Origin of the sequence: Alteromonas sp. CyTr2, from assembly GCF_947311905.1 — a bacterium.
Taxonomy (GTDB): Bacteria; Pseudomonadota; Gammaproteobacteria; order Enterobacterales; family Alteromonadaceae; genus Alteromonas; species Alteromonas macleodii.
Genome location: NZ_CAMZMZ010000002.1, coordinates 57,672 through 115,342, shown reverse-complemented (window position 1 = coordinate 115,342; position 57,671 = coordinate 57,672). Strand labels below are relative to the sequence as shown.

General features: G+C 45.5%; 48 protein-coding genes and 1 pseudogene (2 of these 49 cut by a window edge). 17 read left to right on the top strand and 32 right to left on the bottom strand.

From position 1 onward, the window contains the following. From QME20_RS01935 to arfB, 3 genes are all read right to left on the bottom strand, one after another. Nucleotides 1-348 carry the beginning of a hypothetical protein gene (locus QME20_RS01935; RefSeq protein ID WP_281715340.1) on the bottom strand. The gene continues 732 nt to the left of window position 1, outside the view, so only the first 348 of its 1,080 coding nucleotides appear in the window; the start codon lies at nucleotides 346-348; its stop codon lies off the left edge, out of view. A gap of 123 nt (nucleotides 349-471) precedes the next feature. After that, a complete protein-coding gene (locus QME20_RS01930; RefSeq protein WP_281715339.1) occupies nucleotides 472-1,149 on the bottom strand; it encodes a hypothetical protein in 678 nt (225 codons plus the stop codon). A 126-nt stretch (nucleotides 1,150-1,275) separates the two neighbouring features. Beyond that, nucleotides 1,276-1,692, bottom strand: a complete 417-nt coding sequence (gene arfB, locus QME20_RS01925; protein ID WP_239257704.1) for an alternative ribosome rescue aminoacyl-tRNA hydrolase ArfB — start codon at nucleotides 1,690-1,692, stop codon at nucleotides 1,276-1,278. Between the two features lie 146 nt (nucleotides 1,693-1,838). On the opposite strand from arfB, the gene QME20_RS01920 reads away from it, so the two are divergent. After that, the gene (locus tag QME20_RS01920) at nucleotides 1,839-2,768 is read left to right on the top strand and encodes an alpha/beta hydrolase (RefSeq protein WP_239257705.1); all 930 of its coding nucleotides are present in this window, start codon (nucleotides 1,839-1,841) and stop codon (nucleotides 2,766-2,768) included. A 9-nt stretch (nucleotides 2,769-2,777) separates the two neighbouring features. Here QME20_RS01920 and QME20_RS01915 read toward each other — a convergent pair whose 3' ends face one another. The 4 genes from QME20_RS01915 to QME20_RS01900 all read right to left on the bottom strand — a co-directional run bounded on the left by QME20_RS01915 (nucleotide 2,778) and on the right by QME20_RS01900 (nucleotide 4,703). After that, complete coding sequence (locus tag QME20_RS01915; RefSeq protein WP_014951187.1) at nucleotides 2,778-3,212, bottom strand: hypothetical protein; 435 nt, start codon at nucleotides 3,210-3,212, stop codon at nucleotides 2,778-2,780. 73 nt (nucleotides 3,213-3,285) lie between these two features. Continuing rightward, nucleotides 3,286-3,732, bottom strand: a complete 447-nt coding sequence (locus QME20_RS01910) for a hypothetical protein (protein WP_014951188.1) — start codon at nucleotides 3,730-3,732, stop codon at nucleotides 3,286-3,288. 130 nt (nucleotides 3,733-3,862) lie between these two features. Continuing rightward, the gene (locus tag QME20_RS01905) at nucleotides 3,863-4,426 is read right to left on the bottom strand and encodes a CBS domain-containing protein (protein WP_039221649.1); all 564 of its coding nucleotides are present in this window, start codon (nucleotides 4,424-4,426) and stop codon (nucleotides 3,863-3,865) included. Between the two features lie 43 nt (nucleotides 4,427-4,469). After that, nucleotides 4,470-4,703, bottom strand: a complete 234-nt coding sequence (locus QME20_RS01900; RefSeq protein ID WP_014977718.1) for a hypothetical protein — start codon at nucleotides 4,701-4,703, stop codon at nucleotides 4,470-4,472. 457 nt (nucleotides 4,704-5,160) lie between these two features. Between QME20_RS01900 and QME20_RS01895 the strand changes: the two are divergent. Together QME20_RS01895 and QME20_RS01890 are read left to right on the top strand one after the other, a co-directional pair. Then, nucleotides 5,161-5,688, top strand: a pseudogene (locus tag QME20_RS01895) (cytochrome b). A 22-nt stretch (nucleotides 5,689-5,710) separates the two neighbouring features. Beyond that, nucleotides 5,711-6,277, top strand: coding sequence for a YceI family protein (locus QME20_RS01890; protein WP_281715338.1), 567 nt, complete (start codon nucleotides 5,711-5,713; stop codon nucleotides 6,275-6,277). Between the two features lie 76 nt (nucleotides 6,278-6,353). Here QME20_RS01890 and QME20_RS01885 read toward each other — a convergent pair whose 3' ends face one another. Continuing rightward, entirely contained in the window at nucleotides 6,354-7,646 is a 1,293-nt protein-coding gene (locus QME20_RS01885) for an NAD(P)/FAD-dependent oxidoreductase (RefSeq protein ID WP_014951193.1), read from the bottom strand. 185 nt (nucleotides 7,647-7,831) lie between these two features. Next, nucleotides 7,832-9,901 (bottom strand): TonB-dependent receptor, encoded by a 2,070-nt coding sequence (locus QME20_RS01880; protein ID WP_187446369.1) that lies wholly within the window; start codon nucleotides 9,899-9,901, stop codon nucleotides 7,832-7,834. 317 nt (nucleotides 9,902-10,218) lie between these two features. Here QME20_RS01880 and QME20_RS01875 point away from each other — a divergent pair, with 317 nt between their 5' ends. Next, nucleotides 10,219-10,662 carry a DUF2721 domain-containing protein gene (locus QME20_RS01875; protein WP_014951195.1) on the top strand — a complete coding sequence of 148 codons (444 nt, stop codon included), beginning with the start codon at nucleotides 10,219-10,221 and terminating at the stop codon, nucleotides 10,660-10,662. A 194-nt stretch (nucleotides 10,663-10,856) separates the two neighbouring features. On the opposite strand, the gene QME20_RS01870 is transcribed toward QME20_RS01875, so the two are convergent. Beyond that, on the bottom strand, nucleotides 10,857-11,867 hold the full coding sequence (locus tag QME20_RS01870; RefSeq protein WP_049585588.1) for a 5'-methylthioadenosine/S-adenosylhomocysteine nucleosidase: 1,011 nt from the start codon (nucleotides 11,865-11,867) through the stop codon (nucleotides 10,857-10,859). 314 nt (nucleotides 11,868-12,181) lie between these two features. Between QME20_RS01870 and QME20_RS01865 the strand changes: the two genes are divergently transcribed. Beyond that, a complete protein-coding gene (locus tag QME20_RS01865) occupies nucleotides 12,182-13,066 on the top strand; it encodes a LysR family transcriptional regulator (RefSeq protein WP_239244154.1) in 885 nt (294 codons plus the stop codon). Nucleotides 13,067-13,193: 127 nt separating this feature from the next. Here the strand turns inward: QME20_RS01865 and QME20_RS01860 are convergent, their stop codons facing one another. Continuing rightward, nucleotides 13,194-14,552, bottom strand: coding sequence for an outer membrane protein transport protein (locus QME20_RS01860; RefSeq protein WP_014951198.1), 1,359 nt, complete (start codon nucleotides 14,550-14,552; stop codon nucleotides 13,194-13,196). Between the two features lie 387 nt (nucleotides 14,553-14,939). Here QME20_RS01860 and QME20_RS01855 point away from each other — a divergent pair, with 387 nt between their 5' ends. Beyond that, nucleotides 14,940-15,938 (top strand): NADP-dependent oxidoreductase, encoded by a 999-nt coding sequence (locus tag QME20_RS01855; RefSeq protein ID WP_061096130.1) that lies wholly within the window; start codon nucleotides 14,940-14,942, stop codon nucleotides 15,936-15,938. 26 nt (nucleotides 15,939-15,964) lie between these two features. Here QME20_RS01855 and QME20_RS01850 read toward each other — a convergent pair whose 3' ends face one another. The 8 genes from QME20_RS01850 to glmU all read right to left on the bottom strand — a co-directional run bounded on the left by QME20_RS01850 (nucleotide 15,965) and on the right by glmU (nucleotide 27,032). Next, a complete protein-coding gene (locus QME20_RS01850) occupies nucleotides 15,965-17,041 on the bottom strand; it encodes a GGDEF domain-containing protein (RefSeq protein ID WP_156078988.1) in 1,077 nt (358 codons plus the stop codon). 104 nt (nucleotides 17,042-17,145) lie between these two features. After that, nucleotides 17,146-19,071, bottom strand: coding sequence for an ATP-binding protein (locus QME20_RS01845; protein ID WP_281715337.1), 1,926 nt, complete (start codon nucleotides 19,069-19,071; stop codon nucleotides 17,146-17,148). A 19-nt stretch (nucleotides 19,072-19,090) separates the two neighbouring features. Then, nucleotides 19,091-20,113 carry an ABC transporter substrate binding protein gene (locus QME20_RS01840; RefSeq protein WP_281715336.1) on the bottom strand — a complete coding sequence of 341 codons (1,023 nt, stop codon included), beginning with the start codon at nucleotides 20,111-20,113 and terminating at the stop codon, nucleotides 19,091-19,093. 124 nt (nucleotides 20,114-20,237) lie between these two features. Beyond that, on the bottom strand, nucleotides 20,238-21,224 hold the full coding sequence (locus tag QME20_RS01835; RefSeq protein WP_156078991.1) for an LLM class flavin-dependent oxidoreductase: 987 nt from the start codon (nucleotides 21,222-21,224) through the stop codon (nucleotides 20,238-20,240). A 274-nt stretch (nucleotides 21,225-21,498) separates the two neighbouring features. Continuing rightward, nucleotides 21,499-23,331 (bottom strand): glutamine--fructose-6-phosphate transaminase (isomerizing), encoded by a 1,833-nt coding sequence (gene glmS, locus QME20_RS01830; protein WP_281715335.1) that lies wholly within the window; start codon nucleotides 23,329-23,331, stop codon nucleotides 21,499-21,501. 2 nt (nucleotides 23,332-23,333) lie between these two features. Then, on the bottom strand, nucleotides 23,334-24,146 hold the full coding sequence (locus QME20_RS01825; RefSeq protein ID WP_239239163.1) for a DeoR family transcriptional regulator: 813 nt from the start codon (nucleotides 24,144-24,146) through the stop codon (nucleotides 23,334-23,336). Between the two features lie 197 nt (nucleotides 24,147-24,343). Next, a complete protein-coding gene (locus tag QME20_RS01820) occupies nucleotides 24,344-25,384 on the bottom strand; it encodes a Gfo/Idh/MocA family oxidoreductase (protein ID WP_187446365.1) in 1,041 nt (346 codons plus the stop codon). A gap of 289 nt (nucleotides 25,385-25,673) precedes the next feature. Then, a complete protein-coding gene (glmU, locus tag QME20_RS01815; protein ID WP_281715334.1) occupies nucleotides 25,674-27,032 on the bottom strand; it encodes a bifunctional UDP-N-acetylglucosamine diphosphorylase/glucosamine-1-phosphate N-acetyltransferase GlmU in 1,359 nt (452 codons plus the stop codon). Nucleotides 27,033-27,269: 237 nt separating this feature from the next. Between glmU and QME20_RS01810 the strand changes: the two genes are divergently transcribed. Then, a complete protein-coding gene (locus QME20_RS01810) occupies nucleotides 27,270-28,691 on the top strand; it encodes a diguanylate cyclase (RefSeq protein WP_281715333.1) in 1,422 nt (473 codons plus the stop codon). Between the two features lie 17 nt (nucleotides 28,692-28,708). On the opposite strand, the gene QME20_RS01805 is transcribed toward QME20_RS01810, so the two are convergent. Genes QME20_RS01805 through QME20_RS01795 form a run of 3 tightly spaced genes read right to left on the bottom strand, consistent with a single transcriptional unit; the run spans nucleotide 28,709 to nucleotide 31,632 of the window. Continuing rightward, nucleotides 28,709-29,593, bottom strand: a complete 885-nt coding sequence (locus QME20_RS01805) for a DMT family transporter (RefSeq protein WP_014951239.1) — start codon at nucleotides 29,591-29,593, stop codon at nucleotides 28,709-28,711. 33 nt (nucleotides 29,594-29,626) lie between these two features. After that, a complete protein-coding gene (locus QME20_RS01800) occupies nucleotides 29,627-30,175 on the bottom strand; it encodes a methylated-DNA--[protein]-cysteine S-methyltransferase (RefSeq protein WP_069945168.1) in 549 nt (182 codons plus the stop codon). Nucleotides 30,176-30,189: 14 nt separating this feature from the next. After that, the gene (locus QME20_RS01795; RefSeq protein ID WP_281715332.1) at nucleotides 30,190-31,632 is read right to left on the bottom strand and encodes an Ada metal-binding domain-containing protein; all 1,443 of its coding nucleotides are present in this window, start codon (nucleotides 31,630-31,632) and stop codon (nucleotides 30,190-30,192) included. 299 nt (nucleotides 31,633-31,931) lie between these two features. Between QME20_RS01795 and QME20_RS01790 the strand changes: the two genes are divergently transcribed. Next, the gene (locus QME20_RS01790; RefSeq protein ID WP_039229068.1) at nucleotides 31,932-33,080 is read left to right on the top strand and encodes a serine hydrolase domain-containing protein; all 1,149 of its coding nucleotides are present in this window, start codon (nucleotides 31,932-31,934) and stop codon (nucleotides 33,078-33,080) included. 43 nt (nucleotides 33,081-33,123) lie between these two features. Here QME20_RS01790 and speA read toward each other — a convergent pair whose 3' ends face one another. The 5 genes from speA to QME20_RS01765 all read right to left on the bottom strand — a co-directional run bounded on the left by speA (nucleotide 33,124) and on the right by QME20_RS01765 (nucleotide 38,642). Then, nucleotides 33,124-35,034, bottom strand: a complete 1,911-nt coding sequence (gene speA, locus QME20_RS01785) for a biosynthetic arginine decarboxylase (RefSeq protein WP_014951242.1) — start codon at nucleotides 35,032-35,034, stop codon at nucleotides 33,124-33,126. 158 nt (nucleotides 35,035-35,192) lie between these two features. Further along, complete coding sequence (locus tag QME20_RS01780; RefSeq protein WP_281715331.1) at nucleotides 35,193-35,615, bottom strand: arginine decarboxylase; 423 nt, start codon at nucleotides 35,613-35,615, stop codon at nucleotides 35,193-35,195. A 185-nt stretch (nucleotides 35,616-35,800) separates the two neighbouring features. Continuing rightward, the gene (locus QME20_RS01775; RefSeq protein ID WP_014951244.1) at nucleotides 35,801-37,189 is read right to left on the bottom strand and encodes an NAD(P)(+) transhydrogenase (Re/Si-specific) subunit beta; all 1,389 of its coding nucleotides are present in this window, start codon (nucleotides 37,187-37,189) and stop codon (nucleotides 35,801-35,803) included. An 11-nt stretch (nucleotides 37,190-37,200) separates the two neighbouring features. Beyond that, nucleotides 37,201-37,482, bottom strand: coding sequence for an NAD(P) transhydrogenase subunit alpha (locus QME20_RS01770; protein ID WP_014951245.1), 282 nt, complete (start codon nucleotides 37,480-37,482; stop codon nucleotides 37,201-37,203). A 2-nt stretch (nucleotides 37,483-37,484) separates the two neighbouring features. After that, nucleotides 37,485-38,642 carry an NAD(P) transhydrogenase subunit alpha gene (locus tag QME20_RS01765; protein ID WP_281715330.1) on the bottom strand — a complete coding sequence of 386 codons (1,158 nt, stop codon included), beginning with the start codon at nucleotides 38,640-38,642 and terminating at the stop codon, nucleotides 37,485-37,487. Nucleotides 38,643-39,183: 541 nt separating this feature from the next. Between QME20_RS01765 and QME20_RS01760 the strand changes: the two genes are divergently transcribed. The 4 genes from QME20_RS01760 (at nucleotide 39,184) to QME20_RS01745 (ending at nucleotide 45,199) form a co-directional block, all read left to right on the top strand. Beyond that, nucleotides 39,184-42,090 carry a TonB-dependent receptor gene (locus QME20_RS01760; RefSeq protein ID WP_168463126.1) on the top strand — a complete coding sequence of 969 codons (2,907 nt, stop codon included), beginning with the start codon at nucleotides 39,184-39,186 and terminating at the stop codon, nucleotides 42,088-42,090. 84 nt (nucleotides 42,091-42,174) lie between these two features. Continuing rightward, nucleotides 42,175-43,743 (top strand): tryptophan halogenase family protein, encoded by a 1,569-nt coding sequence (locus QME20_RS01755; RefSeq protein WP_281715329.1) that lies wholly within the window; start codon nucleotides 42,175-42,177, stop codon nucleotides 43,741-43,743. Between the two features lie 26 nt (nucleotides 43,744-43,769). Continuing rightward, nucleotides 43,770-44,513 (top strand): SapC family protein, encoded by a 744-nt coding sequence (locus QME20_RS01750; RefSeq protein WP_278343805.1) that lies wholly within the window; start codon nucleotides 43,770-43,772, stop codon nucleotides 44,511-44,513. Continuing rightward, on the top strand, nucleotides 44,492-45,199 hold the full coding sequence (locus QME20_RS01745; RefSeq protein WP_281715328.1) for a DUF6445 family protein: 708 nt from the start codon (nucleotides 44,492-44,494) through the stop codon (nucleotides 45,197-45,199). Before QME20_RS01750 ends, QME20_RS01745 begins: the two co-directional genes overlap by 22 nt. A 104-nt stretch (nucleotides 45,200-45,303) precedes the next feature. Here the strand turns inward: QME20_RS01745 and QME20_RS01740 are convergent, their stop codons facing one another. From QME20_RS01740 to QME20_RS01730, 3 genes are read right to left on the bottom strand one after another with little or no spacing between them, the layout of a single operon-like run. Then, nucleotides 45,304-46,743 carry a DUF2271 domain-containing protein gene (locus tag QME20_RS01740; RefSeq protein ID WP_281715327.1) on the bottom strand — a complete coding sequence of 480 codons (1,440 nt, stop codon included), beginning with the start codon at nucleotides 46,741-46,743 and terminating at the stop codon, nucleotides 45,304-45,306. Then, on the bottom strand, nucleotides 46,743-47,642 hold the full coding sequence (locus QME20_RS01735; RefSeq protein WP_281715326.1) for a calcium-binding protein: 900 nt from the start codon (nucleotides 47,640-47,642) through the stop codon (nucleotides 46,743-46,745). The genes QME20_RS01740 and QME20_RS01735 overlap by 1 nt, the downstream gene beginning before the upstream one ends. Nucleotides 47,643-47,667: 25 nt before the next feature. Beyond that, nucleotides 47,668-48,462: a DUF4198 domain-containing protein gene (locus QME20_RS01730; RefSeq protein WP_281715325.1), complete on the bottom strand. Its 795-nt coding sequence runs from the start codon at nucleotides 48,460-48,462 to the stop codon at nucleotides 47,668-47,670. Between the two features lie 225 nt (nucleotides 48,463-48,687). On the opposite strand from QME20_RS01730, the gene QME20_RS01725 reads away from it, so the two are divergent. After that, nucleotides 48,688-51,015: a TonB-dependent hemoglobin/transferrin/lactoferrin family receptor gene (locus QME20_RS01725; RefSeq protein WP_281715324.1), complete on the top strand. Its 2,328-nt coding sequence runs from the start codon at nucleotides 48,688-48,690 to the stop codon at nucleotides 51,013-51,015. Between the two features lie 164 nt (nucleotides 51,016-51,179). Continuing rightward, nucleotides 51,180-51,362 carry a DUF6435 family protein gene (locus QME20_RS01720; RefSeq protein WP_281715323.1) on the top strand — a complete coding sequence of 61 codons (183 nt, stop codon included), beginning with the start codon at nucleotides 51,180-51,182 and terminating at the stop codon, nucleotides 51,360-51,362. A 35-nt stretch (nucleotides 51,363-51,397) separates the two neighbouring features. Here QME20_RS01720 and QME20_RS01715 read toward each other — a convergent pair whose 3' ends face one another. After that, nucleotides 51,398-54,562: a TonB-dependent receptor gene (locus tag QME20_RS01715; RefSeq protein ID WP_281715322.1), complete on the bottom strand. Its 3,165-nt coding sequence runs from the start codon at nucleotides 54,560-54,562 to the stop codon at nucleotides 51,398-51,400. 210 nt (nucleotides 54,563-54,772) lie between these two features. Here QME20_RS01715 and QME20_RS01710 point away from each other — a divergent pair, with 210 nt between their 5' ends. From QME20_RS01710 to QME20_RS01700, 3 genes are all read left to right on the top strand, one after another. Continuing rightward, complete coding sequence (locus tag QME20_RS01710) at nucleotides 54,773-55,363, top strand: sigma-70 family RNA polymerase sigma factor (RefSeq protein WP_039229032.1); 591 nt, start codon at nucleotides 54,773-54,775, stop codon at nucleotides 55,361-55,363. Beyond that, the gene (locus QME20_RS01705; RefSeq protein WP_281715321.1) at nucleotides 55,356-56,462 is read left to right on the top strand and encodes a FecR domain-containing protein; all 1,107 of its coding nucleotides are present in this window, start codon (nucleotides 55,356-55,358) and stop codon (nucleotides 56,460-56,462) included. Before QME20_RS01710 ends, QME20_RS01705 begins: the two co-directional genes overlap by 8 nt. A gap of 175 nt (nucleotides 56,463-56,637) precedes the next feature. Beyond that, entirely contained in the window at nucleotides 56,638-57,384 is a 747-nt protein-coding gene (locus tag QME20_RS01700; protein WP_281715320.1) for a hypothetical protein, read from the top strand. Between the two features lie 91 nt (nucleotides 57,385-57,475). Here the strand turns inward: QME20_RS01700 and ppiC are convergent, their stop codons facing one another. Beyond that, on the bottom strand, nucleotides 57,476-57,671 hold the 3' portion of the coding sequence (gene ppiC / locus QME20_RS01695) for a peptidylprolyl isomerase PpiC (protein ID WP_012520075.1). It continues 86 nt past the right edge of the window; only the last 196 of its 282 coding nucleotides appear in the window; its start codon lies off the right edge, out of view — the gene reads right to left on this strand; the stop codon is at nucleotides 57,476-57,478.

The window sequence follows — 57,671 nt, the reverse complement described above, 5'->3', positions numbered from 1 at the left end:
TGCTTGGTCAGCGTTCTCTTCACCCTCTTCTTCAGGGGCTAGCTCAGACACTTGGTTCAATCCCTGAACGGTAGATAGGTCATCACCTGACTGGCTTGCCGAAAATTGTCCGCTAGCGTTAGCTGAATTTTCGGTAGACGCTTGGCTTTGCGTAAAGGCTTCACCTTCAGCAGAAGTCTGCGTATTAGCTTGAGTAGCAGATTGTGAGTTTGCACCGTTTGTAATTGAAAGCGATGCAGAAGTCGATGCATTAGCTGAAGTATTCGCAGAAAATGCAGTTTCTTGAGCCAACACTGATGTTGAAGCGATACCTAAAGCCAGTGCAATTGCAGTATTTAACTTTTTCATCCGTTTATCTCCGTTTTTCATAAAGGACACTGAGATAACGATTGAAGAAAAGTTTTTATTCCGCACTGGGTTTGATTTTTTTAAAAGAATTAAAAAAGCCCTGTAAAAACAGGGCTTTTCGAACTATTTTTCTGAAGCAGTCATGCTCTTTTCCCACCAGGGAAGTGAAAAATCTATATTATCTGGGTCGTAAGTTTTGGCATATTTCATTTTAACTGAACTCCAAAACGCAGCTTTGAAAGCAGGGTCGTAAATAACAAACTCACCCTTTTCGCGATACTGTTCAAACAGTTTTTGATAAGCTCCTACCGGTGTTAACGGGTTATCCTGTTGAAAAACCACATCTCCGCCGTACGCTTCGTAAAGGGCTTTCGATACTTTCCAGCTTTTTGCCATGCCTTCCGCCATTGCCAAACGGTAACGCTCTAGCTCTTCATCTCGATAGGCGCCATCGCTGTCCAAATCAACGGTCCATAATTTTATTACAGAATACGCAGATTGAATTTCGCTTTCATTTGGCACTATCGCATTTTTATCGGCAAAATCTGAAAGTACAGACTCAGTAATTTTATTACCAAGTGCACGCTGAGCTAAAATAGCTCGTACTTCTTTCTCAGACTTGTCAGTTAAAATAGACTGAAAACGGTCAACATCAGCCTGTGAAGGCTGTAGTTCAGTATTAGAAATAGATTTGTTGAACAAACGAGCAATAATCTCGTTTGCGGCTTGCGGTGTATTAATCCCAAGCGAAACCACTATGGCTGCAAATAGCACCATAGGAATAACGTTCGAACGCGTCACTTTGTATGCTTCCCTAAGTTCCAATAATTAGCATAAGCACAAGACACATTCATTTATTATTGTAAGAATTTTCCGTTGTCTTGCGAAATGACATCTATAAGGCTTTATACTTTAGATTAGTTTTGTTTAAAATTCCACTTTCTTACGCATAGATTTTTTAGCACCTTGTTGTTTTTTTACATCTACACGACGTGCTTTTGCCGCACGGCTCACCTTTGTTTTTATGCGCGGTTTTTGTTCAATTGTCGCAGCCTTTATCCACGCAACAAGTCGCGCTAGCGCATCTTCTCTGTTTTGTTCTTGCGTTCGATAATTTTGCGCTTTAAGCACAAAAACACCGTCGTTGGTTACGCGACTATCTTTAAGCTGAAGTAGCTTTTCTTTCAGCTTATCAGGCAGCGATGATCCATTTATGTCGAAGCGTAAATGTATGGCGCTACTTACTTTGTTCACATTCTGCCCACCGCTACCTTGTGCTCGAATAGCTTGCAATTCAGCTTCGCTTTCATCTATCGCGATAGAAGGGGTTATTATTAATTCCATCTCAAATCCTAATACGTCATGGCGTAACCACGTTAACGTTGCAGCACTAGCGGCCCTACATCTATAGGTCACTATCATTACTGCTTACTTGACCATTTTTGCGTTAACCGATAGGTTGTTTTTTATCCTTATTTTGGACATAAAACATGATCATCGCATTGCTCATCATTATTTGTATCGTTGTAGCGCTTATTTGGTTTACCGCCAAAATGGACAGCAATATCGAAGCTTCATTCACACCATCAGGAAAACTTACGCCTGTTGATGGTGGAATTATTCACTGGCAAAAGCAAGGAAACGGTCCGGCGCTTGTGCTGATTCATGGTTTACTTGGCAATAGTAACAATTTTAGCGAATTAGCAAAAACCCTCGCTTCCCGCTACACGGTCTATACCGTTGATCGTCCAGGCAGCGGATTTTCGAGCCGCTACAAAAGCACATCCGCCAGCTTCGAGCAGCAAAGTAAAATGATACTCGAGTGGATGCAAAAAGAGGGAATAGGTAGTGCGAGCATCGCTGGGCATTCAATGGGAGGAGGAATTGCACTGAGGATGGCAATCGATGCACCTGACAAAATAAAATCGGTTTCGCTTCTATGCCCGTTAACTACACCACTAAAAGGTGGTGCCGGGCCTCTTTCGGTGCTTTACATACCCAATGAATGGGTACGCAGCAGTGTTGCAAAAACCATTGCCAGTCCACTGCGTGCAAAGTTAGGTAGAAAACAAGTCGCGCAAATTTTTCACCCCGAACCTGTCCCCCCGTCCTTTTCAACTGAAGGCGGTGGTTTGTTAGCGCTTCACTCTCGAAGCTTTTATGAAGGTAGCAGAGATACAGTATCTGCGCAGGGCAGTCTGCACCGTCAGCAAACTCGTTATGAAGAGATTCAATGCCCTGTTGGGGTATTGTATGGTGAAAAAGATACTATCTTGAGGCCCGATGAGCACATCACCGCGGTAACAAAGGCAATAGGAAGTGCGGTACACAAAATTATTTCTGGCGCTGGCCACATGATCCCCGTTACTCAGGTGCAAGCGTGCGCAGACTTTATAATATCGATTGACGAAAGCGCTTAAGTAAGTGGCTTAGTGAAGCCTTGCACCTGCCTTTTCAACGTGCTCTTTATGAGAAAACTCAACAACGGCGAGTGTGCGCTCTCGACCATAAGTCGACTGCTTCAGTTTGCGAAGCTGATCGGCGACTCTCTCAATGCCGTCATACGCTTTGCACATTTCAAAAGGGGTCGCGCCCAGCGTTATATTGTAACTGCTAAACCACGCCTTCATTTGCTCACTGTCCCCATCTGACAATGAAATGAGTAAATGATACATACGAATAAAAGCGAGCTGCTTTCTGTACTCTGATGTGCCACTCTCAAACCCAAGTAGCGTAGTCTGCGCCAAAGAAGATGGAGAAATACCCAATATTTCAGAAGCTTGCTTGATATTTAAACCCAGTTCCTGGTATGCCCAAGTGAAGGCTTTCGTGACAACGCTGGTAGGAAATAGTGATCTATTCATAATATCGCCTCGTTTCATCGAACAATGTTATACAGATGTTATGAAACGTTGCGAAATGCGTACCAAGTTTTATCTACAGCTTCATTGCTACTTTCTCACGATGCAAATCGATGCCATCTTTATCGACGGAAAATCCTTTTGAAGACAACCAATCAACAGCATCTTCTATGGAATCCACAAAAATATAATCAATATTGGTATCGCGATACACGCGTTTAAGTTGCGCCTGCGTGGTTGCTCGAACGCTTGACTCTCCCATCACTAATGCCACATGAGTGAGCCCTATGGGATTTACCGAAGCCACACGTTCGTGAAGCAGCGCTTCAGCATCAGGAATGAGTAGTGATTCGCCAACAACACTAACAATATCGCACCAAGCTTTCCCATGTAAGCACTCGGAAAGCGTGCGATACTCACTGGCAAAGCTATTTACACACTCTCTGTTCCACGGCCCATAAGCTTGCGTTAGCACCGCATCACCACAGCGTGTAATAATAAATTCGCCATGAGCATACTGCATATAACCACCTAACTACTTCGATAAAATATTAAGCTAGCAAATACCGTTAAGGCGATATATGCCTTTGACTACGAGTTGTTTTGAAACAACACGTAGTCAAAGTATGGTTCAGTATTGAGAAAATTGAAAATTAAGCGGCAAGAATGTTGATCAGCTCAGCAAACGTAGGGCGGCCCTGTATATCAAGCGGCAAACGCAGCTCTCTAGCAATGTCACTCACGCTGATTACGCCACGAATTTCATGGCTGTCTCTGTCCATGACAAGGCAATGGTGCTGCCCGTAGTCTTTGAGTGTTTCTATCACGTCCCCCACTGATGAACGTATTAGCTCACTGAAATCGAACGACATGAGCGAGGTTTTAGGACGCATGAAATCATGAACAGTGAGCTCTTCTCGCTTAACCTTAAGCTCGCTCACACGCTGAATGATTTGCTGTTCACCGACATCGTGACTGGTCACAATACCAATGAAACGGTTCTCACTGTTTACCACCAGCATCATACGAACATGAGACTGACGCATAATCGACTCTATTTTCGTCGCTGGAGTTCGAGCATCAATAACGTGTGGTAAGTGCTGCTTAAAGTCAGTGAAGACCGCCATAGCAGATGATTTTACAGTAATGGTGTTTTCAACAACCGGCCATGCCAATGTATCGATAGCTTCGGTTTTATATAGATTTAAGGCGTGCATACCTTTCTCCTAATCAAAAATAAAAAATTCAGTTTTTTAATGATTAAGTGAAAGAAGGTGGCCCTCGAATGATGTTATCGCGCTGCCTAGTAAAGGCTTTTGCATCAATCGTTTTTCCAGCCGAAAACCGGTATTTTTCCAAGCCGCTGGTGATGTCGACAAACGAAATGCCATCATCAATGTCGTCGTCAGATACTTCAAAAGCGGAGCTTTCCCATTCGCTAATGAGGGTTGAGAGCGTATTTGCACTGTTCGACTGCCCCGCAATATTTTGCACACTTCTTCCCTCTCCCAATACGGAGACGGATACTAGTGATGAAAATAACGCTGGCAGAATAACGGCCAACAAAACGTACGAAACGCGCAAAGCGTACAACCTCTACTGAACTAAACAACATTGAAGCAAAGCAGTCACTTTTGTTACTGCCTATTTAAACTATAAGAGTATTTAGCGCGTTTAATAGAGGTGTTTAGCGCATTTTATCGACCATTAAACGACGCGCCTTCGAAAACTAACCGTGTCGCGACTCAGGTTTGGTGGGTTGTTTTCTGTACATTCGTTCTAAAAACAAGAACGAACACTCCCATTAAATGTGATGTTTAGCCAACGTAATTAGAAATACACTAGATTCAATTGATGCATGAGGTGTTTTTTCAGCAGTCATCTAGCGGTTGAGATAACGCGATTAACTGAAGGTCTAACCAACCTGATTGTAAGTAATAACGGAAGTGATATGAAACCAAGATGGTCCAAACCTATAGTTATTTTGCATTGGATATCTGCCATTGCCATTGTCGGCATGTTTGCTTCAGGGCTGTGGATGGTCGACCTCACATACTACAGCGACTGGTATAAGACGGCACCGCATTAGCACAAGAGTGTTGGATTAATTTTGCTTGCCATCACTGTTATTCGCTTAGTCACGCGCGTTGTTACTTCACGGCCGCCGTCACATGGCACCCCGTTAGAGAAAAGGTTAAGTCGCATAGGTCATGGGCTTCTGTACACCTTGATTATCATGCTATTCGCGAGCGGCTATTTAATTTCAACGGCCGATGGAAGAAGCATCGACGTATTTAATTGGTTTTCTGTACCTGCAATGGGCGAGTTCTTTGAAAATCAAGAAGACATTGCAGGAGAGGCCCATTTTTATATTGCGTGGTCGGTGATTGTATTGGCGATCATTCACGCGCTGGCTGCGCTGAAACACCACTTTATTAGTAACGATGACACACTGAAGCAGATGTTACGGCTTCGATGATATTGAGGAAAAAGGAGAAATGATGAAGAAGTTAACACTTGCCTTGGCCGCTGCGCTGTCTTTAAGCACCGCTAACGCCGCAGATTATGTGATTGATAGCAAAGGCGCCCACGCGTCTATCAACTTTAAAATTCAACACTTGGGCTACTCGTGGCTTACTGGTCGCTTCAACGATTTTAAAGGTACTTTTAGTTACGACGACGCAGCACCTAGTGCAGCAAAAATTTTGGTGACTATCGATACCGACAGTATCGACTCAAACCACGCAGAGCGTGACAAGCACCTTAAGAGCGACGATTTCTTAAACGTTGACGACTTTCCAGAGGCGAAGTTTGTCAGCACAAAAATTGTCGATAAAGGCAATGGCATGATGGATGTAATGGGTGACTTCACGCTTCATGGTGTAACAAAGCCTATTACAATTGAAGCCAAAAAGATTGGCGAAGGCAAAGACCCATGGGGCGGCTATCGTGCAGGCTTTATGGGCACAACGACGATTGCACTTAAAGATTATGGCATCGACTATGATTTAGGCCCAGCGTCGCAAACGGTAGAATTAGAGCTTCACGTTGAAGGCGTGAAACAATAGCTATTTACATTTAGTCCCAGCGAACTAAATTTATGATTTAAGAAAGCCCCAAACATGGGGCTTTTTTTACATGTGGTTAGTGAAGCTTCAGCTTAGGGCTGATGGCCTGACTTAACTTCTTCACAAGGAGCTTTAGAGCACCTTTAATTTTTCCGTGTACTGCAAACTGGTGCATATTATACAAAGAAACGTAAACCAACTTAGCTAGACGCCCTTCAATGAACATACTGCTGTTTGACAGTGAGCCCATTAAGCTTCCAACAGTGCTGTATTTACTTAAGTGAACCAAGGATCCATAGTCCTTGTAAGTAAAATCTTTCGTGTCTTTTTGATTAAATAACGACGTTATATTATGCGCAACAATATCCGCCATTTGGTGGGCAGACTGCGCTCGAGGCGGCACCCACTTCCCATTTTCCTGCTGGAAACCGCAGCAATCGCCTAGCACCCAAATATTCTTATGAGATGAACTGCGAAGCTGCTTATCAACAAGAATTTGATTGGCTCTGTTCGTTTCAAAAAGCGCAAGCTTTGTTATGAAGTCCGGTGCTTTCACCCCCGCAGCCCACACCATTAAATCAGCGTCAATCCGACCACCGTCTTTTGTGATCAGCCCTTTCGCGTCGGCTTCTGCCACCATGGTTTGCTCTTTAATATCTACGCCCAACTTATGCAGCGCTTTTCTTGCAGAGTTTGCTATACGCTCAGGTAGCGCAGGCAATATACGCTCTCCCGCTTCTACGATCGTAATCTTAAGACGAGAAGCTGACATGTCTGGCATTCCGTACGCCTTGGACAAATTCGCCACATGGTGAAGTTGAGCGGCTAGCTCAGTACCTGTTGCTCCTGCCCCGACAATAGCGACATCAATTCTGGCGTCTTTATCTTCTTGCTGATTGATGCGGATTAGTTGATTAAGAAGCGCTCTGTGAAAACGTTCAGCTTGCTTTAACGAGTCAAGAAAGTAGCAATGCTCAGCAACGCCAGGTGTGCCAAAGTCGTTACTCACGCTGCCAACCGCCAGCACTAACTGGTCATAATGAATCTCGCGTTCAGGCAAAACCTGAGTCCCTTCTTCGTCAATTAAAGGCGACAAAGTTATGGTTTGCGCTTGCGCGTTAAGCGAGCACATTTCACCTAATTGAAAGCGGTAGTGGTGAGCTGCAGCGTGGATGGCGTAGTCCACACCGTCTGAATGCTTATCAATTACACCGGCGGCCACTTCGTGTAATAGCGGCTTCCAGATATGGGTTCGACTGCGGTCGACGAGGGTAATTTCGGCTTGTTTCTTTCTCCCGAGGGTGCGGCTTAAGCGACTGGCTAATTCAAGACCACCAGCACCGCCACCAACAATTACTATTTTTTGCATGGGTATACCTATTAACAATCATTCCACGTATGTCGCCTGACCTTTCCAAGCGCTATACATGGCGTGACTGAGACCCATGCTGATGCCTACAGACTACGCCTGATGCCGCTGGGGTACAAGCAAATCACGGCAATAGTCTGTATTTTCAAGATTAATAATTATCTATTACGGTTGCTTATTTGAATCTATAACGTGAACGATGCCGTTATCATGAAGTTTCGAGGCCGCCCAGGAAAATATCGAGGGCCTGTGAAGCTAGTAAAATCGGCGCGTTCAGCGTAGTCCGTATCAAATACGTTGTTAACCCGCACATACAATGTAACGTCTTCGTTCACGCTGTAGCGTACACGCGCATGTACCAAGTCATGCCCCTCGTACTCGTTGAGATTTTCAGCGTCGGTGAAATAGCTCGAAACATGCTGCCACTCTAGCTGCGTTTGTACCTTGCTCGACATCTCAAAGCTTAAACGAGCGTTAAACTGAAGCTTTGGCGCAGTATCAATATCATTACCTTTAATGTCTTGTTCACCTGAGAGCTGACTGTGCTCGTAGGTATGCCTTGCGTATGTACCAGCAAAATCTAAGCGCAGTATATCGCTTAACGGTTGGTCAAAAGTAAGCTCTACGCCTCTATGCCACGTTTCGCCGTTGCTTACGTTGAAAAAGTCGCTGTCGCGGTAAATCACATTATCTTTTTGTAGGCTGTAAAGGCTAAGCGTATAGCTGCCGTCAAATAGTGTACCTGTAACGCCCATCTCGATATTATCGGCCGTTACCGAGTCAAGATCAGTAACAGTCTGTGCACGCTGCAAACGATACAGCTCTGTTGCCTGAGGCGCGCGATAGCCTCTTGCGATGCCGCCAAATAACTGTGTTTGAGGATTAAGTTGATAACGAAGTGAAAGCTTCGGACTAAAGTTATCAAAATCATTTTCGCTGTCTGCTGGTCTGGAATATCTGCAGCCGCCAAAACCGCACTGTGTGCCATCTTCGCGTACACGACCAACATTCATATTGTTGGTGTAGTCGTATTGCATAGACTCAAAGCGCCCGCCGACAGAAATAGCCCAACGCTCAGCTTGCCAATTAAAGGTAAAGAAAGGCGCAAATAGCGTGGCATCTACATCATAATCATAGTGTTTACCTGCAGGAATGGTTTCAACCAAAAAGGCTGACCCTTCTGTGGCGCTGTCTTGTGACTGGGTTAATTCACCTTCTGTGTATTCTACGTCTAATCCTATATCTGCACTTAGGCTGTCATTAATGACGTAATGGAACTGAGAAAGCACACCCACGCCTTTTTGGGCATTCGTTTCAAGGGGTTTGCCTGGAAGAAAATGCATTCTAAAACGCATGTCCTGGTTGCGTAAGTAAGGTGTAATCGACAGTGCATGACCACCGCTAAAGCTTGTATCGAACTTGCTCCATAGCCTAAAACTTTCTGCTTTTCGAAACGCTTCGGGGTTTGGGTTGCTTTTGGCTATTTGTGTATTTTTGTAGCTTTCAAACCCTTCGATGTAGCCGGCAGTTTCTTGGTCCAGATGGGTATAGGTAAGGCCGCTCGTGATAACCGTGCTGCCCCACTCTAGCCTGTGGCGAAGCGAGACTTTCTCTTGGTCAACGCCCTCTTCATTTCGATATCCTGTATCTCTGGTAACACTGGCAGCAATACCCACGCCGCTGCGACCAAAGTCTTTCCCTTCTTTAAGCTTTACGCGATGAAACCCATAAGACCCGTAATCAACGCTAAGCTCTCCGTCGCCTTGGGTTGTGTCAGGGGTAATCACATTAATCACACCATGTATCGCATTAGAGCCATAAAGCGCTGACGCAGGGCCTTTTATCACGTCAATACGCTGTGCAATTTCACCGTGTGCTTCAAACAGCTCGTTAATATTGCAAAAACCTGCTGCGCGCAACGCAATACCATCTTCTGCTGCTAAAATTCCGCCGCACGCTCCAGCGCCGGTTAACACTGGCGAACGAAGGGCAGGTAAATACTCTTGCCCATTGCCCCGCTGTACGCCGGCCCCCCCAATGTAATTCAGCGACTCTTGGATATGTTGAAATGAAAGCAGCGAAAGCGTTTCTTCTGAAATAGACGACACTGCATAACCGGAAGCATTCATATTTCCCTGTATACGAGAAGACGTGGTTTCAATTCTTTCTATTTCATTGGTTTGTTGAGCGATGGCTGCATGCGATAGCAGAGACACAGCTAGCAACGACAGAGGAAAGCTTGGGGCAAAGCGCATTATCTATCCTTATGATGACAAAATGTTTTTTTAGCAACTGATGCTAGTGTATCGTTAATTTAGGCAAGAATGGGTTAAAACTCGCTAAACTGTTGCGGCATTTTGACCATTACGTCATATCTCTGATTTAAGCGTTGGCGTAGACTTTGCAGTTCGCAGACTTTACTGTCACAACACAAGTCTTAGTTTTATACATTAATACTAATTTACGTGTATCTAACGCATATAGACTGGCAGTACGTTAGTAGATTGCAGCAATGGGTTAATCACTCTTTGCCTGAAGTAAGAACACCAAACTTTGTTCGCTGGAGGAACCATTGGACACACTTATTCCTAGTCTTTCACAGCTTATCGAATTCGCTGTTGCCCCCGTATTTTTACTTACCGGTATTGCGGGCTTCCTCAATGTTATGTCGTCTCGGCTGGGCCGAATATCAGACAGGGTGAGGGTGGCGGAAAGACAGATTCATACTCTATCAGACCCGCATATTGTCGATCGCTCAAAAAAAGAAATTAAGGTGCTATGGCGCAGAGTAAAAGTGATTAACTGGGCGATTGGGCTGTGTGTCGCCGCTGGACTGATGGTGTGTACCGTCATTATGGCGCTGTTTTCTGGGTCTCTATGGGTTGTCGATTTAAAAACACCAGTCATCGTACTATTCATACTGGCTATGATGTTTCTAATCAGTGCGCTTATTGTCTTTCTGGTTGAAGTAAAACTTGCGACTAACACCATAAATATGGTCAGAACCATTCGTTAGCCACGTATCGACAACGGCTTGCTCGCTGGCGTTCAATTGATCCCATCAGCGACACACCAAAAAGGCGGATAGAGCGTAATGTTTACCTTCTCTATCCGCCTACTTATTTTTAGGGTGTCGCGATTGGCTTAGTTTTGAAACTAACATTCATATGCAAAGAAGCAACGTTGCCTCAATGTTTGCCATACTATCGACTACTCGTCCTCAGCGAGTGTATCTAATACAGAAAACAGAACGTTAGCGCCGATTCGCGACACTTCTTGGTCGTACTTGTTCTCTACGTTAACGCCTTCTTGACCGCCAGCCAAATCACTAATAGCTCGAACAATAATCCAGTCAACGTCGTTAACGGTACATACTTGACCTATTGCGGCTGACTCCATCTCAGTTACTTCGGCATTGAACACGTCTCTTGTCCACTTTCGATACTCGCGGTTATCCATAAAGACAGACCCGGTAATACCATTTCCGCCTACAAAGAGCTCGGCATCCCGCTCACCAAGCACGCGCTGCGTTGGCATAGTGCTCATAGCTTGTTTCGCCGCAGTTAAAAGACGCGGTGTCGCGCTGAAATAGGCGGTATCTTGTGGTTTATCCATCCCCTCTTTCACAATAAGCACTTCGTCAGGATGAATGAAGTGAAAGGGCTTATATTTTGGTGTGTGAGGATCTTTAGCGCGGCGTTCATCTTGCTCTTCAATGAACTTTGCATAATATTCAGGCAGTATGTATTCCCCCGGAGCATTCGGATCTTCATTGGTGTACACACTCTCATCATGGTAGTACCAACGCGCCGGAACAATGACGTCACCCGGTTGCCATTTTGGGTTAACCGCTCCCGCAATCCCCATGTAAACCACTTGCTTAACCGGAAAGTAATCCAACGCCATCTGCATAGTCATAGCAGCGTTTGCAATGCTCATTCCAGTAGCGAATATTAATATTGGCTCGTCGTGATAGGTACCTATGCGATACGTAACGCCTTTGATGGTTGTGGTTGTGTGAATGGATGCATTGGGATCTTGCTCAATACGATTAAGGATACCCTGCATTTCGGGTGCGTAGGCTACGGTAACAGCAGTAAACGCAGGCTGTGAGAACGCGGCGGGCCCGTATGAAGCGCCATCGGACGTTTTAGTAGAAGTACAACCGCCCATCCACGAGGTGGAGAGCAGAACAATAATCATCAAAGTAAACTGTTTCATTCGCGATTCTCAGCTGCATAGTTAGTGAATAGTTAAACTAGCACTTTAATCGGGCAAAGAAACGCTGAATTTCAATAATTTACCATTTAAAAACATAAAGAAAACATCTTTAAAACAAGGCGAGCTCCAAAATTAATTTTAGCTAAAAATGCGAAGAGAATGCATAACTTTCCAATGTAAGCATTGCGTAAAGACCTGCTTCAAAAGCGTTCATCAACGTTAAAATACGGTAGAATTCGACTATTTCCGTCGTTAATTTGCTACAAATGAACAGTCAAAATACTGCGGCCAATAAAAAGGATTAACTAAGCGCCATGAATACTAAATTACTTCGCTCTCTTCAGGTTTTTGTTGCAGTAACAGATAGCGGTAGCATGAGTGTAGCTGCGAGAGAGCTGCACATGACTGTCTCTGCTATTAGTCAGCAGTTAAGAAAGCTAGAACACGATATCGGCCTTAGCCTTTTTAACCGAAATACCCGAAGTTTGAGCCTAACGGAAGCAGGGCGCATCTATTACGAAACCAGTAAGCAAATGCTACAAAACGCAGAACTTGCCCAGCAAAAAATTGAAAGTCTGCAGGATGATCCCACAGGTAAAATAAACATCATCGCGCCGGAGGGTTTTGGCGGAGGACTGTTAAGCGAGCCACTGAAAAAGCTTTGTGAAGAATTTCCTAAAATAACTATTTCTTTAACCGTAACTGACGAGCCTAAAGACATTATCGCTTCCAGTGCCGATCTTGTTCTTTGCTTCGCCCCAGTCTCAGATACAAATTTCAGCAGTTTGGTACTCGCGACCTGGAAGCGCATTTTATGTGTCTCTGCAGACCATCCACTTGCAAACGAAACTCTGACTTCGCCTGAAGCGCTTAACGCGCATACATACATTGCTCACAGACATATTGAAGAATACGTCATGAAGCACGAAAGCGAAGGCGAGTATGAATTGGATACACAACGCATTGATGTCAACTCAATGCAGACATTGATTAAACTTACTCAAGATAGTGTTGGCTATGCGGTTCTTCCCGAACCAGAAGTGAGACATCTATTAAAGTCTGGTGAAATGAAGCAGCTCTTCACTGACTGGGAGTTACCAGATTATACGGTTTATGCGGTTACACCGAAAAGGGAGCTAATGCCTGCAAAAATCGGCGCAGCAATTACATGTCTTCAAGATTTATTTGCGCAAATTTAGTCGTTAAACAGCGCACAAGAACCCCATCGCACATAAAAAATGCGACGTTATACCAGTGTGCATAGGTCATTACCAAAAAGGCAGCGTAAATACGCTGCCTTTCTTATTTAACTTGGCTTCTTTGAAATTAGAAGCGAGTGTTCATTTGAACACTTAGAATGTGCGCAGTAGCTGACTGTGTGCCTGAGAAGTTAGTGGTAAAGTCAGTACCAGGAAGAACATTGCTTAGAATCGTTCTATCTTTGTCGATATTCGCTTCACGGCCATCTATGAATACGTAAGCCACGTCTATTGATGTATCTTCGCTAACCGTGTAAGTCATACCACCAGAGAACCAATGACGGTCAGTATCTGGGATACTTAGTGAGCGGTTTTCTACCGATACCACACCGTCATCATAAGCATAGCCAGCACGAAGGGTAATTTCATCGTTTAGGATGTAAGTTACACCAAGCGCTGCACGCCATGAGTCGTCGAAATTCTCTTCTTTAATTAGGAAATCGATGCCGTCTTCTAGGTTAGCTTCAAGCTTCTCAAACGTACTCCAGTCAGTGAAAGTAACACTTGCTTGTACAGACCACTGATTGTCAATTTTTTGATCAATCGCTAGCTCTGTAATCGCAGCAAGGTTCAAATCTAGACTACCAGGCTGGTTTAAGTTGATAGGAAACACTGGCGTCTCTGAAGATACCGCGCCTTCTAGTTCTAGTTTCGTTTCTGCACGGTATGAAAGCGCAACATTAGTCATATCCGTTGGTTGCCAGAAAATACCGGCGTTCCAACCATAGCCCCAATCGTCACCTTCCATGCTAAACAGTGAATTGCCAGGAGTAAGCGTAGGTAATGTAATACCTAACGCTTCTGCTGTTGGCGCTAGGCCTGCAACAGTGCCCGCTAGCGTGTTTGATACGCCAGAACCAATTTCAGCTTCAGCGTAAGTGATGTTTAAACCAAAACCTACCATAAGCTGCTTATTCACTTTATAAGATACAGCAGGGTTTAGGGTTACCGTTTTTACTTCAGCTGTGTCAGCAAAATGCAGCGCACCAAAATCATCAGAGTAATCTGAACGAAGACCGTAGGTTGTGAATACACCTACACCAGCAGATAGCTTTTCATTAATTGGGCTTACATAAAAGAATCCTGGAACAAAAGCAGTATCTGCAATGTTGTCTTCTGCTGCTGGCATAGGTTGGCCAACTGGGGCTTCGCCTAACGCATAGCTAACATCACCATCGATATCTACGTTCGGATCGATAAAGCTTACTGATGCACTGAACTCAGCTTCTTTAAATACACCAATCGCTGCAGGGTTAGTTGCTAAAATGGAGGCATTCTCTGGCTTAGCCGCTTGACCAGCCATGGCACGGCCTAGACCGTTTGCACTGTGTTCATTAACTTGGAAACCAGCTGCCAGCGCAGAAGAAGAGGCTAAGGTAGCAAGCGCTAAGCAAACTGAGGCACGTAAAGAAAACTGTTGCTTCATAAGATACTCATTGTAAAAGGGGAAAATTGCATCGGGCATTCTACGGATCTGAGTACTTTTGTTCAATGCAAGTAAACGCCATTTACGCACTTTTATCGCATTTTTTACAATTATAGCTACAACTTCGACGCATTTATAAACAACTTTGATAAAACGACGTTAACAAAAGATCTCAATCTTGTTAACGCCATTTTAATTAACTATCACTAACACCTATTGGAAATGCAAAAAGGTTTCACTCAAATTTATAAACAAGCTGTGTTATAGGTTGTGTTTATGTCTATAACCCCCACCCTATTTTAAACAGCGCAGATGTAACCGTGTTTAGCGATGCGCTTTTACATTCGATAAGACGTCGACCATTTGTGCTTGTAACAGGAGGACACCATGTCAACATACAAAGCAATTACACTCGTTAATCGCCCCCATGACAGAAAAATTGGGCCACATTTATTTGAAAGCAAAGAGCTCGAAATTCCCACGCCTAAAGACGGTCAAATTTTGATAAAGCAAACTCACATGTCTTTAGACCCTGCGATGTTAGGTTGGATGAGTGAAGACAGAGAGAGTTATATTCCACCTGTGGAGCTTGGCGATGTAATGCGCTCAAGCGGTGTGGGCGAAGTGGTTGAGTCTAACAACCCTAATTTTTCGGTAGGCGACAAAGTTATGGGAATGACTGGCTGGAGTGAATATGTGCTCAGTGACGGTTCTGGTTTTAACAAACTTCAGCCTGGCATTACTGAGGAAATGGCCCTTTGTGTTTTTGCACTACCAGGCCTAACGGCCACAACAGGTTTATATAATTTTGGCCAGCCCAAAGAAGGTGAGACACTTATTGTTACGGGTGCAGCAGGTTCTGTAGGCTCAATTGTAGGTCAGCTTGCTAAAGCAGACGGGCTGCGTGTAATTGGCGTAGTAGGAAGCGAAGACAAAGCCGATTGGATTGTTAACGAGCTTGGGTTTGATGGCGCTATAAACTACAAAACCGACAATTTAGAAGAAAAGTTAGCCGAACTAACACCAAATAAAATAGACGTCTTCTTTGAAAATACGGGCGGTCCTATTCAGCAGCACATTTTTAACAGAATGAATGCCCATGGCCGAATTGTGGTATGTGGAATGATTGCCGATTACCAGTCTGAAAAGCCGTCACCGGGCCCGAACTGGATCCCGCTGATTAAAAAGCGAATTAACATTCGCGGTTTTGCTATGCCTGATCACTGGGGTGAAATCCCACAACTACTGCAAAAGCTTTCGCCTTATGTTCAACAAGGTAAAATCAAGTACCGTGCACACACTGTGGAAGGCTTAGAGAACGCCGAGAAAGGCCTAAATATGTTATTTGAAGGCAAGAACACCGGCAAGATGATTGTGAAGCTGTAAGCCAATCGTGAAAAAAAAGCGCAGTGTTAGGCTAAGCACTGCGCCTGATTTAATACAAACTGGGCTTTGCCTTTTTCTTTTGCTTCGTAAAGTGCTTTATCTGCTTCGTCAATAAGGCAATCGATTGACATGTTCTCGGCCGACTTGGCAAACACCACACCAATGGAACAACTCATTAAAGGATGCTTTGCATCTTGAGCATGTTCTAATGCGACTTCTGTCCACTTATTCAAGAGTGCATCACAGTGCTTCTCAACTTGTTCTTTCTGAATGTCGCTCAATACAACAATAAACTCTTCGCCACCGTACCGACCTAATATGTCTGTCTCTCGCTTAAAGACCTGCTTCATAATGCGGGCTTGTATTTTTATGGCTTCATCACCCTGCTGATGACCAAAACAGTCGTTATATTTTTTAAAATCATCTAAGTCGAGCATCATCACAGCCATCGACACTTTATGACGCTTACTCAACGCCAACAGTTTTTCACTCTGCTCTCGTAACGCACGCCGATTCAATAAATCAGATAAGGGGTCAAATTTGCTAAGTTTAAGTAGCCTGTCATTGGTTTCTTTTAACATGCGTACGCTGCGATCTAACCGATAACGGGCATAGACACAAATAAACAAAGACCCAGATACAAATGCCATTGAAATTGGAACTCTGTCACCATAAACCGGCGCAACCCACATTAACCCCAAAAAACCCAGAATGTTGATGACGTTGGCTGCTAGCGCTAATTTAAAGGCAATACCCAGCGCAAACACACAGAAGAAAGCATATAAAATTGTGCCCTCGTAGGGGAAAATGAAGCTGTGCTCTTCCCAGCAAACCCATATTAACCAGTAGTTGCTGTAAGAAAGCGCAATAAGTAACCCTGCGAAAATGTAGGCTCGATGCTGAATGAACCTGCGCCAGAAGGAGAGTACAACAACGACGAGTATAATAGGGAATTGAAGAAGTAAGCGATCGAATATGTACAGCTCGTACATGCTGCTTGGTAGTAGCATCAAGTCAGCAGCCATAAAGGCAAGCACAAGTACAGCACCAATGATCAGCGCAATTCTCAGCCGAAGTAGCTCGCGGGGTTTATTGATTTGCACACGCCACCTTAAGCAATAAGTTACTGTTAAAGCATTTATATATTAGCCCATGGTGAAATCACCCACGGGCTCTTACAACTTCAAATTACTGAGGCTGCATCACTTTAACTATTATCAGTGACTTCCTGATTAAGCGCCAGTTTTGACAAACTTTCTTGCAGTGCCTCAACGGTGACAGGTTTGGTAACGATGTCGTCCATCCCTGCTTCTTTAAATGACACGTGCCGCTCTTTGAATGCTTCGGCGGTAAGTCCTATAACTGGGGTTTTGCTAAGCTCTCCATCAAGCTTTCGAATGCGTTTTGTCGCTTCAATGCCGTCCATCACTGGCATGTGCACATCCATGAAAACAACATCAATACCGCCCTCTTCTACTCGTGCAGCGGCTTTCAGTCCATTATCAACGTGCTCAACATCACATTTCAGCTGTTCTAAGAGTGCCTGTGCTACCACAGCATTAATGGCATTATCTTCAGCCAACAGAACTTTAATACCTTCTGGTAAGCTAGCGCGCTCTGCTTGTCGCACGGAACCCGAATCGGCCGACGACTCCACCACGCGACGACTCTGCACCTTGGCGGTAACGGTGAAACATGAACCTTCACCGACTTTGCTCACCACCTTAATATCACCACCTAATATTTGTGCAAGCTGCTTTGCAATAGCAAGACCTAGCCCAGTGCCACCGTATTTACGCGTAATTGATGAATCGGACTGCGTAAACTTATCAAAAATATGCTCGAGTCTGTCTGGCTCAATACCAATACCGGTATCTTTAACCGCAATTACCAAATGGTTCTCGCTCACGGTATCCTGTGAAGGCTGTTTGAGTTTGGCGGAAATAGTCACCGTGCCCTTATGAGTAAACTTAATTGCGTTACTCACCAAGTTAATGATTATCTGGCGTAACTTCGTAATATCACTGGTTACTGCCACCGATTGCATGTTCTTACTTTTGTAAACCAAACGCGTACTATTGGCGCTAGCATTGGTACCCAGTAGCGTAATAAGGTCATTCAGCATTGCGTCAAGATCGAACTCTGTAACGTCAACTTCTGACATACCTGATTCAATTTTTGAGAGATCCAGAACATCGTTGATAACGGTCGCTAGAATAGACGCCGATGATTTCAAATCGCTGGCATACTGATGCTGTTTATCCGACAGTTGCGTATCAAGAAGTAGCGTTGCTAATCCCTGAATACCGTTCAGTGGGGTGCGAATTTCATGACTCATTACTGCAAGAAAATCCGTTTTTGCGCGGTTTGCTTGCTGAGCTTGAGCAACGTATTGCTCTATTTCACCAGACATTGCCTCAACGTCTCGCGCTAAACTACCTAACTCGTCGTTTTGCTGTAAGTCTATACTGACCTTCTTATGGTCAACCGCAATGCGACTTGCTGCTGATTTTATTTTTTCGATAGGAGAAACAACAAACACCTGTGTGACTCTTCCCATAAGCAAACTGACAATAACGACAGCAAATAGCGTCACTAATGACGTTAGCCACGCAATAGTAGATAGGAAAGATTGCAGTGCGTCAGCAGGCTGTAATACGGTAACTTTCCAATTCCATGGCGCAAATTCCGCACACGCAAATAACACGTCAGCATCGTTAATATTCGACTCACCAAAGGCGACCTTACGACTGGCAATGGTTGCGATTGTCGCATCTTCGACATTAGGAACCACAGTGTGCTCCATCGTACTAAACACCACAGTATCGGCACTCTTGTCACTGATCGCAAAGTGGCGGTCGGTGGCTTGCTGCAACGACTTTAGCTCTTCAAACACTTCCTTTTGATAGGCCTCGCGAAACACAGGCACATTCTCTAGGCCCGACTCAATAAGCAGTTCACGTCTTTCGTCAATGATCTCTAAAACGTTTAATGTAAGCGTCTGAGTGAGGAGCTGATATTCTCTTTCGCGTACTGAATCGTACGCCGTCAAATAAGCCCAATACCCAGTAAGTGCCATACCAATTAATAAAATTGGAATGTAGATAACCAGCAGTTTCGATTTAATCCGCATACTTACTTCTAATTAGGCCTCATTGATACACATGTTTTTTCGACAGCTTCAAGTAATTTGAAGGAATGGGCAACTGCAGTTTGATTGCTGTAGACACATTTACCGCTACAGTGTACGTATCCATTTTATCAACGGGAATGTCCCTCGCCGATTTTTTCTCAAGAATGAGTTTTGCCTTCCGTGCTGCTGATTTTCCGATACTTGCAGGCTCAGACACAACGCCAAGAAGCGCACCTTCTTTCACAGAGGAAATGCTTTCTGCGAATAAAGGAAGCAGTCCCGTAGCTTTTTTTACCTTTGTTACTAAGCCATTCGATTCCGCGAGCGGCCCAGATGAAAGCCAGTAACCATCCAGCTCGTTTGTTTTTTGCTGCAAACTGTTGATGATGCTGTCAGTCATTTCAACCAGTCCATCATCGCCTTCTAAATAGGGCGTACTGACAGCGACGAGGTTGATATTCTCGTAGTCACCATTCAGTGCCAGAAGTTGATTAACCAAGTTACTTGACGATGGGTATGTAGAATGGACTAGACCGATGGTAAAAAGCGATGAGGGCTTAGACGCTCTGAGCACGCCCTCTAACATATCTAGCTTTACCTTTGCGTCTAGCACGTGTGACTCGCCCGTCATGTTGCGTTCACTAACCGCACCAATAGCAGAAACTATTCCTTCTTCAACCGGTGCTGAGACCGCCATAAACAGCTTAGGTACATCAACAAACGCTTCAGACGTATTCAGCGCTCTGGTGGCAAGGGTCGCCACCGATACAATAAGGTCAGGCGCTGGGTTTTGTGCAAGCTCGGTAAGTATCTCCTTAGCACGAACTTCAGAGCCTTCGGCGTTATACGATGTTACGTTAATCTCGTGATCGGGCATAATCCGCGCAAGTTCCTTTTCGAACTCGGCCCGCGAATCAGCGACAATTGGAACAGGCAGTGTTTCAAGAACAATTAGGTCCAAGGTTTCTTTCGCAAAAGCAGCACTAGTGCCCCACATCAAAGAAGATAAAGCTAAAAGAAGGGAAAACCAGACCTTTGTCATGACTGTGAACCTAACACAACTAACTGAAAATACGCACATATAAACGTATCATAAAGTTATTCGAAGGTCATTCATAGTGGAAGTTATAACCAAATATTCAATACTGGGAATAGCTGTCTAAAAACTAAGATGCGATTTCCGCAAATGCGTTAACGCTAAACAAGCGCGCTTCTATATCGTAAATCGGCATCGACACGATAATTTCATCAACCCCCGTCGCTTCAACAAACTGAGCTAGCTTGTTTTGCACCGTTTCTTTCGACCCTACCAACGCATACCTCAATACATTCGATAACATTGCTTCGTCAGTCGCCGTACAATATTCTTCAAAGTTAGGCATAGGCTTAGCGAAAGGTCTATTAAGACCGCGTCGCATGTTCATAAATTGCTGCTTCACTGACGTGAATAGGAGTTCAGCCTCTTCATCGGTTTCAGCAATCACCACCATTACACCAGCCATCGCTTTTGGCGCTGATAACTGAGGCGACGGTTTGAACATATTGCGGTACACATGAAGCGCATCGAATAGCGCATCGGGCGCAAAATGCGAGGCGAACGAATATGGCAGCCCCATCTTTGCCGCCACTTGGGCACTGTATAAGCTAGAGCCAAGCAACCACAAGGGCACGTGGGTATTCGCCCCTGGAACTGCAACAATCGGCTGCCCGTCTTGCGGTGTACCCAAGTAGTGCTGAAGTTCCTGAATATCTTCTGGGTAACTGTCTACATCGCTTTGTAAATTGCGACGAAGCGCGCGTGCGGTTGCCATATCAGTGCCTGGGGCACGGCCAAGTCCAAGCTCTATGCGATTGGGAAATAATTCAGCCAAGGTGCCAAACTGTTCAGCAATGACCAAAGGTGCATGGTTAGGCAGCATAATACCGCCCGCACCAACTTTAATGGTAGCGGTGGCGTTAGCAATGTGCGTTAACACTACTGAGGTGGCAGAACTGGCAACACCATGCATGCCGTGATGCTCGGCTAACCACACACGTTCATAGCCACAGCGCTCAGCTTCCACAGCCATTAACTTTGAATTGTTTAACGCGTCTTTTACGCCAAACCCTTCAGATATTGGCGCTAAATCTAGCAGTGAGTATGGGATAGCCATGTTGCCTCGCAATGTTGAAACTTGGTATGACTTATAGGTATGACCTTACTCCTCGTTTTACAACTGCCTTACCTGACAAAGTAAGACGGATGGAGAAGGTTTATCGATAAAGTGAGAGTGGTGGAAAGAGAAGTGAAATAATAGTGAGTCATGGGCTTGCAGGAAAGCCACTTAATTAGCAGCCAATAATCGCCTATTGAAAACAAAAAAGCCTGCGCTTTTGTCAGCCGCAGGCATTGTTTGTGAGCACGAATAAGTGCTTCAGCAGTGTGCTTTATTCCACCGTAACCGACTTCGCCAAGTTACGCGGCTGGTCAACGTCGGTGCCCTTAATTAGCGCTACGTAGTAGCTCAAAAGCTGTAGTGGCAAGGTATAAATGATAGGTGCGATTGGTTCGTCGCAGTGCGGTACGTTGATAACGCGCATGGTTTCATCACCTTCAAACGCCGCATCTTTATCCGCAAATACATACATGATGCCGCCACGGGCACGTACTTCTTCAACGTTCGACTTTAGCTTCTCGAGGAGTTCGTTGTTCGGTGCAACCACAATAACGGGCATTTCGTCATCAATAAGCGCAAGTGGGCCGTGTTTCAATTCACCAGACGCATACGCTTCCGCATGAATATAAGAAATCTCTTTAAGCTTAAGCGCTCCTTCCATGGCAATAGGGTATTGATCGCCACGACCTAGGAACAAGCTGTGGTTCTTATCTGCAAATTCTTCAGCTAAATCTTCAATGCCACCAGTTATCGCTAAGGTCTCTTCAAGCTTTGCAGGTAGACTATGAAGCGCAGAGACAATAGCTTTGCTGTCAGCGTCTGTCATGCCGTTTTCTTTGCCCAGCGCTAGGGTAAGCATTAAGAACGCAGTGAGCTGAGTAGTGAAAGCTTTGGTAGACGCAACGCCAATTTCCGCGCCAGCGCGGGTCATAAATGCAAGGTCTGACTCGCGTACTAATGACGAACCCTGAACGTTACAGATAGTCAAACTAGACATATAGCCCAGCTCTTTTGCTAAGCGAAGGGCAGCTAACGTATCGGCTGTCTCACCTGATTGAGAGATGGTAATAAGCAGGCTGTTTGGGTGCACGACTGACTTGCGGTAACGGAATTCTGATGCAATTTCTACGTTGCACGACACATTTGCATATTGTTCTAGCCAATAGCGCGCCGTCATACCCGCATGGTAGCTGGTACCACAGGCAATAATTTGTACGTGCTGTACTTTTTTGAATATCTCGTCAGCACCTTGACCAAATACATCAGCAGTAAGTCCGTTTTCGTCAATACGATCTTTAAGCGCATTACGCACAACGGTTGGCTGCTCGTGAATTTCCTTAAGCATGTAGTGGCGGTAACCCGCTTTGTCACCCGCGTCGTGCTCGATATTCGACTCAATCACTTCGCGTTCAACGGCATTGCCGTCTTTATCGAAGATTTTAACATCGCGACGAGTAATCTCTGCCACATCGCCTTCTTCTAAAAAGATAAAGCGGCGTGTCACTGGCAATAATGCCATTTGATCTGACGCAATGAAGTTCTCGCCAAGGCCTAAACCAATTACAAGCGGGCTGCCCGAACGTGCAACCACTACGCGACTAGGATCTTCTTTATCCATGATGACGGTGCCATACGCACCGTGGAAGGTTTTAACGGCACTTTGCACAGCGTCTAGTAAAGTCTTACCTGACTTAAGCTCTTCGTGTACGGTGTGAGCAATAGTTTCTGTGTCGGTGTCGCTGGTAAAGGTATAGCCCTGCTCTTTTAACTGTGCTTTTAAGTTAACGTAGTTTTCAATAATACCATTGTGAACAACAGCTACACGTTCAGTTGAAAAGTGTGGGTGCGCATTCGCTTCAGTCACACCACCGTGCGTTGCCCAACGGGTATGAGCAATTCCAGTTGTACCCAAAGCTTCACCTTCTGCCACCGCATCAGCAAGCTCTTGTACTTTGCCTGTACGGCGAATACGCGTAAGCGTGCCGTCGCCTTGCAATAGCGCTACGCCAGCTGAATCATAGCCGCGATACTCCAGTCTTTTTAAACCTTCTAATAGGATTTCAACCACGTTACGCTCAGCTACAGCGCCAACTATTCCACACATAATTATTCTCCACTCGGCGCTGCAATAAGTACTGTCACGCCCTGATTTTCAATATTAAGTTTGTCTTGTTCACAAATGCCTTCATCAGTGATCAAAACAGAAATGTTTTTCCAGCTTAGCTCTAGGTTAGGCATTTTATGCGTTAATTTCTTTGAGCTGGCTACTATAACCACCTTACTAGCCGCCACAGCCATGGCGCGGGTTACACCAATAAGCTCGTTAAAGGTGGTGGTGCCTCTGTTGACATCTATGCCCGCGGCACCAATAAACGCAATGTCAAAACTATAGGCACTAACCAACTGTTCAGCCATAGCGCCTTGAAACGACTGAGATTGGGCATCCCATGTGCCCCCTACCATTAACACCGTCGGCTCTTTTTCACTTTGGGTAAGGTAATTGGCGGTTGATAATGTGTTGGTCATTACCACTAAATCATCGGCATGTGATAAATGGGGTAAGATGGATGCGGTGGTAGACCCGCAGTCTATAACGAGCTTATTGCCCGGTTTGACCAAGCTCGCGGCAAGTTGGCCTATAGCGTTAATTGCTGGGCTAGTAGTTGAATTCGCGAAAGGGTCACTGGTAATAAACTGAGATGGCCCAGCATTTGAGTTGGTAGATGATGGTACAGGCACTGCGCCACCAAACTGTCGAATCAGTAAACCTTGCTGCGAAAGGGCCGCGAGATCTTTTCTAATGGTGACTTCAGACGTAGCAAAACGCACGGCCAAATCTTCAACTTGTGATTGACCATGCTCTTTCACCCACGCCACTATCTGCTGGCGGCGCTGTTCAACTGATTTACTACTTTTCAATTTAACCTCATGCTCTTGCCGCCCTCTCGCTAAACCTTCCTGTACGCGTTGTTCCAATTGAGAACAAGCCATGAAAAGTCTGCAAAACAGTCCGCAAACACACCTTCAACATTCAACCATAACTTTCAAAACGAAAGTTATTAGTTTTAAAGTGAAAGCATCGTAAGTTAAATTGAAACGACGATCAAGGTAATTGTTTAATTAAACGCCAGCGATTTCTTTTGAGCACTCGCTTTTATGGCTAGCTCAATGACTTTGATAACAGGTACGACCGTACTCGCGTCAGCCGGCGAGAATTTACCGTCTTCAATAGCGTGAGCAAGGCGATTGAAAAACGTGAGATATTCACCCTTCAATGTTGTCACCGTCTCTTCAACTAGCTGGCCGCTTTCATTGACCACAGCTAGCACGCCATGCTCGTTGTCTTTTGTAATAGCCCAGTGTTCATCATCAAAGGATAGCTCTGCACGTAATTGATCTTCTTGCGGATCTAGATAGAACTTTCGAAAGCTGCCTTTTGTGCCTTGCAAGTCGTAGCGCAATGTCGCGCTGGCCTGAAAAGCTGAACTACCTAGCTTTACAACTTTATCAACATAGTGAAGTGTTACATCGAACGTGTCATCTGACTGTCCATTTTCACGCAAGGCCTGTATGTTTGCCGACACTTCTTCCGGCTCGCCGAAAAGCTGTAGCGCTTGGTCGATTAAGTGGGGACCTAAATCCCAGAAGATACCGCTTCCTGGCCCTGCATTTTCACGCCACCTGTCTCGTGGTACTGGGCGAAATCGATCGAAGCGGCTTTCCAAACGTTTAATGTCGCCAAGTTTTTCATCGTTAATTAGCTGCTTAATCGTAAGAAAATCGCCATCAAAACGTCTGTTGTGATAAACACAAAGCTGTTTATTTTGAGAATGTGCAAGCTCTACTAAAGCTTCTGCTTCTTCACTATCTAATGTAAATGGCTTTTCTACCAATACGTGACAGCTGTGCTCTAATGCCAGTTTCGCCTGTGGCCCATGAAGGTGATTTGGGGTTGTAATAACCACCAAATCTACATCGTGAATTTTAAGCGCTTCTTCCAACGAGCCATACACTTCAGCATGGGGTAAAACTGCGTTAACCACATCAGGTTTTGAAGAGATAACCACATCGACAGAGAACTGCGGTAGATAATTTAGAAATGGCAAATGAAAGGTTGTGGCGGAAAATCCAAAGCCAACCAGAAGTGTAGATATCATCGCATATCCTTGTGTAACGAGAATTAAGAGGTAAGTAAACACACACTATCAGTAATGATAGATAGGGGAAACCATAGATAGTTCATTATTTAGAAGACAGATAGCTGAATGAGTTGTGTTTACAGCGACACAGTAGACGTTAATTTAAGCCCTCTGATTTTGTCATCTTTCTGACTGGGTGATAGTTTGATGGGACTGAAGAAGAAACTGGGCTAGCTAATCACTATTTGTGTTTGCCAGCCCTATCTCATCATGTAACCCGTTAGCGAGCTTTAATAAGGGTACGTCTTTATTTTTTGGTCGGGCGCGGCCAATTTGGAATATTGCGCTGCTTACCGCGGGCAACGGCTAGCGCGTCTTCGTCTACGGTTGACGTGATCACGGAACCAGCACCTACAGTAGCCCCTTTGCCAATGTTTACAGGCGCGACAAGCGACGAGTTTGAGCCGATAAAGGCATTTTCGCCGATGACGGTTTTGGACTTGTTCACACCGTCGTAGTTACAGGTAATAGTGCCTGCGCCAATGTTCGCTTTGGCACCCACTTCTGCATCGCCTAGGTAGGTTAAGTGATTCGCTTTGGCGCCCTCGCCTAAAATAGCCTTCTTCATTTCCACGAAGTTACCCACTTTGGCATTTTTCTGCATTACTGCACCAGGGCGTAGTCGAGCGAAAGGCCCGACCGTACAGGCTTCACCTACACTGGCTTCTTCAACAATAGAATTAGCTTCAATTACAGCGTTATCGGCAATAGTACAGTTGCGCAGAATACAGTTTGCACCAATGTTGACGTTGCTACCAAGTGTCACCTTACCTTCAACAATAACGTTAACGTCGATAATTACGTCGTTACCGGTTTCAAGCTGGCCGCGTAAGTCAAAACGAGCAGGATCCAGTAAGGTCACGCCATTGGTCATTAGCTCCTCGGCTTGGCGACGCTGAAGCGCGCGCTCCAGGTTAGCTAACTGCAAACGATTATTAACGCCTTCCACTTCTACCGCAGACTGTGGCTGTGCTGACTGAATTCGCTTGCCTTCGGTCGCTGCCATGGCAATAACGTCGGTAAGGTAATACTCACCTTGCGCGTTATCATTGCTTAACTCGCCCAACCAGCGCTTAAGATCAACGCCAGACATCATCATCATACCGGTGTTAATTTCTTTAATTTCACGCTGGGCATCAGTGGCGTCTTTGTGCTCCACTATCGCGGTAATGTTGTCATTCTCACGAATAATACGGCCCATGCCTGTGGGGTCGTCTAGATTTACAGTGAGCAGTGCTAAATCACAGCTTTCCTTCACAGCTTTTAACGCACTTAGTGTCTCTTCGCGAATAAGTGGCGCGTCGCCAACCAGAACAAGCACGTCTTCATTGTCTTTAATATGAGGTGCCGCTTGCTGAACAGCGTGGCCTGTACCTAACTGTTCTGCCTGTAAGCACCAGTTTAGATTGTCTTCAACAACCGTTGCCTTTAGTTGGTCGCCGCCATGACCGTAGACCAAATGAATATTGTCAGCACCCAGTGATTTTACTGTGTTGATAATTCGCTGCACCATAGGCACACCACCTACTTTGTGTAACACCTTAGGTAACGACGATTTCATACGAGTACCTTTACCCGCCGCTAAAACAACCACTGAGAAAGCCATATAATTCCTTTATTTCGCAAAGAGAATGAAAATCGGAGCATAGTGTAACCAAGGGAATAGCATATGTCAGCGGTTCATTCGTGATAAAAAGCTATTTGCAGAGTGCGAAAACTAGGTGTTTTCCTTCATTGTTATTTAGTCTAAAGTTAATGATAGTCACCTAGTAGTTCAATATTGCAACAGGTATACTTACCATTATAGGTAAAGTTCAGTCAGGCAAGGGAGCATGCGCAGTCTGTGAACACATTTAGAACACTGCATAGAAGCATTTTAGTGTTATTCGCGGTAGTGGTTATCGCTATCGTTACACTGGTACATTTTAGTATTTCCAAGATTGTTGCCGAGCAGAGTCGCGCGCAACAACAGTCACTTTCGCCCGCAATCTCACTTATTGTGGAGCAACTTTTAAAACCACTCCATATTTCAGAAGCTTTGGGGCATTCCACCGAGTTAGTAGACTTGATGGATGGAGAAACGATTGACCAAGAGGCTGTTTTCAAAACATTGGATCGTCTTGAAAACGAGTTTGGGTTGTCTTTCTTTATTGCCAGCGAGGCAGACAGAAAACAATATAATTCTGATGGCAGCATAATTAACCTGATTGAAGGGGAAGTAAGCTGGTATTTCAAGTACAAGGACTACCCTACCGATGCCGTGGCAGATATCGGTAAATGGGAAGACACCCATTTCTATATTGATATAAAGATCCACGATGAAAATGGCCGCTTCTTGGGCTTCTTTGGTGTTGGAAAGAGTCTGCGCAGTTTTATCGGGGTCTTCGATACCTATAAGCAAGAGTACGGCTACGACTTTTTGTTTGTAGATGGTGAGGGTGACATTATGCTGTCTTCTGATCCTAATCTTATTGCGTCTTACTCTGATTTTACCAATTTGTCAGAATTGCCTTGGTATGCCAGCCTTCCCCTTACTATCCAGAACGAGCAGGCACTCAACAATAAGTTAGTGACTATCGACCAGAATGATTACCTTATTGCCGAAGTAAAACTTAATCAATTTGGTTGGACGGTGTTTTTACTCAGTCCACTTGAAGAACGTCAGGCTGAAATTTCACAAGCATTTATATTCAGCGTTGTAACACTACTGGTTGTTGTATTCTCGCTGTTTTTGCTTATCTACAATCTGTTGTATTACTTCAGAAAAGACATGCAGCCAGATCTGGTTGTTCGCCATACTAACCGTCTTCCAGAAAAAGAGAATTTACAGCTTATCTACAAAACGTTGCTGGCTGAACATAAGTCACTAAGCGTAATGCTGATTAGCATTGATGAGTTTTCTGACATTGTCGACGCTCACGGCAGAAACGCAGGCGACGACTTATTAGATAAAGTTGTGGCCTACTTGGCTGAGCACTTGCGCGAGCAGGATGTATTGGGACGCTGGAGCAGTGCAGAATTCATTATTCTATTGCCGCATACCGGCCCGCATGTGGCTTTTGATATGGCACAAAATCTTCGTCACGGCATCGCTACCTTGCCGCCGCTACAAGAGTTACCAGAACTGCTTATTACAGCGTCTATTGGTATATCTTACACCGCGTCACCGCGCGCTATGCACGAAGTAACCGCGCACGCGGAAGACGCGCTTTATCAAGCCAAGCGCGACGGCAGCAACTTAGTAAGAATGCAGCTAATAGACTAGCCCAGGTTTGATTCAATCTAAGCAGGTTTAACCTTAAGGCGTTTTCTTTTGAGAACGCCTGTGGTTAACGCCACACCGAATAAAATCATTAAACCACCCACAATGGTTTGAATTGATAAGTGCTCTTGCAAGAACAGTACACCCCAAATAATGCCAAATAGTGGTACTAGGTAAGCTACAGTTATGGCTTTGGCTGGGCCGATGTCAGCTATGAGTTTGAAATACAAGATATACGCTATGCCCGTGCCACCGACAGCCAGCGCTACCGCATTTACCCATGCATTCACGCTTGGCATTGTTTCTGGCAAGGTCGCAAGCGCGAAGGGTGCTAGCATCACGCTGGCCATAGCCTGACTACCTGTAGCGACAACCAGAGGTTTAACCCCCTGCAACCATTTCTTCATCATACACGCCGCTATGCCGTAGCCAGTGGTGGCCAATAATGCAGTCAAAATAGGAAGAAAACTAATATCGCCCTCGCCGAGCTTTTGCTGACTAATAACGGTCACGCCTACAAAGCCTACAAAAAGCCCCGCTACTGCTGACTTTGTTAGTTTGTCACCTAACCACAGCCAAGCGACAATGGCGCCAAACATGGGAGCCGTGGCATTTAAAATGGCATTAACGCCTGCCTCTAAATGCAGGCTGCTGTAATTAAATAGGACGAAAGGCACCGCCGTGTTAGCCATGCCCACCAGCGCAATAGCCAACCAGTGGCGCTTTATGTCTTTTACCGACCCTCGTATTAACAGCAATGGTAGCAATACCGCTGTAGCAAGCACGGTACGAATGGCTACTAATACATAAATGCCAAATTCTGGTGCGGCAACACGCATGAAAATAAATGAACCGCCCCAGATACCGGCTAACACCAGCAGCGAGATAATGTCTCTTATTGCCATTCTTTTATCACCATTTTCTTATCACCCATTCTTTTATAGCCCCAGCACCCCTTGGGCTCCTTCTAAATTAAGTAAATACTGCTTACGCGGTAAACCACCTGCATAGCCCGTTAGGGTTTTATTACTTCCGATTATACGATGGCAAGGCACAACAATAGCAATAGGGTTACGACCATTTGCCATACCCACGGCGCGGACAGCTTTTGGGTTGCCAATGGCTTTTGCGATATCTAAATAGCTAGCGGTTTCGCCGTATTTAACGTGCTGCAAGGCATCCCACACCTGATTCTGAAACGCCGTACCTTTAGGGCAAAGCGGTAGGTCAAACTCGCGTAACGTACCGTCAAAGTATGCTTGTAACTGACTGCACGCTGCTTCGGTGATGGCGTTTTTTTGCGAATGAAGGTCGTTGCTTAGCGCGCTTTCTTGCGCTGCAGTTTTTCTGCCTATGCCACCCTGCTTCGCGTTGGCCGTATTACCTGATTCAGCGGCACTCACGAACTCGATAGCCGTTATGCCTTCATCAGTGGCTTCAACTTTAACAAGCCCCTGTATGCTGTTCACGAAATCTGTATATTTCATACTTACGACTCTCTTTACTGATTGCTTAAATGCCACAATTGAAGGGTTAAATAGCTGCGCCAAGGTGCCGCTTTTTCGGGCGCTATAGGGTACTGCTGAGCCATTTTACGAACGATTAAATCACCGCCAAGGTAAATATCAGGGTTTCTCTCCCCGCGCATTTTTAAATAGTCGAGCGTCCACGGCCCCACGCCTTTAATGGCGAGTATGTCTTCATGGCTTGGCATGTTACCGTTTATGAATAAACGAGCAAAGTGACGTACGGCCTCTTTTCTCGCCTGTGGCATACGTAAGAATTCAAGACTGTTTTCGGCCACACTTTCAGGCGAGGGAAAGCTGTAGCGTTCACTCGTTATAGATTCAAGACCGTTTGACGGGAGCGCATCAGAGACCGTTTCGCCCAGCTGATGTACCAGTAAAGTCACCTGGCCAATAGCCGCTTTTACACTAACTTGCTGGCCTACAATAGCCCGGCAGCCGCTTTCAAATACGCTCCATGCACTGGGAAGGCGTAGCCCAGGCGTTAACTTGCTCGGCGGTAACCCAGACTGCAATAGGCTTTGTTCAATTAAAAGCGGGTCAGCGTGAAGATCTAGTACCTGCTTTATGTTCTCAATTATCGTATGAAGACGACCTAAATCAGGCATGTCGATGAGAAGTTTGAATCCGTGGCGCGCCTCGTCGTGAATGGCTTTAAAAAAGCCTAAACTTTCATTGCATGAAAAGTATCGCTCATAACTCTCGTCCGTTACTCGTTCCATGCCTTCAATAGCGCGAGTTGCCAAGAAATCTCGTACATAGGGCCAATTGTACGGCGGCCGATAAGAAAGAAATAAAGAGATAGCCTTTTGTTGAACCGGCTCTTTTTTTCTAAGCTGGGTAGGAGACGTAGCGCAATATTGCTCTATGGCCCGCTGCAGTTGTCTCAGTGATTGATAGCCTGCCGTAATTGCGATATCTGTCATAGATAAATGAGTTTGCTGAATAAGCTGCTTTGCAAACAAAGTGCGCTGCATATTTTGAAACTGCTTAGGCGGTATGCCCACAGCATTGACGACCAACTTATTAAGGTAACGCTCACTAATACCCAACCGCATAGCAATATCCGCAACCCGCTCAATGGGAATAACAGATAGCAGCGACAACGCTCGGTTAATCGTTGCGCCCACGCCTTTCCACGCCGCTGAACGAGGTGCACTGTCAGGCCTGCAGCGAAAACATGGACGATAACCATGTGCCATTGCCTGTGTGGCGTGTTGAAAGTAAGTCACATTCTCTTCTTTAGGAAGTCGCGCTGGACAGATTGGCCTACAAAAAATACCGGTTGTTTTTACCGCCACAAAAAATCGTCCGTCAAAGCGCGGATCTCTGCTAAGCCTTGCTTTTGAAAGCACTGACTCAGCAGTTGTCGAGTTTTCTGAAGCCCCCATATCTGAGACCAAAAGATTGTCTGGCATTAGAATGCACTTCCCACCTGTCGTTTATCATCTTTATCTAGTGTATCGTGCATTCGCCCTGTTGGTGCGACAAAATCAGAACTCAATAATTAGAAACCTTGCTAGTCGAACTTCTCTTCCTTTCTTGCATATTCTTACAACGGTTCGCTTACCGCTAGAATAAATCAAATCATTGAAGAGATAGTGAGCATAATTGGCGACATTTGATCATTGGAGCAGCTAAACGCATAATAATGCGATAATAATAATGAGCGCCTGATGGATGTATCAGAAAACCACAGGCTTAACGAGCTGACTGTATGCTGAACTCTTTGCGCACCTTCAAGCTGCGCCTGTCTAAAATTTGGCTGATAGCGATGCTAATGGTCATTACACAAAGCGCTTTTGCGGATTGGCTTGATGACTATGCTAGTTACGTTCAAAAGGAAGCCTCAAAATACAACGTGCCTGGTTATGCGTTTGTGTTTTATGAACAAGGCAAAGCGCCAAGGGTTTACGTATATGGAAGTACCCGCAAACGCGGCGGAGAGAAAGTTACAGAGAACACCGTATTCAGGCTAGCTTCTGTTTCAAAAACCTTTACTGCGTTGTTGTCAGCTAAACTTGTAGAAAAAAACCAGCTTAGCTGGGAAACGCCGATAACCACCTTATTACCCGACATTCCTTTTAAAGGCAAAGGAATGAATGCGCTGCAACTGCAACATATCGTTGGCCAATCTAGTGGCTTTATGCCCAACGCTTACGACAACCTTATTGAAGCTGACTACTCGCTGGAGCGCGTGCTTAAATCCCTGGGCGAGCTTGAACCACTGTGTGCGCCGGGTGAATGCTATACCTATCAAAATGCACTCTTTGGTGCGCTGGAATACTACTTCAGCAACAATAATACCTCTTACTCACGACAGCTTCAGGCCAACCTGTTTGCACCACTAGGTATGAAAACAGCCAGTGTTGGAAAAGGCGGATTGCTTGCATCAGAATCATGGGCTCAACCTCATATTGCTATCGCCAGAAATAAATGGCGCGAAGGAAAGGTAGAAAGCAACTACTACCGGTTCTCTCCAGCTGCTGGCGTTAACGCTAGCATTTCAGATATGACGATTTATCTGCAAGCGCTGCTAGGCGAGTTCCCCACGGTCATATCCGATGAAATGGTGGACTATGTCACTACAGAGCGCGTGAAAACGAAGCGTGAAACCTACCGCAGAGGTTGGCGCGGCATGATTGACGATGCTCACTATGGTTTGGGTTGGCGTATTTACGACTTAAATGGATTACAGCTTAACTATCATGGGGGTTGGGTAAAAGGCTATCGCGCTGACGTGGCGTTTTTGCCTGAACACAAAGTTGGCTATGTGATGCTGATGAACGCAGAGTCGAATATGATTAATTCAACGACAGCCGAGTTTTGGAAGCGTTACTTGAAAAAAGCCGACGCAGATAAGTAATATCGGCATCGGCTTTTAGGTACTTTCATTCAGATATTAAACGCTACTGTTTTAGATAGGTATAACCTGCCAAACAGTTTTCGTAAAAATCAGTCCAGCGAACCCCTTCACGAGGGTTCAATTTTCCGTCCCACACTTGCTTGTCTATCATGCGTTTTACGTCTGATGCCATTGCGCGCGGGTTATACTGCATAACGTTAAGTACATCTTCTACCGATGACCCCTTCACCACTTCTTCAATGTAAAAGTCTTCAGGATCGTCGTCATAGCTGTAAATATGCACTTCATTTAAGCGACCAAACAAGTTGTGCATGTCGCCCATAACGTCTTGATAAGCGCCCGTTAAGAACAAACCAATGTAGTACGGCTCATCTTTCTTAAGTGGGTGCATTGGCAGTACGTCAGTAATTTCACGGCCAATAGTGAACTGATCAATTTTACCGTCGCTATCACAGGTAATATCCACTAGCGAGCAATTGACCGTTGGCTCTTCATTCATACGAATAAGAGGCACTACCGGCAGCAGCTGGTCGATGGCCCATGTATCAGCAGCCGACTGGAATACAGAGAAGTTACAAAGGTACTGAGACGACAAACTGTAATCTAGCTCTTGAAGCTCTTCTGGAACATATTCTTCGTTGCGATACCACTGCTGTAAGCGGCCCATAATTTGCCAGTAAAGCGTTTCGATTTTGCCCAGCTCTTCAAGTGACAACACGCGTAATTTAAATGCATCTAGCGCCTGTTCTTTATACTGAGACGCGTCGTTGTAAATTTCATGCATGTTCGTTTGTTCATCAAACGTGTCTGCAAGTTCGCGCATATTCTTAAGGAAGAAGTGTTCACCCGCTTTTGCTGATGTATCCATTTGCGACGCATTCGACTTAATTTCGCCCACAATTTCCGTGATAACACAGCTGTGATGCGCAGTGATTGCACGTCCACTTTCACTAACCAGATGCGGATGCGGTACGCCTTCAAGGTCGCACATTTCCTTCATGCCATAGACAACGTCAGCAACATACTCTTGCATGCTGTAGTTACGCGACGATTCATTAGTTGAATTACTGCCGTCGTAATCGATACCAAGGCCACCACCTACATCAACATAATCTAGCTCGAAGCCCATTTTGTGAAGGTCTGCGTAAATACGCGCGCCTTCGGTTACCGCTTCTTTAACCGCACGAATGTCTGTTAATTGGCTACCAATATGGAAATGCAGCAGCTTTAAGCAGTGCGCCATGCCTTGCTCTTCAAGGTAGCGGGCTGCGTTAATGATCTCAGTAATGGTTAAACCAAATTTCGCACGTTCACCACCAGAGCTTTCCCACTTACCACGACCTTTCACCGTCATTTTTGAGCGCACACCAATGATAGGATCGATATCCAGCTCTTTGGCTATTTTTACCAGAAGAAGAAGCTCGGTGTATTTTTCAACTACTACCACAACGCGGCGACCCAGCTTTCTTCCTAACAGCGCAAGACGCATAACTTCGTCGTCTTTATAACCATTTAGGATAGTCAGAGACTCTTCGTTAGTATTCATGGCAAGCACAGTCAGAAGCTCGGCTTTTGACCCCGCTTCTAAGCCATAGTTAAATGGCTTGCCCGCATCGACAATTTCCTCAACGACTTCGCGCATTTGGTTTACTTTTACCGGATACACACCTTGGTACTGGCCTTGGTATTCGGCTTCTTCGATGGAGCTTCTAAATGCTTTGTTCAAGCCTGCAACTTGCGAGCGCAGAATATCGTGGAAGCGCACTACAACAGGAAACTGTACGCCTTCTTTGCGGATATCTTCAATTACCGAATTAAAGTCGATTCGAATGCTAGGATCTTCAGGAACAGGGGTAATATGGACGTTGCCGTTTTCACCAATTTGAAAATAGCCGCCACCCCATTGAGACACGCCATAGACGCGCTCCGCTTCTTCGATGCTCCAATCTGACAATTTATTCACCTATTTGTAAGTGGGCTAGGCCAATACCTAGCATAGAAAGTGCGAAAATAAGCAGCGTATTATAGTCAACGTAAGACTGAACGCGATAGTTGTTGCGATATAAAATATCTATTGTCGCGACGAATTTTGTTTATCGAACGCGGGCTTTTTTAGCCTATCCAAGTTCGAACATAATCTATAACAACGTTATCTGCTTTTTCTTCACAATGGGTTATAAACTCTGAGATGCATTGAGTACGTTCAAGTTCAAATCCCAGTTTAATTGATGGCGCGCTAAAAAACTTTTCTGCAATGTGATCAGCATCAGTTGCTTCATCTTCCAGCCATGTCTCGCTGAGCTGACTCCGCCTATCTAATTTGATGGGTGCTTTTATTTGATTGAAAGTATCAGAATTGGGGATTTGCCAACTACGCATGTCTACAAATAAGTGAAAGGGTCTGCCTTTACGGGTTTTCAAGCAATCAGAAAGCTTAGCAAGGTACTGAATGTTCGTGGACATATCCCACTTACCGCGAAGCGTGACCAAAATACAATTTCTAAACGGCTCAATATGAAAAGGGGTCGTAGACATTTACTCGTACATCTCTATGCGACTATATGAATAGCTAACTCAACATCTATAGCATTCACATACTAGAGCTGATAAGCATCAACTACAACTATAGTTGAGTACTTTATAATTAAGTTTAATACCCAATAAAAAGGCCTGTGTTTAAACAGGCCTTTATAGAAGATGTCTCAAAGAGATACGCTGTATTAGTCGTCTCCGAACTCGCGAATAATGCTGTTAATAGTGTCTTTAGCGTCACCCAGAACCATGCGCGTGTTGTCTTTGAAAAACAGCGGGTTGTCTACACCGGCAAAACCGGCATTCGCAGAACGCTTAAGCACAAAGACCGTTTTCGCACGATGTGCTTCGATAACTGGCATTCCGTAAATAGGGCTGCCTTTCATCTCTTTGGCTGCTGGGTTAACAACATCGTTTGCACCGATAACAATAACCACGTCATAGTTTTCCATACGAGGGTTAACGTCATCCATCTCGTATAGTTGGTCATAAGGCACGTCAGCTTCTGCCAATAACACGTTCATGTGGCCCGGCATACGCCCCGCTACAGCGTGAATGGCGTAATCAACCGTACAGCCATTTTCCTCTAGCAACGACTGAAGTTCACGTACCGCATGCTGCGCTTGCGCAACCGCCATACCATAACCAGGCACCACCAGTACTGCTTGCGCTGCTTCTAATACATAAAATGCATCTTGCGCCGACAGTACTTTAATCTCGCCTTCTATTTTTTCGCCGGCCTCGACTGGCTTGGCAAAGCCAGACAACAACACATTCATCAATGAACGGTTCATGGCCTTACACATAATATTGGTAAGAATTAAGCCTGACGCGCCTACTAGTAAGCCGGTAACAATCAATATTGTGTTGCCTGTAGCAAGACCTGCCGCCGACGCTGCTACACCTGAGTAACTATTTAACAGCGCAATAACCACCGGCATATCTGCACCACCAATTGAAATGGTAGCCCACAAGCCGAAGCTTAGTGACAACGCAATAGCACAGTATATCCAAAGTGGGTTGCTTGGGTCGGTAGTAAAGAAATAACCAATCACCACCATGCCAATTAGGTGCAAGATGCTTAGCTCGCGAAGCCCTGTGAAAATAACGGCTTTAGAGCTCATTTTTCCTGACAACTTACCCCAGGCTACCACCGAGCCAGAGAACGTAATGCCCCCAACTAAAATTGTGAAAAACAGGGTAATAAAAGTAAACGCACTTTCCGTTTTAAGAGTAATTAGGCTCATTCCGGCTAATGTTGCCCAACCCAGAAGCAATGACGCTGCGCCACCAAAGCCATTAAATAACGACACCATTTCTGGCATTGCCGTCATTTCAACGGTCTTGGCTTTCCACGCACCAAAGGCGCCACCAATAACAAAACCTAGCAGGATGTAATGATAGCTAATGATCTGCTGGTCAAGCAGGGTGACGACGACAGCAACCAGCATACCAATGGCAGAAATAAAGTTACCTTTTTTCGCGGTATCTGGATGGCTAAGTAACTTAAGTCCTAGTATAAATAGTGCCGCAGCTACTACGTACGCAAGGTTTATTACGGTTACGATATCACTCACTTGCGTACTCCTTATTTATCTTTTTTCTTGAACATGCCAAGCATGCGATCAGTAACGAGATAACCACCCACCACGTTGATGCTGGCCAGCGCCACCGCTGCGGTACCAAGAATGGTCGTTAGCAAGTTGTTGTCGCTACCCGAGGCTACCAATGCTCCTACTAACGTAATACCCGATATCGCGTTAGAGCCTGACATTAAGGGTGTATGTAAGGTTGCTGGGACTTTTCGAATTAACTCAAAACCCAAAAAAGCAGCCAGTAGCACGATGAAAAGTAGGTAAATGATTTCCATGATTAGGCTCCTTTGTATGCGTTGTTAAGCATGTCGTTGGTGATGCTACCGTCGTGGGTAATAACACAGCCGGCCAGAATGTCGTCTTCTAAATTCAGCCCAAAGGTTTTGGTTTCATCGTCGAAGAACTCATCCACAAGGTTGTAGATGTTATTGGCGTACATGTCGGTGGCGGCTTTAGCCACATACTGGCTCCAGTAACCATTACCAATTACCTTTACACCGTTAACTTCAACGGTTTCGCCAGCAACCGAACCTTCAACATTACCACCTGATGTTGCGGCCATATCTACAACCACACTGCCCGGCTTCATGAGTGCTAATGTATCTTTTGATATGAGCACTGGTGGTTTGCGACCAAATAACTGCGCTGTCGTAATAACAATGTCAGAGTCAGCAATCGCGTCGCGTTGCGCTTCTTGCTGCTTCGATTTTTGTTCATCGGTCAGTTCTTTTGCATAACCGTCCTTCGTTTGGCCTGTTTCCCCAATGTCGATCTTAAGGAATTTGCCACCTAGGGATTCTACTTGCTCAGCCACCACAGGGCGGGTGTCATAAGCAAGTACGTTTGCGCCTAAGCGTTTCGCGGTTGCTATAGCTTGAAGACCCGCTACGCCAGCTCCAATAATAAATACCTTTGCTGGTTTTATTGTTCCTGACGGTGTCATCATCATAGGTAATATTGATGGCAACTGATTCGCCGCCTGCATCACCATTACGTAACCCGCAAGACTCGCTTGCGAGCTCAATGCGTCCATTTTTTGTGCACGAGAAGAACGAGGGATCATCTCTACAGAAATAGCGGTTAGCCCCTTTTCTGCAATAGACTCAACAAGCGATTGCTGAAAGAAAGGGTCGAGATGGCCTACCACAATGGCCCCTTTTTTCATCAACGCTAGCTGTGCATCGGTGGGTTTGTTCACCGCCACCAGCATATCTGCTGTTGATAATGCATCATTCACATCATCGATGACAGTTACGCCTACATCTTTGTATTCTTTATCTGAATACCCTGAGTGTACGCCCGCCCCCGCTTCTAGCAGTAAGATCGCCCCTTTTTTCACCAGACGCTGTGCACTACTAGGTGTAGCCGCACATCGCTTCTCCACATTATTTAGCGGATCTGGCGCTTTTGACTCATTTAATATTATGATTTTCACACGCTTCTCCTCACATTCCGGCTATCCGAGAATGACACCCTTTAAACAGTACTAAGCCATTTTATTCACTTATGCCTAGCATTCTCTAGCGAAATCAAAAACAGAACAGGCAATTTCTGTATTTATTTTGCTTCGAATAGCACCCCTCATTCCGCTTATTTTTCAAGCGAAACTGCGGCAAAGCTACGCTATATGGGCATACATCACTAGTATCATTTACTTACGAGTCATAACTAATATTTATATAGAAATGGCATACAGGCGATAAATGAAGTGGATAAAGAAGCATTTATTCTGTGAATACATTAATAATTGTGCACTTTTTAAACACACGTAAAGGTGAAATACGCTAATCGACGTCGAAGAAATCACGCCTTTTAAATAAGGCGATTCAATTAATTTAAAAAATTGTTAAAAAAATTTGGGGGATTTTACAAAGCGTGTCGTCTTGATGAATTAACAGCGAAATGCTGTGAGAGAAAGCCAAGTGGGGTGCACACCATAAGGCGCATTAAAATTAACGATTAGGACACACACCATCATGTATAGGAAAACCAAGCTTGCATGCTCAGTGGCAGCAGTTTTAGCGTCGGCTATTTCTGCGAATAGTGCATTTGCCCAAGACGCGCAACCCAATAAAGACGTAGAAGTGATTGAGGTAAGTGGTATCCGCTCATCGGTTGCAAAATCGATGGATGTTAAACGCAGCTCTGCTGGCGTAGTCGACGCCATTAGCGCAGAAGACATCGGTGATTTTCCCGATACCAACTTAGCTGAATCACTACAGCGTATTACCGGCGTATCTATCGACCGTTCAGGCGGTGAAGGCCAGCTAATTACCGTGCGTGGTTTTGGACCACAGTTTAACACCGTGTTGGTAAATGGCCGTCAAATGGCGTCTGAAAACGATTCGCGTGCGTTCAGTTTCGACACGATTGCTTCTGAGTTAGTAAGCAGCCTTGATGTGCATAAAACGTCAACGGCCACAATGCAGTCTGGTGGTGTAGGCTCTACCATTAATATTAATACCGCGCGCCCGTTCGCATTAAACGGTTTTAAAATGGCGGGCTCGGTAAAAGGCGTGTACGACGAAAATAGCGAAGAAACTACGCCGCAATTTTCTGGCCTTATTAGCAACACGTTCAATGACGACACCTTCGGTGTATTACTTGCCGTTTCACACCAAGAGCGTGAGACTCGTCTTAACCAGGCTCAGATGGACGGTTGGCTAGAGAACGTTGGCGTGCCAAACCCTGTTACGCAGTCAGGCGACGCTTGGACAGGCAATGTATTTTCGCCGCGAAACTACGATCACAAAGTGACCTTTGAAGAGCGTACCCGAACAAACGCTAATCTTGTATTCCAATATGCACCTAACGACAAACTGGTTGTAACTGCTGACGCACTGTATTCAGATTTTGACGTAGAGTCTGAAGCAACGTCGTACGGCCACTGGTTTACCGCACCTAACATTCAGGGTGTAGGTGATGACGGCAGCCTGTTTGATGAAAACGGCAATCGCCGCAGCCCAACGGTTGATGCAAACGGTACTATTGTCGATTTATACCAAGAGGTAGGTTTGGCGACAGATATGCACGCCAAAACGTTCGACCGTTTAACTGATACCTATGCCATAGGCCTTAACTTTGATTACCAGTACTCTGATAATCTGAATTTATCGTTTGATTTAAGTCATTCAGAAGCCGAACGCGAAGCCAATAATGGTGGCGGCGATCAGCTTTCACTTATTGGTTATGCCAACCGCGTACGATTCCAAGTAGATGACAACATTTTACCAGTTGCCAGCATGTTCGCTTCGCCTAATGACAATATTTATAGCGGACAACAAGAACTAGATGGCGCGATTGTTACTGGTCCTGACGGATTCCCTATATACAACCCTGCACTGACACCTGATGGTGTGAGCAATCATCTTGATGAAGCTAACAGCCGAGCTCACGTAATGCTGCGTCGAGGCTGGGCGGTAGAAGATGAAGTGAGCCAGCTGCGCTTTGACGGCGAATACGTAACAGATGGCAGCGGCTTAACTGAAATTCGCTTTGGCGCACAGTACAGCACCGAAACCAAATCACTTACCCGTTGGGACAATGAAGGTGTAGGTATTCACTGTACTTACTGTGGTTACCCAGACTTGCCCGAGATCCCAGCAGGCAGCCAATACGTTTTTGACGCAGGCAGCGATTTTCTTTCTGACGTAAGTGGTAGCGGTCGCATGCCCACCTCTTGGCTTGCCCATGATGGCGAAGCCAACTTTGCGTTTTTAGAATCTTATTATCAAAGCGTAAATGGTGAGTCGATTAGTTTTGATGCGGTGCGTCGTAATAACAGCTTTGAAGTTGAAGAAGATATTATCTCTACCTATATGGAATTCGACTTTGAAGGCGAAGTTGCAGACATGTTCTTAAGCGCAACCGCTGGTGTGCGTTATGAAATGACGGATGTGACGGTTAACGGAACGCAAGCGCCAATAACGGGCTTAACGATTCTGGATCAAACCGAAATGCTGGCTGGTTTTGGCGATGCGCAAAGTATTGCCACTGAGTCTGATTACGACGTGCTATTGCCAAACTTCAGCGTACGTTTGGAAATTACCGACGACTTAATTGCGCGCTTTGCGGCGAGTTCAACTATTACTCGCCCTACGCTTAACAGCATGTCACCGGTGACAGTAATTACAACCACCCGCCAAGGTGGTGACTTAACGTCTACCAGTGGTAACCCTGCACTAGAGCCATTCAAATCGGACAACTTGGACTTGTCACTAGAGTATTACTATGACGAAGCAAGTTATGCATCAATTGGTTACTTCAGAAAGTTGGTATCGAACTTTATTGTTAATAGCCAAGAAGACAAAACCTTCGAGCTTGCTGACGGCAGCTTGCTAACCGACCCTTCTACAGGCACTAACGCTAGCGCGCCAGATGCGGGTGACGACGTTGCTGTGTTCACCAATACTCTGCCAAATAACGGTGAAGACGCAACGGTAGACGGCTTCGAGCTTGCGCTTCAGCACACTTTCGATAATGGCTTTGGGGTGCTTGCCAACGGAACTATCGTTGACAGTGACGCCGAACTCGATCCATTCGATATTAATCAGGTATTTGCACTAACCGGGTTAAGTGATTCTTACAACTTGGTGGCATTTTATGAAACTGACGATTATCAAATTCGCCTTGCCTATAACTGGCGTGATGAGTTTGTTCAGTCGTTAACACAAGGGCAGGGTGACGGCCCAACCATTGTTGAGTCTTATCAACAGCTTGACATTAGCGGTAGCTACAGCGTGACAGACAATGTAGAAATCTTCTTTGAAGGTATTAACCTTACAGAAGAGTTTGTACATAAACGCGGTCGCTTCTCTAATCACTTGCTGTTGGTTGAAGACAGCGGCAGACGTTGGGCCTTCGGTGTGCGCGGAAACTTTTAGTTTCGCGTAATTGGGGCCGACATTTGTTGGTCCCACATTCGTGGCTACCATTTGGTAGCCACAGTTTTTATTCAGGAAATCAGTATGACAACAGCAACTCCCATAACGCACATTGTAGTAGTTGGTGGCGGTAGCGCAGGGTGGCTAACGGCTGGTCGTATTGCAGCGCAACATCAATGCGCTACCCGCAAAGACATTAAAGTAACCTTAATAGAAAGCCCCAATGTGCCTATTATTGGCGTGGGCGAAGGCACCTGGCCAACCATGCGCTCAACACTAATTGCATTGGGTATTAGCGAAACCACTTTCATCAAAGAATGCGACGCCACATTCAAGCAAGGAGCAAAGTTTGCTAAGTGGACCACTGGTGAAGAGCACGATTTTTACTACCACCCTCTCATGCTGCCCCAAGGGTTTTCGCAAACAAATTTAGGTCCTTACTGGCAGACTGTAGCACCAGAATTAAACGAGTCTTTTTCCCATGCAGTATGTGTTCAGGAAGCGATATGCGAAGCAGGTTGTGCACCTAAAAGCATACGCCACGCAGAGTTTGCAGGCGCCGCTAACTATGCTTATCACCTAGATGCAGGAAAATTTACCGCCTTTTTAACCAAACACTGCACTGAAAAACTAGGTGTACACCATGTGCTGGCCGACGTTAACCGCGTCGAAAGCAGCAATAACGGCGATATCAAAGCCCTTCATACCGAGCAAGGGGTAACAGTAGAAGGCGACCTCTTTGTTGACTGTACCGGCTTTAAATCTATGCTGCTCGGCGAACACTACAAGGTGCCGTTTATTCCCTGTGACGATGTACTTTTTATCGACCGAGCATTAGCAGTACACGTGCCTTATGACACCCCGCAAAGTCCTATTGCATCCCACACTATCTCCACCGCACAAGACGCCGGTTGGATTTGGGATATCGGTTTGCAGTCACGCCGAGGTGTAGGCCACGTCTATTCCAGTAGGCATCAGAGTAAAGATGACGCCTATGCTCGCTTAGACACATACGTTCGCCAAACCAGCACGTTAAACGGCATAGATGGGATAAACGTAAAAGACATTACTATTCGAAGCGGACACAGGCAGTACTTTTGGCAAAATAACTGCGTGGCTGTTGGGCTAGCGGCGGGCTTTCTAGAGCCGTTAGAAGCTTCAGCGCTTGTACTGGTGGAGCTGTCTGCCTCAATGATCGCCGAACAGTTGCCAGCAAATCGAGCCGTAATGGATATTGTGGCAAAGCGCTTTAATGACACCTTTTCTTACCGTTGGCAGCGAATTATCGACTTCTTAAAGCTGCATTACATGTTGAGTAAGCGAGAAGACAGCGCATTTTGGCGGGACAATCGCGATAGTCATACTATTCCGGAATCATTAAAAGAATTACTCGCGTTGTGGCAATACCACCCACCTAGTGACAAAGACTTTACCAGCAACAACGAGGTATTCCCCGCGGCAAGCTATCAGTATGTCCTGTACGGTATGGGGTTCACCTCAGATTTAGGCGCACATCAGCAATGGGTTAACGCCGACTTTGCTAAGCAACAGTTGATGCAGAACAGAAAAGCTCGCGGCATGGCGGTTGAGAAACTGCCTAAACATCGCGAACTTATTAATAAAATTCACCAATTCGGCCTGCAGGCCGTTTAACGTAAATCAATAAGCAGGGCCTACGTATGACTCACATGGTTGCCATTAATAATAAACAACATGCAGATTTGAAAGTAACCGACGATGCATTGTCACTCAGTGCCAATCAGCACCTTGTTCCTGTGGTGGTCTCTGAGCTAAACAAGCTAGTGGTGCATTATCCCGTGGTGATCACCAAGTTTGACGACTCGGGACAATTTGGCTTATCTGCCTTGTTAGGTTTTGAAGAAAAGGAAAACCTATTTTGGCAGCAAGGTGAATGGAATGCGGTTTATATTCCGGCACAGTTTGAACGCTTGCCTTTTTATGTAGGAACGGAAGCGCAAAGCGCTGACAGCAGTAACCGGGTGCTGTGCATTGATATGGATAATGCCTCAGTAAGCGAAGAAAAAGGAACGCCGCTCTTTGATAACACAGGAGAGCCTAGCAACTACCTGTTGGAGAAGCAGCAGATCCTTGCTCAGCTTCTTGACGGTGAAACGCAAAATCAGCGTTTTATTGCCGCCCTACAACAGCACAACCTTATTACACCATTCACTCTAGATATTACCTTTGAAAACGAAAGCAAAACGTCTATAACAGGGTTATATACCATTGACGAAGATAAGCTAGCGGCGCTTAGTGCTGACGCGATTGCTGATTTGCATGCACAACACATGCTGCAAAGCATTTACACGCTCATAGCGTCAAACGCACAAATCTATGCCCTTATCGACAAGAAGAACAAGGCGAATAAAAACGCAGACGCATGGTTTCAAACTACGAATTGATTAAGGTTGGTGAGCAAGCCACACCGATTGTTGTTATCGATGGTTTCATACCAGACCCGCTGAGTTTGGTAGAAACAATTGCTCAACACCACCCATTTACAAAACTAGATGGCGACTTTTATCCGGGGGTGAGAAGTCACCCGCCCCAGGAGTATGTGGAACACCTACATACCTCGCTTCCACTGCTGTTTAGTCAACTTGCTTCGCATAATGGGCTACAAGATTTTGGCGTGGAAAAGCCGCTTCAAATACCCCTAGTGCAACTTTCCATAGCCAATCAAGCGCCGAAAAGTTTGTCGCCCATTCAATGTATTCCGCACATCGATACGCAAAAGGATAATGAATGGGCATTGGTGCACTATCTGTTTAGCGCGCCTTTGGGCGGTACTGCATTCTATCGACATATTGAAACGGGGTTAGAGCGGGTTAATGCAGCGCAATACGAAGGCTATTTTAAAACCTTAAAACGTCAAGCCACCAGCGTAGGGTTACCACCTAAAGCGTATATAAACGGTGATACCGCCATGTTCACCCAAATCGCCTGTATTGAGCCTATGTTTAATCGCGCCGTGTTGTATCCAGCCAACTTGCTGCACAGCGGCTGTTTACCTAACGATATTTCGGATTCTGCTGATGTGAAACAAGGCAGGCTAACCGCAAACGCCAGTATCACGTTTAAAGGGTAAAACGCTCAGCCCTAATAATGAGGGCTATGAAAACTTCAGATAGCGATTTGCGATAGCTGCCTTTGGTAGTGCTCGTTACGTTACTGCAATTTTAAGATTGACGACTAATTCATTAGTGAAAGTGTAATAGACGCGATTTCATCCGTGCCCGTTACGGTTATTGGTGAAGTCAGGCTATCAAAGGTAAATGGAATTTTCTCATAGCTTCGACCGCCGTGTTCTCTCGCCACTTCAACGTGAAGTATTAAGGACGACGAGTTTGCGCTTTTTCCAAAATCATCCAATCCATCCCACTCTATGTGCAAGGGTGCGTTTTTCTTTGTAGCCCCGGCAAACCCATCGACTAAACCTTCATTTTTCCGACCCACTCTTCGCCACCATGTGCGCAGCTCGCCTAGCCATCTTTCGCTGGTGCCGCGAAGCGCCAAGCTTTTTACTAGCCGGTTCTTTTCGTCGCTTATCCACACGCTTACGTAAGGACCGCGATAATCTGCAATGTCAAATAGCGGTAAGGTGATATCAATTGAGATGGCGTGGCCATTTTTTTCAGCCTTGTTTTTACCCGACGTGCGAGCTGTATAGGTGTTGCTGGTAAATACCCTGCCATTTTCATCAATTAACTTCAGCGCTAGTGATGGGTTCGCGTTAACTAACTCCATGGCTTGCTGCGCTGTTTTGGTTGCCGAAAAGTGTGCTAACAACATGGCTTCAAATGCGTTATCCGCCACTGATATGGCTTGAAACTTGGCGCTAGGCCAACCGTCACTGTGGCTTAACACGCCTTTTTCTAAAGACGCCAGCTTTGAAGTAGAAAGTACTGGGCGTTGCCACGGCCTGATGAATGCAATGGTACTTGGATTACTAACAGCGTCCGTTGCGCGGCCATTTTGAATTACAGCCTCTTGCGCCACGGTCCCCTGCCAACTAAAACCTTGGTTCGACGCGTGGGTTTCTAGCCCTTGCGCGCTAATGTGGTAAGAACGAATATTAATTGATGTCAGGTAGTTAGCAATACGATCTACGGCAAGAGAAGCTGTGAACTCGGATAAATCCCACTGGATAGGTGACGCAAATGCCACGCTGTTATCGTCATTAAAATTGACCTCAGCAATGCGCGCCACACGAGCAAGACGTCTCACTTCGCGACGTGAAAGGTCATGCTTACCTTGAACATATTCGGCCCAATAGTCATAAAGCGCACCGTTGCGGCAGCTTATGTTACCTTCAGTCCGATTAAACCAATCCTCGCACCGCTTAATGGCACTGTACAGCCACGCCGGAAGTGTACCTTCGTATCGTTGATTAATTTCGCTAAGCGCACTCGTTGCGTTTGATTTATCTAACGTTTGATAGGTGTCTTTAATCAGTAGATCAATATTCTTTTGCTCAATGGCGCTAAGCGTCTGCTCTTCGTACAGGGTTATTTCTGTGTTAAGCGTGTGGGAGGTTGCTTCTGGTGATGGTGCAGGAAACACATACAACTCGGCCTTAACAGCATAGCTGGCGGTAAATACCGCCAGATATAAAAGGAAACGCCCAACCATTATTCGCTGACTTGTGCAGTGGTGGTGTCACTTTGCTCCTGCTGACGTGGCGCAGGCGCTGGATCAGCTAACGTTAAGTAGCCATCACCATTAGTGTCGTAGCGATGAAAGGCATTAAACCCAGACACCATGTACTCTGAAAATGTCATTTTGCCATTCTCGTCTGTATCAAGAACTTCAAAGCGAACGTAAGTTTGTTTAATTTGCCCTTCATGGGTCTTCTCGATCTGTGCATCCAGCCTGTCTTCAAACTCAAGCACGTATTCTTGCTCTGTAAGCTTGTCATCACTGTTTTCGTCTGTACGCTGGAATTGTGCTTTGCGAACGGCGTGAAACTCTTCTTTTGTTACCTTTTCGTCACCGTTTTGGTCGTATAAGGTGACAAAGCCTTCAATATTGTGGCTGGTCGGCATGCGCAACATAGGGCGCTGTACTAGCTCAGGTTTGTCATCTTTTTCCTGTGACGCCGAGCGACGGGGCGCTGGTTCAGGGTCGCCCAGTGCAACTACACCATCATTATCACTGTCCATACGTGAGAAACTTCGCTCACCCACCGCGTTTACTTCATCAATAGTAATGAACTCGTCATCGTTGCTGTCAACAGCATGGAAACGTACGTGAGTTTGTTTTACCGATGCTTTTCTGTCTTCAGCTAACCGTTTTTCTACTTTGCCTTCCCACTCATAAACGTATTCACTTTCATCAAGTACACCGTCTTTGTTGGTATCAGACGCATTGAAGCGAGCACGTCTGGCATCAACGAACTCTTCTAATGGAAGCGACTCGTCTTTGTTTAAGTCATAGGTCAATATAATGCCGCTGGCGCTATGTGGTGCCGCTACTGCCGAAGCGCTAATACAAAGCGCAGATACAACGGCTAAACTTACTGTTTTAAACATAATTATTTCCTTGTACCCTCAATGATTAATAGGCTTCGAATGATAGTGTGGTGGTGTAGCTATAAGTGGGCACGTCTGCACCATCAGGCGCGTCGGTACGCAGTCTTACTTGCATCAAATAGACATCTTGTGCTGAAGGAGTAAATGACGCTTGCCCATTGGCATTTGTCGTTAATTTTTCTACATCAGATTCTTCGGCGAACTGATCTTTTCCTTGGTACACCGAGATTTCATGATCGGTAACAGGCTTACCGTTAAACAGAACTTTGAAATTAAAACTCTCGTTGGCAAACAAACTGTTAGGGTGATTAATTGCCACGATCTCTAAGCCGTCGTTTCTTAGCGCTAACGCCTGTTCACTTGGCCCTTTCTTCGTTACGTACGTTGTTGCAAACGTAACTGATTGAAAGTGCTCTTTTAATATCGCACCTTCAGGTAGAGGCTTTTCATTACCTCGCATAGAGCCACGCTCACCGTCCTTTTCATACACGCGAAAAATTGCCCCCATGCGTTTTCCGGTTGAAAACTGGTAAGTCCCTTCTTCCTCTAAAGTGTGCTCAAGAACATTACGGGTAGACAGATCGACAACCTTCTCCACACTCACTAGCTTGCCGCTAGGGGTTACCACTTCAAACGATGCATTCGTAATTGCCGCTTCTGGTACAAAAAATTGTTCTGCAAAAGATGCATCCAGCGTGACTTTACCGCCTCTAACCGGTTCAAACTGAAGCGGTTTTAGGTAAGCCACGTGGGCTAGAGCAGCGCCACTGAAGCAGCTTGCAATAAGCAAGGGTAAACTGATGAGCGTGTGTTTTTTCATGGTTTTTTATTTTCTAGTTGTGTAAAAGTGAAATCATACTATTGCAAATGATAATAGTTATCAATAGTATTACGATCGATTTTTGACGCACGAAGTGTCAAGAAATCGCTTTGACAGGCGCGATTTAAGAAAAATAAAAATGATATCAACCGACGCAAACAGGAGGCTTAGCGTTGATACGAAATACTAATTATTTGCACTTTTATTAAAAATTGGAAAAGAACAATGAAATTTAAACGCTCAACGGTAGCTATTTCGCTTGGCTGTGCGCTAACACTTCCTGCCCTAGCTCAACAATCAGAATTGGCAGTTACAAAGGCCAAAAGTGAAGAAACCCTGACAACGACTGTCGAAACCGTGCTGGATGCACAAACTCTGTCAAAGCGCTCAATTACAAATATTGAAGATACCGCTCGCTATATCCCAGGAGTACAAACTAATGATACGGGTAACCGTTTCGGTAACGATGGCTTCAACATTCGCGGCTTGGAAGGAGACGCCGTAGCAGTAACTGTAGATGGCGTCGGTCAAGGCGAAACGCTAAACCCAAGCTCATTCGCCGCTTATGGAATGTATGGATCGAGCCGCGGCGAAATTGAATTGGAACACGTAAAAGCCGTCAATATCACTAAAGGCCCAAGCGCTGTCGCGCAAGGACCAGGCTCCCTTGCAGGCTCAGTTACCTACGTGACCAATGAAGCGAGCGACTTTTTACCTGCCACAGGTGATGCTACAGGCGTTAAGTTGAAAACCGGTTTTGATGCACGCTCTGACGAATGGCTAGTACACGGCACCGTCGCTAACAGAACGGGTAACTTCGACTCGCTATTGCAATACACAATGCGCGACAGTAGCGAAACAGAAGCCCACAGCCATGGTGAGAATATCTCTGGCTCAGCACGTGGTCAGGCTGACCCGATGGATAATCAAGTCGATGTAGTTTTACTTAAACTTGCTTATAACTTTTCCGAGCACCAGCAACTAGGCTTTGTTTACGAAAAAACGGACAGAGAAACGAACGGCGTACCTCTTTCTCGCCAAAGTGACTCTTATTTTGACTTCACCTCAGCGGATGAAAATAACCGCGAGCGAATTGGGCTTTTCTTTAACAACGAAAACCTGGGCCTAGCGTTTGCTGACAGCATAGATGTGACATTGAACTATCAAGAGCTGTTTTCATCGGGTGTAACCAGCTTTCTTTACGGCAGTGCAGACGGCGACGCTATATTGCGTACCGAGGACCGCAATTTCAGCCAGGACTCATTGAGTTTCAATGTTGATTTAGCCAAATCTATCACCGGAGAATTTAACCATGAGATTATTTATGGTTTTAGTTTTCAACAGGTGGACGCTGAAGCGGTGATGTTCGACCGCAGGTTCGCTGGACAAACCGCGGACTCGCCTATTTTAGACGGCTACCCTATTCGCGACCAAAGCTTTGTTCCAGAAACCGAAAAGACGTTAATTACAGCCTACCTAGCTGACACGGTTGAACTTAGCGAGCAATTAAGCGTAAACCTTGGACTTCGCTACGATTCTACGGAATATACGCCTACTGTAGACAGCACATTTTCAGATCCCACAGGATTAAGTATCACAGACAGCGAGTTTAGTGCGGTGGTAGGAGAGATTGGTGCTACCTACGAATTCGTAAAAGGCCACTCTATAAATGCTCGAATTGCTCAGGGCTACCAAGCGCCTACGCTCCAAAGCTTGTATTTTGGTACAAACTCAGGCGATGAAGTCACCGATATCATAACTGGTAACACGTTTATTGACCTTGACCGTATTGCCAACAGTGAACTCGATGCTCAAGAATCGACTAACTTTGAACTCACCTATATTGGTGATTTCGAGAACGGAAATGTCAGCGTGTCGGTGTTTAGAACTGAATACACTAACATGATTCAAGACGAGACTTATTCAACGCCTTATGGCACTGAAGTAACTACCGTGCAGTGCGGTCGCTTCGGTTGTGAAACCGTAGTCAATACTGATGATGTATTCACGCAGCCACAAAATACGGGCGAACTGACTGTTGACGGTTTTGAAGTTACTGCTAATTACAATTTTACAGATAACATTGCGGGTCGTTTTGCTTATACAGCATTGGACGGTACCTACGACACCGCGTCTGCTTTTAACAATGCGGGCGACGATTTAGAAACCGTATCGCCAGATACCGCAACAGTTGGACTAGGCTACGTATCTGATGAAGGTGATTGGGGCGCAGAACTTGTCGCAATTTTGAGTAAAAGGGTAGAAGAAAGTACTCAACTTAGCTACACCTCGTTGAACAACGGCGCAGGTCCATCGCATACGCCTGCAGGCTATGCTGTTTTCGACCTGCTCGCCTACTACGACATTACTGAAAACCTGCGCTTTACCACGGCGATCTACAACCTTACAGACAAAGAGTATTACCGCTGGGAAGTACTTAATAGCGTAAGAGACGGTACTGGTGGTTTCTTTGGCGGCGTGAGCGGTAATGGGTACCAGCGCTACTCAGAGCCAGGCAGAAGTATTAGTGCCTACGTCACTTACCAGTTCTAATGTAACCAAAGTGCAGGCCATACTTAGCTCAACTTAGCCAAGTGGCCTGCTATTCACTCAAGTATTCTCCCATGAATGTTTATGAAAGTTTGTTCACGAAAATGGGTGATCGAAAGTTCCTGTTCAAACGTTTTCTCGCTATCTCTCTTTTTAGGACTTTCACTATGTTTGGACTTTTTAAAAGCAATCCAACCAAAAAAATGCGAAAGCAGTATGACGCCCTTCTTGAAAAAGCCATGCACGCGCAAAGAAACGGTGACATAAAGACTTATTCATTGCTTACCGCCCAATCAGAAAAACTGTGGAAAGAAATAGAAACAATTGAGAAGAACACGCAAGGGGCATGAATACTAAGCGCTTGTAGGTTGCGTGCTTCCGCATGTTAATACGTTATGTTCACACCCAAGGCGTAGCGCGCCCCCGCGTCTTGCACAAGCAAGAGATGATTGCTGAATCGGCCGCGCTTATGAACGGTTTCGTTAGTAATATTGATACCTTCAAAAAATACAGAAACCCTCGGGCTAAATTGGTATGAAAGGCTCATATCCCACTGCTTGTAGGGGCTAACAAAGGTTGGCTCGGTGCTTTGGGTTTGGTTTAGTGACTGCAAAAAGCCTTCTCGCTGGTTCCAAGCCACCCGCCATTGCAGCGCATTTTTTTCATAAAAAAGCACCATGTTTTTTGCACCCGACAACCCTGTAAGTGCGAAGGTTGAACGGATATTGGCGGTGTCTAATTCAGCGTTGCTGTCTACAAAGCTCGCATTGGCCTGAATTCCCCACCCTGACTCGCCAAATAAATGCTGCACTGCTATCTCGACCCCTTCAACCGTTGCAGACTCGCCGTTGCTGGGAGATATTACGGAAAATCGTGCTAACGCATCAGCATCGTCAACCGCATTTGGATCTGTGCCGGTGCTAGGGTCAGTCACGTTATTAAAGGTTTGTGTACTGCTTTCATTAACAATGAAATTATCTACCGTTTTTCTAAAGTAACCTGCCGATATATAGCTATTTTCCTGGTAGTAATGCTCAATGGCCAAATCAATGTTTTTTGCCTCAAAGGGCAATAGCTGTGCGTTTCCGATACGCGCCCGCAGGTCGCCACCTTGTCGCGTGGTGGTGTAAGTTACACCTGGTGCCATCTGTTCTAAGGTTGGGCGGGTGATACTGTGATTATAAGCCGCGCGAAATACCCAACTATCTAACCAGCTGGCTTTAACGCTCACGCTGGGTAAAAGATTGGTGTAGCTTGACGATTTATCAATATTTACCGAGGCGCCAAACTCTTGCCCCAGTTCGGTTTGGTCTAAAATAACTAACGCCGATAACTGCTCATCGACACCGCTTACCTTTACGTCAGTGTACTCAGCACGTAGCCCTGCATGCACATCGATAAACCAAGGTGCGTAGTCCTTCTCAATAGCGGTTTGAATATACCCCGCATACACTGTTTCTTTAACAGCGAAAGAGCTTCCCCGTGTTTCAGCGGCTAGACTGACATCCCCAGCGTTTTCTAAGTAACGGAATAATGTATCACCGTCGTGGCGCAGCCACTGATGAGGTATGTTCTCATGCCCACTAATTGAGCCTAGAAAATCGTCGCCTGCGTCAAATATGGTTTGGAAGCTATCGGGAATATCTGGTGCATCAAAATAGCCGCAAAAACTGCAGTGTCTTGCGTCTGCTTCGTTGTCTCTTCTTTCGTTGGCTTTTTCGCGCTGAGTTAATGCTCCACCAACGTCAATTTTGCTAAACCAGTTTTCATCCCCAAGCACACTTATATTGATTTTTGCTTGCCCTATATCGTCATCAATACTCCACCCTCTGCGCAACATCACGTGGGAACGGCCGTTGGCTGGATCTAAGTAATGGGACACGCCAACCGGCTCCCCCAAGGCATTTACCTGACGGGGGTTGGCTTGTTCAAAGCCCGATATTGCGGGCAATATATTCGACTGACGATGATCGAATGAAGAGCGATTTAGATAACCGATAAGCGAGAGAGAATTCCCCTCTCCATTGTTGTCATCGACATTGGCCATTGAGTAAGACAGATCAGCATCAACAATTACGCTATCGCTTGCGATGTAGTTCGCTGCAAAACCGAAGCTTCTCAAGGTCGATGAACGGTTAAATGTGCGCGCGTGAAAGTCGGTGGCATGCCCGCTATTTTGTGAAAAAGCCACCGCCGTGCCGTTTTCATCCACCGTAACATCTTCAAGGTTACTCGATGTAAACCAATGTCCCATTGAGGTTGCCGAGGTTTCAACATCAAATGTTGACCCCAGATAATCAGCCGTAAGCTCGAGCTTGTTATTAGGTCGATATTGTAAAACGAGCGCAGACCCCGTACGTGTTCTATCGTCAAAGCGCACTCTTTGATCGTAATTCCTGGGCACATATAGCGTAGAAACGTCATCAGAAAGCTCACTTTCAGGTACGTTAGTATTTACCAACCAACCATCAATTTGCGCTTCTTCTAGTCGAGCTTGACGCTTGTGTTGAGTAAAAGAGGCTAGAATGCCAAACGAGTTATTCCAATAAGTGTTGCTGAACATAGCAGAGGTAGAAGGCGCATATTGTTGCGAGTTAGTATCGTACTGCATTTTGATACTGCCAGCCGCCCGCATTCCCTTGAAAGAAAGAGGTTTAGCGGTGTGAACATCAATCGTAGCGCCAATGCCACCTGACTGCATAGTCGCCTGACTTTGTTTGTGTACGGTTACACTGCTGACAATCTCAGAAGCCAGTGTATCAAAACTGAATTCGCGCCCGAGCTTATCGGTTGCCATGGGCCTGCCGTTTAATAAAACCCGATTAAATTCCGGCCCAAAGCCCCTCACCGTAACAAGTTGGCCTTCCCCTTCTGCGCGGTCGATAGATACGCCAGACACACGCTGCAGCGCTTCTGCGAGGTTTTGATCGGGGAACTTACCCATATCCACCGACTGAATAGTATCAATGATGACGTTCGCGTTGCGTTTGATCCCCACCGATTGAGCAACACGCGCTCGTAATCCCCTTACTTCAATGTATTCAATATCGTAACTGCCTTGCTCGTCAGGTACGGTTACCAAGCTATCGTCTTGTGCGGTAATGGCGTTAAAAAGACGACCAAGCAAGTGATTGTTTTCATCACTATCGCTAGCAGGCACTATTTTTATTCGAGTGTTATCGACAATATCAGCACTCAGGCCTGTACCAGCCAAAAGCTTTTCTATTGCTACTTGTGGCGTATAGTTACCACTTACTTCATTTGCAAAAATATGCCTGACTTTGTTGAAGGGAAAGACTACGGTCAGCTCGGCTTGATTGGCAAACGCGATGATTGCCTCGTCTGCACTTTGTGCAGGAATAGCGAAATTTATTGCGGAGAGCGGCGATGTATTCTGTGTAATCACTTCTGCTTGTTGGTGGGGCAGCACTGACTGTGCAATAACAGTGTGACTTGCGCCGAACGACATCATGCACAGTGCAACCGTTAAAGCTTTAGGCTTAAAAGGCAGCATGATTATTGTGTCGAATGGTTCATTTGCCACAGGCATATTCGGTTTTACGCTATTGTTATTATTGATTATTAGAGTGTGTGATGCGTATGCGTCACCCTACACGTTATTGTTGGTGTTGTTTTAAACTAGCGTCGCATTATATACAACCCATTAACAAATTTAATTTTTGAGCGATAATGTTGAAAATACTGGGGGAAAATAGCGTGGCTGTCGTCTTAGTAAGTAACAACGATAAAAAATAACAATATGCCCATAGAAACAGCCATACATAATGCCTATATGTCGGCGCGCGGCTCGATGGCCAAAATGCTATCGCGCCTTGTGCCGCCTAAAGAAGTGGATGACATACTGCAGGATACGTATGTTCGCTTGTGTCAGGCGAAATCTACCGAGCATATTAAAGAGCCCAAGTCGTTTTTGTTTAAAACCGCAAAAAACTTGGCCTACGATCACTTGAAGCGTGCAGAAACACGCATGGTAGACGACAGCGTAGAGGTTGCGGCAGCGTTGGAAAGCGCAATTAGCGGTGTTGAAGATGAAACATTTCACAACAACGCCACCCAGCAAGAGTTTAAGTTGTTTTGTGACGCAGTGCGCGCCCTTCCCAAGCAATGCAGGCGCGCATTTGTATTGAAGAAAGTGTATGGCTACTCTCTTAAAGAGATTGCCCAAGAATTAGAGATAAGCGAAAAAACCGTGGAAAAGCATATTGCTGAAGGGATAAAAAGATGCACTTTGTTTATGCGACGACAAACGACGTCGCATACACGGCCGAATGCTTATCAAAGTGGTGGGCAACACAGTACGGCGGATGTAAAGAGAGACGCCCATGAATAGTTCAACAAACGAAACAAAAAACGCTAAGTCAGGCACCAATAGCAACGTTGTACAGTTTAATAGCGATGAGCGTGTGCTTGATGCCGCCAGCGAATGGCTTGTGAAACTCGACGAAGGGCTTGATGCCGAAGAAATGCAAGCGTTAAAAACATGGCTTGCAACGCCTTTGCATCGAGACACCTTCCTCGAAATGGTAGCCTTGTGGGACAAGATGTCGGTGCTTAGCGAACTGGCTGAGATCGTACCTCATACACCTGAGCCTAGCGTCAAACACAAAGCAAACCACACCGTGAATTGGAAGCGCCCGCTGGCCATTGCTGCCTCGATTTTAATGGTCGGGCTGTTAAGTTATCAGGGGCTAAATTTATTCTCGCCGTCTAACCAAACCGAACCTGTTGCACAAATGGCAAGCTACTCGTTACAAGCTTCGACCAAACCGGGCGAGCACAAGAGTATTAGCTTAGAGGACGGCAGTACACTATGGCTTAATACCAACTCTCAAGTGAACATCGCTTTTACTGAAACCTCACGGATTATTCAGCTTGTCAAAGGTGAGCTTCATATCGAAGTGGCGAAAGACAAATCACGCCCGCTCAATGTACTTGCAGCCGGTAAAGCCATACAGGCGGTTGGTACTGCTTTTAATGTGCAATATCACCGCGGCGACCTTGAACTGGTAGTTACCGAAGGCGTGGTAGAAGTCGCCAGCTATACACTTAACAAAGCGAATGGCGAAAGCATTATTGATCCAATTATTAAACCGCAGGCTCAGCCACTGACGTTAGTTCAAGGTGAAAAATCGCTTTTATCTTTGCCTAACAGCACCGTTAAGACCGTGTCAGATGAAGATATCGCGAATGATTTAAGCTGGCGTGAAGGCAAGATTGTATTTCGCGGCGAGCCATTAATTGACGTGATTGAAGAAGTAAGCCGATATACGGATAAAACGGTTGTTTTAGGTGATGCAGCGCTTGCCAATATGCAAGTAGCAGGGCTGTTCAATACCAACGACGTAGATGCGCTTATTGCCGCCCTTGCCGACAATTTACAGATATCTACAGACTACTCTAGCGACACTATTGTCCTTCGCCCCCGTTAACGGTGGGTTTGCTCATAAGTTATTACTTAGCATTATTGAGCTACAAACTAAACACAAAGCGCGTTCTAAAGCTTAACTCGCGCTTTTACCCACTCCCCCTTACAATGACGCCTTATACCAGTCGGCATGCATTGGTATGATAGATAAATGCATCAAACAATAAGGCGTCTTTGATATGCAAATAGGCAGTGCTGTAACGGCAATTAAACATTTCACTTCCAGGCTACTATTTCTGGCCACCTGCGCGGTGCTATCTAATACAGCTTTCGCCATTGAAGCTGGCCAATATTACTATTTCATTTCTGACAAGTGCGTGGCTAAAGGCCCTCAAACGCCCGAAGAGCGAGGCGCCGTAACCCCAGATGTTATGCTATTTGAAGTGGTGCCTGCGGGGATCAGCGACTACTACGTAAACATGAATACGAGCGCACTGATTCACTATACAGAGGAAGGGCAAGCGCACCTTTCTTCAATGGAAGCAGAGCAGGCCTATACTGCTGGTAAAGCACCGTCGAAAGACAGCCTTAGAAAAGATGGCAATGCCATCCAGCACGACTTCATGCTGCAGCGCGAAGCAATAGATTTAAAAACCCTGATAAACACGTTAAATGGTTTTTCCCAGCTGCAGTCTGATAAAGGCTACTTTTTTAAGAAAATCGTAGGCCTTTCTAACCCCGACGCTAAATTTAAAGCCATTACCCGGGTTCGCTTAAGCGATATGGGTTACGACAATCGCATGATGCTAACAAGCTACTCCAGCGACTATTTTATGCTGGATGAACAAGGTAAGGCCTCTGACACACCTTTTATTACGGTAGATCACGGCGCAGCGCTACGCAATTCACTACACGACACCAACAGCCCGTACGCCATATTTACCAAAAATTCAGTATGCGGTGAAAAGTGGGAGCCCGGCAATTAACAAGGTAATTAGCTAGGACATACTTTAAACGCTTGTTGAATGGATCGGGCTTGCTTCGGCTTTAGCGGCTTTGGTTTAAAAGGCTTTGGTTTTAATTACTACGATAAAGCGTTTTAATAAGGTGGTAGCCGAAACGGGTCTTCACCGGCCCGTGTACTTTGAGCACGTCTTTTTTAAATACCACATCGTCGAAGGCTTTTACCATTTGGCCTCTACGGAATTCACCAAGATCGCCGCCACGCTTGCCCGACGGGCATTTGGAATGACGCTTTGCTAACGTCGCAAAA

Excerpts from the sequence above, each read along its gene's own strand:
- arfB (WP_239257704.1), bottom strand. The coding sequence starts at position 1,692 with ATGGAATTAATAATAACCCCTTCTATCGCGATAGATGAAAGCGAAGCT.
- QME20_RS01920 (WP_239257705.1), top strand. The coding sequence starts at position 1,839 with ATGATCATCGCATTGCTCATCATTATTTGTATCGTTGTAGCGCTTATT.
- QME20_RS01915 (WP_014951187.1), bottom strand. The coding sequence starts at position 3,212 with ATGAATAGATCACTATTTCCTACCAGCGTTGTCACGAAAGCCTTCACT.
- QME20_RS01910 (WP_014951188.1), bottom strand. The coding sequence starts at position 3,732 with ATGCAGTATGCTCATGGCGAATTTATTATTACACGCTGTGGTGATGCG.
- QME20_RS01905 (WP_039221649.1), bottom strand. The coding sequence starts at position 4,426 with ATGCACGCCTTAAATCTATATAAAACCGAAGCTATCGATACATTGGCA.
- QME20_RS01890 (WP_281715338.1), top strand. The coding sequence starts at position 5,711 with ATGAAGAAGTTAACACTTGCCTTGGCCGCTGCGCTGTCTTTAAGCACC.
- QME20_RS01885 (WP_014951193.1), bottom strand. The coding sequence starts at position 7,646 with ATGCAAAAAATAGTAATTGTTGGTGGCGGTGCTGGTGGTCTTGAATTA.
- QME20_RS01880 (WP_187446369.1), bottom strand. The coding sequence starts at position 9,901 with ATGCGCTTTGCCCCAAGCTTTCCTCTGTCGTTGCTAGCTGTGTCTCTG.
- QME20_RS01870 (WP_049585588.1), bottom strand. The coding sequence starts at position 11,867 with ATGAAACAGTTTACTTTGATGATTATTGTTCTGCTCTCCACCTCGTGG.
- QME20_RS01865 (WP_239244154.1), top strand. The coding sequence starts at position 12,182 with ATGAATACTAAATTACTTCGCTCTCTTCAGGTTTTTGTTGCAGTAACA.
- QME20_RS01860 (WP_014951198.1), bottom strand. The coding sequence starts at position 14,552 with ATGAAGCAACAGTTTTCTTTACGTGCCTCAGTTTGCTTAGCGCTTGCT.
- QME20_RS01855 (WP_061096130.1), top strand. The coding sequence starts at position 14,940 with ATGTCAACATACAAAGCAATTACACTCGTTAATCGCCCCCATGACAGA.
- QME20_RS01845 (WP_281715337.1), bottom strand. The coding sequence starts at position 19,071 with ATGCGGATTAAATCGAAACTGCTGGTTATCTACATTCCAATTTTATTA.
- QME20_RS01840 (WP_281715336.1), bottom strand. The coding sequence starts at position 20,113 with ATGACAAAGGTCTGGTTTTCCCTTCTTTTAGCTTTATCTTCTTTGATG.
- QME20_RS01835 (WP_156078991.1), bottom strand. The coding sequence starts at position 21,224 with ATGGCTATCCCATACTCACTGCTAGATTTAGCGCCAATATCTGAAGGG.
- glmS (WP_281715335.1), bottom strand. The coding sequence starts at position 23,331 with ATGTGTGGAATAGTTGGCGCTGTAGCTGAGCGTAACGTGGTTGAAATC.
- QME20_RS01820 (WP_187446365.1), bottom strand. The coding sequence starts at position 25,384 with ATGATATCTACACTTCTGGTTGGCTTTGGATTTTCCGCCACAACCTTT.
- glmU (WP_281715334.1), bottom strand. The coding sequence starts at position 27,032 with ATGGCTTTCTCAGTGGTTGTTTTAGCGGCGGGTAAAGGTACTCGTATG.
- QME20_RS01805 (WP_014951239.1), bottom strand. The coding sequence starts at position 29,593 with ATGGCAATAAGAGACATTATCTCGCTGCTGGTGTTAGCCGGTATCTGG.
- QME20_RS01800 (WP_069945168.1), bottom strand. The coding sequence starts at position 30,175 with ATGAAATATACAGATTTCGTGAACAGCATACAGGGGCTTGTTAAAGTT.
- QME20_RS01795 (WP_281715332.1), bottom strand. The coding sequence starts at position 31,632 with ATGCCAGACAATCTTTTGGTCTCAGATATGGGGGCTTCAGAAAACTCG.
- QME20_RS01790 (WP_039229068.1), top strand. The coding sequence starts at position 31,932 with ATGCTGAACTCTTTGCGCACCTTCAAGCTGCGCCTGTCTAAAATTTGG.
- QME20_RS01780 (WP_281715331.1), bottom strand. The coding sequence starts at position 35,615 with ATGTCTACGACCCCTTTTCATATTGAGCCGTTTAGAAATTGTATTTTG.
- QME20_RS01770 (WP_014951245.1), bottom strand. The coding sequence starts at position 37,482 with ATGGAAATCATTTACCTACTTTTCATCGTGCTACTGGCTGCTTTTTTG.
- QME20_RS01760 (WP_168463126.1), top strand. The coding sequence starts at position 39,184 with ATGTATAGGAAAACCAAGCTTGCATGCTCAGTGGCAGCAGTTTTAGCG.
- QME20_RS01755 (WP_281715329.1), top strand. The coding sequence starts at position 42,175 with ATGACAACAGCAACTCCCATAACGCACATTGTAGTAGTTGGTGGCGGT.
- QME20_RS01750 (WP_278343805.1), top strand. The coding sequence starts at position 43,770 with ATGACTCACATGGTTGCCATTAATAATAAACAACATGCAGATTTGAAA.
- QME20_RS01745 (WP_281715328.1), top strand. The coding sequence starts at position 44,492 with ATGGTTTCAAACTACGAATTGATTAAGGTTGGTGAGCAAGCCACACCG.
- QME20_RS01740 (WP_281715327.1), bottom strand. The coding sequence starts at position 46,743 with ATGGTTGGGCGTTTCCTTTTATATCTGGCGGTATTTACCGCCAGCTAT.
- QME20_RS01735 (WP_281715326.1), bottom strand. The coding sequence starts at position 47,642 with ATGTTTAAAACAGTAAGTTTAGCCGTTGTATCTGCGCTTTGTATTAGC.
- QME20_RS01730 (WP_281715325.1), bottom strand. The coding sequence starts at position 48,462 with ATGAAAAAACACACGCTCATCAGTTTACCCTTGCTTATTGCAAGCTGC.
- QME20_RS01725 (WP_281715324.1), top strand. The coding sequence starts at position 48,688 with ATGAAATTTAAACGCTCAACGGTAGCTATTTCGCTTGGCTGTGCGCTA.
- QME20_RS01720 (WP_281715323.1), top strand. The coding sequence starts at position 51,180 with ATGTTTGGACTTTTTAAAAGCAATCCAACCAAAAAAATGCGAAAGCAG.
- QME20_RS01715 (WP_281715322.1), bottom strand. The coding sequence starts at position 54,562 with ATGCCTGTGGCAAATGAACCATTCGACACAATAATCATGCTGCCTTTT.
- QME20_RS01710 (WP_039229032.1), top strand. The coding sequence starts at position 54,773 with ATGCCCATAGAAACAGCCATACATAATGCCTATATGTCGGCGCGCGGC.
- QME20_RS01705 (WP_281715321.1), top strand. The coding sequence starts at position 55,356 with ATGAATAGTTCAACAAACGAAACAAAAAACGCTAAGTCAGGCACCAAT.
- QME20_RS01700 (WP_281715320.1), top strand. The coding sequence starts at position 56,638 with ATGCAAATAGGCAGTGCTGTAACGGCAATTAAACATTTCACTTCCAGG.